The 57,671-nt window shown below is 68.2% G+C and carries 49 protein-coding genes and 1 pseudogene (1 of these 50 running past the window's edge); 17 read left to right on the top strand and 33 right to left on the bottom strand.

Annotated features, from left to right (window positions below):
• On the bottom strand, window positions 1-437 hold the beginning of the coding sequence (locus A5736_RS13080; RefSeq protein ID WP_076246648.1) for an HNH endonuclease signature motif containing protein. The gene continues 946 nt to the left of window position 1, outside the view; the window shows 437 of its 1,383 coding nt (coding positions 1-437); it begins with the start codon at window positions 435-437; its stop codon lies off the left edge, out of view.
• 61 nt (window positions 438-498) lie between these two features.
• Between A5736_RS13080 and A5736_RS13075 the strand changes: the two genes are divergently transcribed.
• Entirely contained in the window at window positions 499-1,878 is a 1,380-nt protein-coding gene (locus A5736_RS13075; RefSeq protein WP_076123584.1) for an NAD(P)/FAD-dependent oxidoreductase, read from the top strand.
• Here A5736_RS13075 and A5736_RS13070 read toward each other — a convergent pair.
• The 5 genes from A5736_RS13070 to A5736_RS13050 are packed head-to-tail and all read right to left on the bottom strand — an operon-like array spanning window position 1,875 to window position 6,772.
• The gene (locus tag A5736_RS13070) at window positions 1,875-3,095 is read right to left on the bottom strand and encodes an O-succinylhomoserine sulfhydrylase (protein WP_076123583.1); all 1,221 of its coding nucleotides are present in this window, start codon (window positions 3,093-3,095) and stop codon (window positions 1,875-1,877) included. The genes A5736_RS13075 and A5736_RS13070 overlap by 4 nt on opposite strands.
• A complete protein-coding gene (locus tag A5736_RS13065; RefSeq protein ID WP_076123582.1) occupies window positions 3,092-3,514 on the bottom strand; it encodes a rhodanese-like domain-containing protein in 423 nt (140 codons plus the stop codon). The genes A5736_RS13070 and A5736_RS13065 overlap by 4 nt, the downstream gene beginning before the upstream one ends.
• A complete protein-coding gene (gene purT / locus A5736_RS13060; RefSeq protein WP_076246646.1) occupies window positions 3,511-4,785 on the bottom strand; it encodes a formate-dependent phosphoribosylglycinamide formyltransferase in 1,275 nt (424 codons plus the stop codon). The genes A5736_RS13065 and purT overlap by 4 nt, the downstream gene beginning before the upstream one ends.
• A gap of 35 nt (window positions 4,786-4,820) precedes the next feature.
• Window positions 4,821-5,477 (bottom strand): PaaI family thioesterase, encoded by a 657-nt coding sequence (locus A5736_RS13055; protein WP_076246644.1) that lies wholly within the window; start codon window positions 5,475-5,477, stop codon window positions 4,821-4,823.
• Complete coding sequence (locus tag A5736_RS13050; RefSeq protein WP_076246642.1) at window positions 5,474-6,772, bottom strand: adenylosuccinate synthase; 1,299 nt, start codon at window positions 6,770-6,772, stop codon at window positions 5,474-5,476. Before A5736_RS13050 ends, A5736_RS13055 begins: the two co-directional genes overlap by 4 nt.
• 81 nt (window positions 6,773-6,853) lie before the next feature.
• Here A5736_RS13050 and A5736_RS13045 point away from each other — a divergent pair, with 81 nt between their 5' ends.
• Genes A5736_RS13045 through A5736_RS13030 form a run of 4 tightly spaced genes read left to right on the top strand, consistent with a single transcriptional unit; the run spans window position 6,854 to window position 9,647 of the window.
• On the top strand, window positions 6,854-7,510 hold the full coding sequence (locus A5736_RS13045; RefSeq protein WP_076123578.1) for a peptidase M50: 657 nt from the start codon (window positions 6,854-6,856) through the stop codon (window positions 7,508-7,510).
• A gap of 33 nt (window positions 7,511-7,543) precedes the next feature.
• Window positions 7,544-7,918 (top strand): DoxX family protein, encoded by a 375-nt coding sequence (locus tag A5736_RS13040; RefSeq protein ID WP_076246640.1) that lies wholly within the window; start codon window positions 7,544-7,546, stop codon window positions 7,916-7,918.
• Between the two features lie 9 nt (window positions 7,919-7,927).
• Window positions 7,928-8,707: a site-2 protease family protein gene (locus A5736_RS13035; protein WP_076246638.1), complete on the top strand. Its 780-nt coding sequence runs from the start codon at window positions 7,928-7,930 to the stop codon at window positions 8,705-8,707.
• Between the two features lie 40 nt (window positions 8,708-8,747).
• Window positions 8,748-9,647: a cation diffusion facilitator family transporter gene (locus A5736_RS13030; RefSeq protein ID WP_076246636.1), complete on the top strand. Its 900-nt coding sequence runs from the start codon at window positions 8,748-8,750 to the stop codon at window positions 9,645-9,647.
• Here the strand turns inward: A5736_RS13030 and A5736_RS13025 are convergent.
• Window positions 9,644-10,057 carry a DUF3151 domain-containing protein gene (locus A5736_RS13025; protein WP_076246634.1) on the bottom strand — a complete coding sequence of 138 codons (414 nt, stop codon included), beginning with the start codon at window positions 10,055-10,057 and terminating at the stop codon, window positions 9,644-9,646. The genes A5736_RS13030 and A5736_RS13025 overlap by 4 nt on opposite strands.
• Window positions 10,058-10,075: 18 nt before the next feature.
• Here A5736_RS13025 and A5736_RS13020 point away from each other — a divergent pair, with 18 nt between their 5' ends.
• On the top strand, window positions 10,076-10,924 hold the full coding sequence (locus tag A5736_RS13020) for a hypothetical protein (protein WP_076246632.1): 849 nt from the start codon (window positions 10,076-10,078) through the stop codon (window positions 10,922-10,924).
• 80 nt (window positions 10,925-11,004) lie between these two features.
• On the opposite strand, the gene fbaA is transcribed toward A5736_RS13020, so the two are convergent.
• The gene (fbaA, locus tag A5736_RS13015) at window positions 11,005-12,036 is read right to left on the bottom strand and encodes a class II fructose-bisphosphate aldolase (protein WP_076246631.1); all 1,032 of its coding nucleotides are present in this window, start codon (window positions 12,034-12,036) and stop codon (window positions 11,005-11,007) included.
• 73 nt (window positions 12,037-12,109) lie between these two features.
• Between fbaA and A5736_RS13010 the strand changes: the two genes are divergently transcribed.
• A complete protein-coding gene (locus A5736_RS13010; protein ID WP_076123571.1) occupies window positions 12,110-12,826 on the top strand; it encodes a DedA family protein in 717 nt (238 codons plus the stop codon).
• Here A5736_RS13010 and A5736_RS13005 read toward each other — a convergent pair.
• The 8 genes from A5736_RS13005 to clpB all read right to left on the bottom strand — a co-directional run bounded on the left by A5736_RS13005 (window position 12,788) and on the right by clpB (window position 23,580).
• Window positions 12,788-14,737: an acetoacetate--CoA ligase gene (locus A5736_RS13005; protein ID WP_076246628.1), complete on the bottom strand. Its 1,950-nt coding sequence runs from the start codon at window positions 14,735-14,737 to the stop codon at window positions 12,788-12,790. The genes A5736_RS13010 and A5736_RS13005 overlap by 39 nt on opposite strands.
• A complete protein-coding gene (locus A5736_RS13000) occupies window positions 14,734-15,876 on the bottom strand; it encodes a glycoside hydrolase family 76 protein (protein WP_076246626.1) in 1,143 nt (380 codons plus the stop codon). Before A5736_RS13000 ends, A5736_RS13005 begins: the two co-directional genes overlap by 4 nt.
• A gap of 69 nt (window positions 15,877-15,945) precedes the next feature.
• Window positions 15,946-17,811 (bottom strand): MFS transporter, encoded by a 1,866-nt coding sequence (locus A5736_RS12995; protein WP_083667394.1) that lies wholly within the window; start codon window positions 17,809-17,811, stop codon window positions 15,946-15,948.
• A gap of 57 nt (window positions 17,812-17,868) precedes the next feature.
• A complete protein-coding gene (locus A5736_RS12990; protein ID WP_076123567.1) occupies window positions 17,869-18,513 on the bottom strand; it encodes an RNA methyltransferase in 645 nt (214 codons plus the stop codon).
• Window positions 18,510-19,415, bottom strand: coding sequence for a hypothetical protein (locus A5736_RS12985; protein ID WP_076246622.1), 906 nt, complete (start codon window positions 19,413-19,415; stop codon window positions 18,510-18,512). The genes A5736_RS12990 and A5736_RS12985 overlap by 4 nt, the downstream gene beginning before the upstream one ends.
• A 12-nt stretch (window positions 19,416-19,427) precedes the next feature.
• Window positions 19,428-19,970 carry an orotate phosphoribosyltransferase gene (pyrE, locus tag A5736_RS12980; protein WP_076246706.1) on the bottom strand — a complete coding sequence of 181 codons (543 nt, stop codon included), beginning with the start codon at window positions 19,968-19,970 and terminating at the stop codon, window positions 19,428-19,430.
• Window positions 19,971-20,063: 93 nt separating this feature from the next.
• The gene (ttfA, locus tag A5736_RS12975; RefSeq protein ID WP_076246620.1) at window positions 20,064-20,915 is read right to left on the bottom strand and encodes a trehalose monomycolate transport factor TtfA; all 852 of its coding nucleotides are present in this window, start codon (window positions 20,913-20,915) and stop codon (window positions 20,064-20,066) included.
• 118 nt (window positions 20,916-21,033) lie between these two features.
• Window positions 21,034-23,580 (bottom strand): ATP-dependent chaperone ClpB, encoded by a 2,547-nt coding sequence (clpB, locus tag A5736_RS12970; protein ID WP_076246704.1) that lies wholly within the window; start codon window positions 23,578-23,580, stop codon window positions 21,034-21,036.
• A 104-nt stretch (window positions 23,581-23,684) separates the two neighbouring features.
• On the opposite strand from clpB, the gene A5736_RS12965 reads away from it, so the two are divergent.
• On the top strand, window positions 23,685-24,857 hold the full coding sequence (locus A5736_RS12965; protein ID WP_076246618.1) for an FAD-binding oxidoreductase: 1,173 nt from the start codon (window positions 23,685-23,687) through the stop codon (window positions 24,855-24,857).
• A gap of 9 nt (window positions 24,858-24,866) precedes the next feature.
• Window positions 24,867-25,757: an aldose 1-epimerase gene (locus tag A5736_RS12960; protein WP_076246617.1), complete on the top strand. Its 891-nt coding sequence runs from the start codon at window positions 24,867-24,869 to the stop codon at window positions 25,755-25,757.
• 11 nt (window positions 25,758-25,768) lie between these two features.
• Here the strand turns inward: A5736_RS12960 and A5736_RS12955 are convergent, their stop codons facing one another.
• The 5 genes from A5736_RS12955 to A5736_RS26350 form a co-directional block, all read right to left on the bottom strand.
• The gene (locus tag A5736_RS12955; protein ID WP_076246615.1) at window positions 25,769-26,155 is read right to left on the bottom strand and encodes a heat shock protein transcriptional repressor HspR; all 387 of its coding nucleotides are present in this window, start codon (window positions 26,153-26,155) and stop codon (window positions 25,769-25,771) included.
• A complete protein-coding gene (gene dnaJ, locus A5736_RS12950; protein ID WP_076246613.1) occupies window positions 26,155-27,330 on the bottom strand; it encodes a molecular chaperone DnaJ in 1,176 nt (391 codons plus the stop codon). Before dnaJ ends, A5736_RS12955 begins: the two co-directional genes overlap by 1 nt.
• Window positions 27,331-27,383: 53 nt before the next feature.
• Entirely contained in the window at window positions 27,384-28,049 is a 666-nt protein-coding gene (gene grpE / locus A5736_RS12945; RefSeq protein WP_076246611.1) for a nucleotide exchange factor GrpE, read from the bottom strand.
• On the bottom strand, window positions 28,046-29,914 hold the full coding sequence (dnaK, locus tag A5736_RS12940; protein WP_076123559.1) for a molecular chaperone DnaK: 1,869 nt from the start codon (window positions 29,912-29,914) through the stop codon (window positions 28,046-28,048). Before dnaK ends, grpE begins: the two co-directional genes overlap by 4 nt.
• Before the next feature lie 263 nt (window positions 29,915-30,177).
• The gene (locus tag A5736_RS26350) at window positions 30,178-31,623 is read right to left on the bottom strand and encodes a hypothetical protein (protein ID WP_076246609.1); all 1,446 of its coding nucleotides are present in this window, start codon (window positions 31,621-31,623) and stop codon (window positions 30,178-30,180) included.
• Window positions 31,624-31,773: 150 nt separating this feature from the next.
• Here A5736_RS26350 and A5736_RS12930 point away from each other — a divergent pair, with 150 nt between their 5' ends.
• The 8 genes from A5736_RS12930 (at window position 31,774) to A5736_RS12895 (ending at window position 42,305) form a co-directional block, all read left to right on the top strand.
• Complete coding sequence (locus A5736_RS12930; RefSeq protein ID WP_076246607.1) at window positions 31,774-33,228, top strand: amino acid permease; 1,455 nt, start codon at window positions 31,774-31,776, stop codon at window positions 33,226-33,228.
• Between the two features lie 163 nt (window positions 33,229-33,391).
• Window positions 33,392-33,943 (top strand): hypothetical protein, encoded by a 552-nt coding sequence (locus A5736_RS12925; protein ID WP_175611262.1) that lies wholly within the window; start codon window positions 33,392-33,394, stop codon window positions 33,941-33,943.
• Between the two features lie 35 nt (window positions 33,944-33,978).
• Window positions 33,979-34,527: a hypothetical protein gene (locus tag A5736_RS12920; RefSeq protein WP_076246604.1), complete on the top strand. Its 549-nt coding sequence runs from the start codon at window positions 33,979-33,981 to the stop codon at window positions 34,525-34,527.
• A 96-nt stretch (window positions 34,528-34,623) separates the two neighbouring features.
• Window positions 34,624-35,046, top strand: a complete 423-nt coding sequence (locus tag A5736_RS12915; RefSeq protein WP_139333294.1) for a hypothetical protein — start codon at window positions 34,624-34,626, stop codon at window positions 35,044-35,046.
• A gap of 54 nt (window positions 35,047-35,100) precedes the next feature.
• Complete coding sequence (locus A5736_RS12910; RefSeq protein ID WP_076246599.1) at window positions 35,101-36,762, top strand: Hsp70 family protein; 1,662 nt, start codon at window positions 35,101-35,103, stop codon at window positions 36,760-36,762.
• 118 nt (window positions 36,763-36,880) lie between these two features.
• Window positions 36,881-39,688 (top strand): (Fe-S)-binding protein, encoded by a 2,808-nt coding sequence (locus tag A5736_RS12905; protein ID WP_076246597.1) that lies wholly within the window; start codon window positions 36,881-36,883, stop codon window positions 39,686-39,688.
• Window positions 39,689-39,718: 30 nt separating this feature from the next.
• Window positions 39,719-41,008 (top strand): pyridoxal phosphate-dependent aminotransferase, encoded by a 1,290-nt coding sequence (locus A5736_RS12900; protein ID WP_076123551.1) that lies wholly within the window; start codon window positions 39,719-39,721, stop codon window positions 41,006-41,008.
• A 31-nt stretch (window positions 41,009-41,039) separates the two neighbouring features.
• The gene (locus tag A5736_RS12895) at window positions 41,040-42,305 is read left to right on the top strand and encodes a YibE/F family protein (protein WP_076246703.1); all 1,266 of its coding nucleotides are present in this window, start codon (window positions 41,040-41,042) and stop codon (window positions 42,303-42,305) included.
• On the opposite strand, the gene rfbA is transcribed toward A5736_RS12895, so the two are convergent.
• The 12 genes and pseudogenes from rfbA to A5736_RS26800 all read right to left on the bottom strand — a co-directional run.
• Window positions 42,256-43,122 (bottom strand): glucose-1-phosphate thymidylyltransferase RfbA, encoded by an 867-nt coding sequence (gene rfbA, locus A5736_RS12890; protein WP_076123550.1) that lies wholly within the window; start codon window positions 43,120-43,122, stop codon window positions 42,256-42,258. The two genes, A5736_RS12895 and rfbA, sit on opposite strands and share 50 nt — an antisense overlap.
• 16 nt (window positions 43,123-43,138) lie before the next feature.
• Entirely contained in the window at window positions 43,139-43,513 is a 375-nt protein-coding gene (locus A5736_RS12885; RefSeq protein ID WP_076123549.1) for a nuclear transport factor 2 family protein, read from the bottom strand.
• 35 nt (window positions 43,514-43,548) lie between these two features.
• Entirely contained in the window at window positions 43,549-44,298 is a 750-nt protein-coding gene (locus A5736_RS12880; RefSeq protein WP_076246595.1) for a maleylpyruvate isomerase family mycothiol-dependent enzyme, read from the bottom strand.
• Between the two features lie 35 nt (window positions 44,299-44,333).
• Window positions 44,334-45,776: a NarK/NasA family nitrate transporter gene (locus tag A5736_RS12875; RefSeq protein WP_076123547.1), complete on the bottom strand. Its 1,443-nt coding sequence runs from the start codon at window positions 45,774-45,776 to the stop codon at window positions 44,334-44,336.
• A 112-nt stretch (window positions 45,777-45,888) separates the two neighbouring features.
• Complete coding sequence (gene narI, locus A5736_RS12870; protein ID WP_076246593.1) at window positions 45,889-46,632, bottom strand: respiratory nitrate reductase subunit gamma; 744 nt, start codon at window positions 46,630-46,632, stop codon at window positions 45,889-45,891.
• Window positions 46,629-47,315, bottom strand: coding sequence for a nitrate reductase molybdenum cofactor assembly chaperone (narJ, locus tag A5736_RS12865; RefSeq protein ID WP_076246591.1), 687 nt, complete (start codon window positions 47,313-47,315; stop codon window positions 46,629-46,631). The genes narI and narJ overlap by 4 nt, the downstream gene beginning before the upstream one ends.
• Window positions 47,312-48,916 carry a nitrate reductase subunit beta gene (gene narH / locus A5736_RS12860; RefSeq protein WP_076246589.1) on the bottom strand — a complete coding sequence of 535 codons (1,605 nt, stop codon included), beginning with the start codon at window positions 48,914-48,916 and terminating at the stop codon, window positions 47,312-47,314. The genes narJ and narH overlap by 4 nt, the downstream gene beginning before the upstream one ends.
• 1 nt (window position 48,917) lies before the next feature.
• A pseudogene (locus A5736_RS12855) lies at window positions 48,918-52,520 on the bottom strand (nitrate reductase subunit alpha); the annotation flags it as partial.
• 392 nt (window positions 52,521-52,912) lie between these two features.
• Complete coding sequence (locus A5736_RS12850; protein WP_076246587.1) at window positions 52,913-54,238, bottom strand: UDP-glucose/GDP-mannose dehydrogenase family protein; 1,326 nt, start codon at window positions 54,236-54,238, stop codon at window positions 52,913-52,915.
• Window positions 54,239-54,324: 86 nt separating this feature from the next.
• Window positions 54,325-55,812, bottom strand: a complete 1,488-nt coding sequence (locus tag A5736_RS12845) for a hypothetical protein (RefSeq protein ID WP_175611261.1) — start codon at window positions 55,810-55,812, stop codon at window positions 54,325-54,327.
• A 199-nt stretch (window positions 55,813-56,011) separates the two neighbouring features.
• On the bottom strand, window positions 56,012-57,106 hold the full coding sequence (locus tag A5736_RS12840; RefSeq protein WP_076246701.1) for a hypothetical protein: 1,095 nt from the start codon (window positions 57,104-57,106) through the stop codon (window positions 56,012-56,014).
• A 134-nt stretch (window positions 57,107-57,240) separates the two neighbouring features.
• Window positions 57,241-57,671, bottom strand: a 431-nt coding sequence (locus tag A5736_RS26800) for a hypothetical protein (protein ID WP_254848353.1), incomplete at its 5' end; no start/stop codon positions are given.

The raw sequence follows: 57,671 nt of genomic DNA, 5'->3' as shown, positions 1-57,671 counted from the left end.
ATACGCTCAACGACTTTCGGCGCGGACATCCGCATCCAGCTCGGGGCATGCCTCGCTACCGTCGCGTCCAACCTCGCGACTAGCTCGGGATCTTCGACCAACTCGGTGCGGTATACCACGGCCGCTATCAGCCGGAAATCAATGTCGCCCCGGGCGAATACCTCTGCCACGCGGGGCAGGCGCTCGCGCAACGCAATCGCGTACCGCAGGCGAGCCGCGGCCCGGCCTCGGCTGACGCGCATCGCGGCGGCCACCTCGGCCACCACGTTCTCGTGGCCGTCGACGGCCCAATTGAACCGGTCGGCGTCGTCGGCCGGCGCCCGGCGCGCGTACAGCTCGCCGATCGCCGCCAATTCACGCGCGCACTCGGCGTTCTGCGCGCGGGCCGCGGCGGTGATCGCATCGACCACGACGCCGTCGTCCAGCCCTTCGAACATACGTTCGATTATAGAAGGTGCTTCCGACAACATAGGGTTGAGGGAAGTGAAAGGGGTAGCTATGTCACGCCATCGCGTGGTCATCATCGGAAGCGGATTCGGCGGCCTGACCGCGGCCAAGGCGCTCAAACGGGCCGACGTGGACATCACGCTGATCTCCAAAACGACCACGCACCTGTTCCAGCCGCTGCTGTATCAGGTGGCGACGGGGATCCTGTCCGAGGGCGACATCGCCCCGACGACCCGGTTGATCCTGCGCAAACAACAGAATGTCCGGGTGCTGCTGGGGGAGGTCAACGCGATCGACCTCAAGGCGCAGACCGTCACGTCGAAGTTGATCGACATGGAGACCGTGACCCCGTACGACAGCCTCATCGTGGCCGCGGGCGCGCAGACCTCTTACTTCGGCAACGACCAGTTCGCCACCTTCTCGCCCGGCATGAAGACCATCGACGACGCGCTCGAGCTGCGCGGCCGCATCCTGGGCGCGTTCGAGGCGGCCGAGGTCGCCACCGACCCGGCCGAGCGGGAACGGCGCCTGACCTTCGTCGTGGTCGGCGCCGGGCCGACGGGCGTCGAGGTGGCCGGACAGATCGTCGAACTCGCCGAGCGCACGCTCGCCGGGGCGTTTCGCACCATCAAACCCAGCGATTGCCGGGTGATCCTGCTCGACGCGGCCCCGGCGGTGCTGCCGCCGATGGGAAAGAAGCTGGGCCTCAAGGCGCAACGCCGGCTGGAGAAGATGGACGTCGAGATCCAGCTCAACGCGATGGTGAGCGCCGTCGACTACAAGGGCATCACCATCAGGGACAAGGACGGCGGTGAACGGCGGATCGAATGCGCCTGCAAGGTATGGGCGGCCGGGGTGCAGGCCAGCCCGCTGGGCAAGATGATCGCCGACCAGTCCGATGGAACCGAAGTCGACCGTGCCGGGCGGGTGATCGTGGAACCCGATCTCACCGTCAAGGGACACCCGAACGTCTTCGTCATCGGTGATCTGATGTCGATGCAGGGCGTGCCCGGGATGGCGCAAGGCGCGATCCAGGGGGCGCACTACGCGACGACGGCGATCAAGCACGGACTCAAGGGCCAAGACGACCCGGCAAATCGCAAGCCGTTCAAGTACTTCGACAAGGGCAGCATGGCGACGGTGTCCCGATTCAGCGCCGTGGCGCAAGTCGGCAAGCTGGAGTTCGGCGGCTTCATCGCGTGGCTGGCCTGGCTGGTGCTGCACCTGTATTACCTGATCGGCCACCGCAATCGCATCGCGGCGATGTTCGCCTGGGGTATCTCCTTCCTGGGGCGCACCCGCGGTCAGATGGCCATCACCAGCCAGATGGTCTACGCCAGGGTGGTGACGAACTGGATGCAGGCACACGCGGAGGAAGGGGCGCTGGCCGCGGCCGAGCGCGCCGATGCCGCCGAAAGGCAAGCCGGCTAGCTCAGCGACCGATCGATGTCCGCGATCAGGTCGTCGGCGCCTTCCAGCCCGACCGAGATGCGAACCACGTTGTCGCCCAGCCCGATCGCGGCGCGGCCCTCGGGGCCCATAGCCCGGTGCGTCGTCGTCGCCGGGTGGGTGACAAGCGATTTGGCATCGCCCAGGTTGTTGGAAATGTTGATCAGCTGCAGCTTGTCGAGCACGTCGAAGGCCCGTTGCTTGGCCGCGCTTTCCGCGCAGTCGAGCGCGAAGGTGACCACGGTGCCGCCCCCGGTCATCTGACGTTTGGCCAGATCGTACTGAGGGTGCGACGTCAAGTAGGGATAGCGCACCCAGCTCACCGCCGGATGCGACTCCAGGAATTCCGCGATCCGCTGCGCCGACGAATTGGCATGTTCGACGCGAATCGCCAGCGTCTCAAGGCCTTTCAGCAACACCCAGGCGTTGAAGGCGCTCATCGCCGGACCGGTGTGGCGCATCAGCTTCTGCACCGGACCGTCGATGTATTCCTTGTCGCCCAGAATGGCGCCACCCAGCACCCGGCCCTGACCGTCGATGTGCTTGGTGCCCGAGTACACCACCACGTCGACTCCCAGCGGAATGCCCTGCTGTAGCAGCGGCGTGGCAAACACGTTGTCCAGCACCACTTTTGCCCCCGCGGCATGGGCCAGTTCGGTGACGGCGGCGATGTCGACCAGCGACTGCATCGGATTCGACGGCGTCTCGAAGAACACCGCCGCGGTGGGCACCGACAGCGCCCGCTCCCACTGCGCGAGGTCGTCACCGTCGACGAACACCGTCTCCACGCCCCAACGCGGCAGGATCTCGTTGCACACCACGAAACACGATCCGAACAGGCTGCGGGAGGCGACCAACCGGTCCCCGGCGGCCAGCAGCGCGCCCAGCGAGGTGAACACCGCGGCCATGCCACTTGCGGTGGCGAATGCCGCCGGCGCGCCCTCGATCAGCCGCAACCGTTCCTCGAACATGGAGACGGTGGGGTTGCCGTATCGGGAGTACACGAAGCGGTCGATTTCGCCGGTGAACGACTTCTCCGCGTCGGCGGCCGACTCGTAGACGTAGCCGGACGTCAAATACATTGCCTCGGCGGTCTCGTCGAAGCCGGACCGCAGGATCCCGCCGCGCACCCCGGTGGTGGCCTGGCTGACGCCGTCGGGCAGCGGCTCGGGAATGCGGACCGACGGGACGTCGGTCATAGCTGCTTCCAGGGCAATCCTATTGCCCGCCAACCTGTTTCACCGCGATGGCCGTGAGCGTTGAGATGACCTTCAAAGCCGTCCAGCACGTTGTAGGCCGGGGTGATGCCGACCTCGGTCGCGACCTCGGCGGCTCCGATGGAGCGGTTGCCCGAGCGACACAGGAAGACCACGGGCCGCTCTTCGTCGTCCGCTGCGGGCGGTATGTGTTTCCGCAGCTCGGCCGCGAAGTTCTCGTTGTACGTGCCGTCGGTCGTATTCCATTCGATGTACACCACGTCCCGGCCGAGGCTGGACAGATCGGGCACACCGACGAACCGCCATTCGGCATCGGTGCGAACGTCGACCAGCACCGCCTGGGGGTTGTCGCTTAGCATCTTCCATGCCTCGAGCGGCGTGATATCTCCTGCGTAGCTCACCCGCGTGAGTCTCGCATATTCACCGCGGTCGCCACCTGTCGGGCGCGGTCCCGCGCCACCGCCACGGCCGGCGCTGTGGCGAGCGCCACACCGAGTTCGCGCGCCGCACCCGCGGGTGGCCCGAATACCACGAGATCGCCTTCCGGAACCGCGAGCGCACCGCTGAGCGCGTCGGCGCCGGGAAACCCGCCCCCGTCGGTCCGCGGGATCGGGTGGGCGGCACCGGGCGAAATCATGATCGTGTCCACCGGCAGGCCGAGAATGGCGCGTGCCTGCAGATCGAACACCGACAGCCGCTGGGTGCGCAGCGTCACCCAGGCGCTCTGCCGTGGGTATGCGGTGACGTCGTTGAAGTACACCTCATCGCCGTTGATCATCAATTCGACACCGAACACCCCACGCCCGCCGAGCGCCTTGACGATCCGCGCGGCGATGGATTTGGCGGCGTCCATCGCGGCGCTGCTCATTTCTTGGGGTTGCCAGGATTCCAGCAGGCCGGCCTCGGCGCGGCGATGACCGATCGGCGGGCAGAACTCGATCACCGGTCCGCGCGCGCCTTCGCTGCGCACCGCAAACAGGGTGACGTCGAATTCGATCTCGACCACCGCTTCGGCCAGCACCCGCGGTTGTGCATGACCGCCCGCGGCACCCCGCCAGGCGGGCCCGATGTCGTCGGGTCCGTCGACCATCGATCGTCCCGGGCCTACCGGCCCCCTGACGGGTTTGACCAGCAGCGGATACCCCGCGTGCGCGGCCACCGCCTCGAGCTCGCCGACCGATCCGGCGAACCAGAACGGCGCCGTGGGCAGGCCCAGCTGGTCGGCGGCCAGCCGGCGCAGGCCCTCACGGTCGGCGGCGAGCCGCACGGCGCGGGCGCTGGGCACCGCTTCGGCGAGCTCGTTGTGTGTCCCGGTCGCCAGGGCGTCGAGGGCGTCGACGGAGACCGCGTCGGCGGCGGTCACCACGAAGTCGGGTTGCAGCCGCAGGAAGGCCGCCGACAGCTCGTCGGCGTCGGTCATGGCGATGACGAGCGATTGGTCGGCGACGCGGTGGGCGGGCGCGCCCGCATACCCGTCGACCGCGATCACCTCGGCGCCCAGCCGCCGCAACGCGATCGTCAGCTCCCGGCTGAGCTCGTCGGAACCCAGCAGCATCACGCGGGGACGCACGTCGCCGTCCCCGCCGGCGCGCGCGTCGCCGGCCTGCGGGGCCACCACGATCGCCGACGTCTTGTCGTCGTCGGCGGGTCCGTGGGTCAAGCCGTCAGTCACTGCACAAGGATAGGTCGGCGGCGCAAAAGCGCAGCTCAGGGCTGGCCCGGGAGCAATCGCACCATCAGGCCGGTGCCTTCGGCCAACACCGCGTCGTCGCCGTCGACCAATTCGGCGGACACGAATGCCTTGCGTCCCTCGGTACTGGTGACGCGACCGCGCACTACCAAGGGCGTATCGATCGGGGTGATCTTGCGGTAGTCGACGTGCAGGAAGGCCGTCCGGCTGATCGGTCGTCCCGCGGCGTGCGAGATCATCCCGAACATGTGGTCAAACAGCAGCGGAAGCACACCGCCGTGCACCGCGTGGTTGCCGCCGACGTGAAACCTGGTGAAATAGCCCGTCATTTCGACGCCGTCGGGCGCATACCGCGTCAAGGTCCACGGCGGCAGCAGCAGGCTGCCCATGCCGGGCAGGTCGGGCGTCCGCCCGGCCGGCGCCTTGCCCTCGTCGGCTTCGAACGGGCCCAGCAGCTCCACCAGCGCCGCGGCACGATCGGCCGCGTCGTCCCAGACGCCGTCGCCGGGGTCGGCGGACACGGCAAGGTCCTGCAGCCGGCGCATGGACTCCACGAAGCGGCCGAATCCGGCGCCGGGGCTGGCGGGGCCGTATTCCGGAAAGCCGCCGTGATGCTCGTATTCGGGGTCGAGTTGTTTGGGGTCCGGCTCGACTTGTTCTGGTTGCTGGGTCACGGGCGGCCCGCCAGGATGTCGCGGCGCACGATCGTCTGATCACGTCCGGGGCCGACCCCGATGCACGAAACGTGTGCTCCGGCAAGCTCTTCCAGACGCAACACGTAGTCGCGGGCCTTGGCCGGCAGGTCGTCGAATTCGCGCGCTGCCGAGATGTCCTCCCACCAGCCGGGCAGCTCCTCATAGATCGGTTCGGCGCGGTGCAGATCGCTTTGCGTCATTGGCATTTCATGAGTCTCGGTGCCGTCGATCCGATAGCCGACGCACACCGGCACCGTCTCCAGGCTGGACAGCACGTCGAGTTTGGTCAGGAAGTAGTCGGTGATGCCGTTGACCCGGGTGGCGTAGCGGGCGATGACCGCGTCGAACCAGCCGCAGCGCCGGCGCCGCCCCGTGGTGACACCGAATTCGCCGCCGGTCTTCGACAGGTATTCGCCGTTCTCGTCGAACAATTCGGTGGGGAACGGGCCGGAACCCACGCGGGTGGTGTAGGCCTTGAGGATGCCGAGCACGGTGGTGATCCGGGTCGGGCCGATGCCGGATCCGACGGCCGCACCGCCCGCCGTCGGATTCGATGATGTCACATAGGGATACGTGCCGTGGTCGACATCGAGCAGCGTGCCCTGCGAGCCCTCCAGCAACACCGTTTCGCCGGCTTCCAGCGCCGCGTTGAGCAACAGCCGGGTGTCGGCGATGCGGTGCCGGAATCCGTCGGCCTGGTCCAGCAGGACCTCGACGACGTGGTCCGCCTCCAGCGCCTTGCGGTTGTAGACCTTGACCAGGATCTGGTTCTTGAGTTCCAGCGCCGCTTCGACCTTGTGCGACAACAGCTCCGGGTCGAGCACGTCGGCGACCCGGATTCCCATTCGGGCGATCTTGTCCTGATAGCACGGCCCGATGCCGCGGCCGGTGGTGCCGATCTTCTTGTTGCCCATGTAGCGCTCGGTGACCTTGTCGATGGCGACGTGGTAGGGCATCAGCAGGTGCGCGTCGGCGGAGATCAACAGCTTGGAGGTGTCGACCCCGCGGGCCTCGAGGCCCTTCAGCTCGTCGAGCAGCACGCCGGGGTCGACGACCACGCCGTTGCCGATCACGTTGGTGACGCCCGGCGTCAGCACCCCGGACGGGATCAGATGCAGCGCGAAGTTCTCGCCGGTCGGCAAGACGACGGTGTGCCCGGCATTGTTGCCACCCTGATAGCGCACCACCCACTGCGCGCGCCCACCAAGCAGGTCGGTGGCCTTACCTTTGCCCTCGTCGCCCCATTGGGCGCCGATGAGGACGATTGCCGGCATGACATGCTCCCACCTGGTCTCGCCTGCTTATTGTGGTCCAGCCGGTGACCTACCCTATCCCAGCGATTTGCGAGGAGTGTCGTGAACACGGCCGATACCACGCCCGGTGTGGCGGTGTTGGTGTTCGGCGACGCGCGGGTGCCCGGGCGGCTGAACGGCCTGCCGATCCGCCGAGCCGATGGCCCAACTGACTCGGCCGCCATCGACGACGCGATCGGGCCACACCGACGGCTGGCGGTGGTCGGCGGCGACGCCGACCTGGCCGCGGTGCTCAGCCGGCTGCTGCGTGCGGAACGGCTCGACGTCGAGGTGGCGTACGTGCCGCGCCGGCGCACCGCGGCGACCCGGGTGTATCGGGTGGCCTCCGGACGCCGGGCGGCCCGGCGCGCCCGCCGCGGAAGGGCCCGGCGGGTGCCGCTGATCCGCGACGAGACGGGGTCGGTGATCGTGGGCCGGGCCAGCTGGCGACCCGCCGAGGACCGGGAGCCGCTGCACGGCGAAGCCGTCGTCGATGACACCGCGCTGTTCGACGGCGACGTCGACGGCGTGGACATCGAGCCGACGCTGGCCGTGCCGGGCCTGCGGGCCAGGACTGCGGGCGGCCGATGGATCACCGGCCGCGCCGTCCAGCTGGGCAGCACGGGCGTCGTCGTGGTGCGCGACGGTGTTCCGGCGTCCCGGTCCGCACGCCGGTCGACGTTCTACCGCCACGTCGAGGGTTGGCTGCAGGTCCGGTAGTCACATTTCGGGCTCGCGCGGTGTCGATGTTTTATGACGCGTATCAACGTCGCCTATTGGTTGACGACCGGCCTGCTCGCCGCCGAGTGTTTCGTGGGTGGGGTGATGGGCGCCTTACGCCTGCAACCGTTCAAGGGCGTCGTGACACATCTGGGATATCCGCCGTACTTCATGACGATCCTCGGCGTCTGCTACGTGGCGGCCGGCATCGCGCTGCTGGCGCCGCGCCTGCCCCTGGTGAAGGAATGGGCGTACGCGGGCCTGATGTTTGTCTACCTCGGCGCGACGGCCTCGCACATCTGGGCGGGCGATGACGCCAAAACGCTGGTGGGTCCCGTCATTCTCGTGGGGCTCACCGTGGCCTCCTGGGCGCTGCGCCCACAGCGGCGGCGCGTGGTGGTCCGGTAGTTTCGATCGGTGAGCTTTCCCAGGGTGCACGAATCGGTGCGCCCCAGCCCGATCTTCTTGGCCCTGCTCGGATTGACCGCGGTTGGCGGCGTGCTGGCCTGGCTGGCCGGGGCGACCGTGCGGCCGCTGGCCTACGCCGGGGTTTTCACCTTTGTGATCGCCGGCTGGCTGGTGTCGTTGTGCCTGCATGAATTCGGGCACGCGGTGACCGCCTGGCGCTTCGGCGACCACGACGCCGCCGTGCGCGGCTACCTGACACTGGATCCGCGGCGCTACAGCCATCCCGGGCTCTCACTGCTGTTGCCGATGGTGTTCATCGCCCTGGGCGGCATCGGCCTGCCGGGCGCCGCGGTGTATTTGCGGACGGGGTTCATGACGCCCACGCGGCGCACCCTGGTCAGCCTGGCGGGCCCGGCGGCCAACCTGCTGCTGGCGATCCTGCTGCTGACGCTGACCCGCTTGTTCTTGGACCCGAACCATGTGGTGCTGTGGGCCGGGGTCGCGTTTCTGGGCTTCCTCCAGATCATGGCCGTCGTGCTGAACCTGCTGCCCATCCCGGGCCTCGACGGCTACGACGCCCTAGAGCCACACCTGAGCCCCGACACCCAGCGCGCGGTGGCACCCGCCAAGCAGTGGGGGATCTTCATCCTCCTGTTCGTGTTGCTGGCGCCGGTGCTGAACCAATGGCTGTTCGGGATCGTGGGTTGGCTGTTCGATCTCTCGGGCGTGCCCCACATGCTGGCGGCCGCCGGCAACTCCCTTACCCGGTTCTGGAGCCGCTGGTTCTGACCCTTGCAATATATGCGCTAACGCGCATATATTGCACTCCATGGGCGCCGGCCACAACCACACCCCCGCCGAGGCCGACGCGTCCCGGATGATCCCCCGCATGATCATGGCCGCCGCGATTCTGGCGGCCTTCTTCGTCGTGGAGTTGACGACGTCGCTGCTGATCAATTCGATCGCGTTGCTGGCCGACGCCGGCCACATGCTCACCGACGTCGTGGCGGTGTTCATGGGCCTGGCCGCCGTCATGCTGGCCCGGCGCGGCAGTTCGTCGCCCGCACGCACCTACGGCTGGCATCGCGCCGAGGTGTTCACCGCGGTCGCCAACGCAGGCCTGCTGATCGGGGTCGCCCTGTTCATCCTCTGGGAGGCCGTCCGCCGGCTGCGGGACGCGCCGTCGATCCCCGGCGTGCCGATGATCGTGGTCGCGCTGGCCGGCCTGGCCGCCAACTTCGTCGTGGCGCTGCTGTTGCGGTCCCACTCGTCGCAGAGCCTGGCCGTGCGGGGCGCCTACATGGAGGTCGTCGCCGACACGGTCGGCAGCCTGGGCGTCCTGATCGCCGGCGTCGTCACCGTCACCACACACTGGCCGTACGCCGACGTGGTGGTCGCCGTGTTGGTCGCGCTCTGGGTGCTGCCCCGGGCCATCTCCCTGGCCCGCGACGCGCTCCGGATCCTGTCCGAATCATCGCCGGTCCACATCGACGTCGAGGAGCTGCGTTCGGCCCTGCACGCCGTCGACGGCGTGACCGAGGTGCACGACCTGCACGTGTGGACGCTTTCGCCCGGCAAGGACATGTGCACGGCGCACTTGACCAGCACCGCAGACTCCGCGCGGGTGCTGCAGGACGCGCGGGAGGTGTTGTCCGCGCGCGGGTTGCACCACGCCACGGTTCAGATCGACTGCCCGGGCGGCAACGGCGACTGTTCGGACGGCTGCTAGAGCCCGAGCGCCGGGCGGGCGGTGGGATCGCAGTCGTCGAGCAGATCCAGGCAACGCGCGTACTCGTCGGTCTCGCCGATCGCGTCGGCGGCCCGCGCCAGCGCCGCCACGCACCGCAGGAAGCCCCGGTTGGGCTCGTGCGAATACGGCACCGGCCCGAAACCCTTCCAGCCGTTGCGGCGCAGCTGATCCAGGCCCCGGTGATAACCCGTGCGCGCATACGCGTAGGCCGTGATGGCCTTGTCGTCCGCCAGGGCCTCCTCGGCCAGCGCCGCCCAGGCCACCGACGCCGACGGATGCGCGGCGGCGACGATGGCCGGGTTCTCCTTGGCGAGCAGCGCGGCCTCGGCATCGCTGTCAGGAGGCAACAGAATTGGATCAGGTCCCAGAAGATCACCCATCGGCGTCATGTCGTCTATTCTGCCGTCATGCCCAACGCACCCGAGCCCGACCGCGGCGGCGCGCCGAACCGGCCTGGGTCCGAGCCGCCGGAATCCCGGAGCGAGCGGGCCGCCGAGTCCGGCGAAGAGCAACCCGAGGGCCAGCCCCTGATTCCCAATGACGCCGAGACCGAGACCGTGGTGATCAACAAACCCGAGCCGGCCGGCGATCCGGAGAATCCGGAGGGGCAGCAGCGCGAACGTCGTTTCACCGCACCGGGATTCGACGCGAAAGAGACGGCGATCATCGCCACCACTCCCGAGCCGGCCACCGAGGTCTTCGCGTCGCCGCCGACCACCCCGGTGACAACGCCCCCCACCGGCATGCCGCCGAAATCGGCTGTACCACAATCGATTCCACCTCGTGACCGGGAAAAGGTCCGGACATCAAGGCAATTCAACTGGGGATTGGTGCTGGCGCTGATCGTCGTGGTGTTGGCGCTGGCGGCGATCGCGATCCTGGGCACGGTGCTGCTGACCCGCAGCAAGCACCTGAAGGTCTCGCCGGAGGATCAGGTCCGCCACACCATCCAGGAGTTCGACGTCGCGGTGCAGCGGGGCGATCTGACGGCGCTGCGCAGCATCACGTGCGGCACCACCCGCGACGGGTATGTGGATTACGACGAGCACGCGTGGGCCGAGACCTATCAGCGCGTCTCGGCGGCCAAGCAATATCCGGTGATCGCCAGCATCGACCAGGTGGTCGTCAACGGCCAACACGCCGAGGCGAACGTCACCACGTTCATGGCCTACGACCCGCAGGTGCGCTCGACCCGCAGCCTGGACCTGCAATACCGCGACGACAAGTGGGAGATCTGCCAGTCCCCCAGCGGCTAGCGTGTGCCGAGCGTGCGGCCAGCCGCACGTTCGGTGCCGAGTGTGCGGCCAGCCGCACGTTCGCAGGCCGCGGCGGCCGGCTAGCTGACCGACTTCCCGGCGCAGTGCAGGTCGTTGCAGGCCTCGATGACGCGCTCGGTCATCGCGGCTTCGGCCTTCTTGAGGTAGCTGCGCGGGTCGTAGACCTTCTTGCTGCCCACTTCGCCGTCGACCTTGAGGACGCCGTCGTAGTTGGTGAATATGTGGCCGGCGATCGGGCGGGTGAACGCGTACTGGGTGTCGGTGTCGACGTTCATCTTCACCACGCCGTAGCGCAGCGCCTCCTCGATCTCCGACTTCTCCGAGCCCGAGCCGCCGTGGAACACGAAGTCGAACGGCTTGGCGTCCGCTGACAACCCGAGCTTGGCCGCCGCCACCTGCTGCCCCTGGGCCAGGATGTCGGGGCGGAGCTTGACGTTGCCGGGCTTGTACACGCCGTGCACATTGCCGAAGGTCGCGGCCAGCAGGTACTTGCCGTGCTCGCCGTGGCCCAGCGCGTCGATGGTCTTCTCGAAGTCGTCCGGGGTGGTGTAGAGCTGGTCGTTGATCTCGTTGGCCACACCGTCCTCTTCGCCGCCGACCACGCCGATCTCGATCTCGAGGATGATCTTGGCGGCCGCGGCCTCTTTGAGCAGCCCCTGCGCGATGTCCAGGTTCTCGTCGATCGGCACCGCGGAGCCGTCCCACATGTGGGACTGGAAGAGCGGGTCCTTGCCGGCGGCCACCCGCTTGGCCGAGATCGCCAGCAGCGGCCGCACGTACGTGTCCAGCTTGTCCTTCGGGCAGTGATCGGTGTGCAGCGCGACGTTGATCGGGTATTTGGCAGCAATGCTGCGGGTGAACTTGGCCAGCGCCACCGCGCCGCTGACCATGTCTTTCACCCCGAGCCCCGATGCGAACTCCGCGCCTCCGGTGGAGAACTGGATGATGCCGTCACTGCCCGCGTCGGCGAAGCCTTTGATGGCGGCGTTGACGGTCTCCGAGGAGGTGCAGTTGATGGCCGGGAAAGCGTACGAGTTCTCCTTGGCACGGCCCAGCATCTCGGCGTAGACCTCGGGCGTTGCGATAGGCATGCGGTAAGTATCGCAACCAGGCGTCGGGCGTTGTTTCCCGGCCGGCAAGGCAACGACGGTATGTTGAACCACCATGCACACCGCCGTCACGGCCCTGCCGGACATCCTCGACCCGATGTACTGGCTGGGCGCCAACGGCGTCTTCGGGTCCGCGGTGCTGCCCGGGATCCTGATCATCGTCTTCATCGAGACCGGATTGCTGTTTCCGCTGCTGCCCGGGGAATCGCTGTTGTTCACCGGCGGGCTGCTGGCCGCGCACCCGAACCCGCCCGCCAGCATCTGGGTGCTGGCGCCCGCCGTCGCGCTGGTCGCGATCCTGGGCGATCAGACCGGATACTTCATCGGGCGACGGATCGGGCCGGCGCTGTTCAAGAAGGAAGACTCCCGGTTCTTCAAGAAGCATTACGTGACGGAGTCGCACGCGTTCTTCGAGAAGTACGGGCCGTGGGCGATCATCCTGGCCCGCTTCGCGCCGTTCGTGCGGACGTTCGTGCCGGTGGTCGCCGGGGTGTCGTACATGCGCTACCCGGTGTTCCTCGGGTTCGACATCGTCGGCGGCATCGCCTGGGGCGGCGGCGCGACGCTGGCGGGCTACTTCCTGGGCACCGTGCCGTTCGTCCACCAGAACCTGGAAAAGATCATCCTGGCGATCCTGTTCGTGTCGCTGATGCCGGCGTTCATCGCCGCGTGGCGCGGCTACCGCGGGCGCCGACGCTCGACCACGCAGCCCGCAGCCGAGCAGGAGCCCGAGTCAGACCCGACTTCGCCGGTACGCAACGAAAGCGTCTAGCAGTTCCGGCCTGTCGACCGAACTGCGTTGCACGGCCTCACCCGGTGCCGCCCCGAGCAGGATCCGTTTGATCGGGATTTCCAAGCGTTTGCCGGTCAGCGTCCGCGGGATACCCGCAACCGCGAGGACGGCATCCGGTACGTGCCGCGGCGAGGCGTGCCGACGGATTTCGGCGACGATGCGCGACTTCAGCTCCTCGTCGAGTTCGACACCGTCCGTCAGGTCCACGAACAGCGGCATCCAGTAGCCGCCGTCGTCGTGCTCGACGCCGACCACCAGGCAGTCACGCACCTCGGGCAGGCCCTCCACCGCGCTGTAGATCTCGGTGCTGCCCATCCGGACACCGAGCCGATTGAGGGTGGCGTCCGAACGGCCATGCACCACAACGGATCCCCGGTCGGTGATGGTGATCCAGTCGCCGTGACACCACACGCCCGGGTACTTGTCGAAGTAGGCGGCGCGGTAGCGGCTGCCGTCGTCGTCGTTCCAGAAAAAGACCGGCATCGACGGCATCGGCTGCGTGAGCACGAGTTCGCCCTCTTCCCCGATGACCGGGCGTCCGTCGGCCGACCAGGATTCGACGGCCGCGCCCAGGCAGATGCACGACAGCTCGCCGGCTACCACCGGCAGAATCGGGCAACCGCCGAGGAACGCCGTGCACACGTCGGTGCCACCACTCATCGAGATCACCGGAACGCACCGGCCGAGTCCCTCTTGTACCCAACGGAATCCGGCCGCGGGCAGCGGTGAACCCGTGGAACCCACCGCGCGCAGCGCGTCCAGCGGATACGACGCACCGGGTTTCAGCTTTTCCTTGGCGCAGGCCAACACGTAGCCCGCCCCGGTGCCCAGGAACGTGACACCGGCCTGGGCGGCGACCCGCCAGAGGCCGTCGGTCGTCGGGTGGGTCGGGCTGCCGTCGTAGAGCACGATGGTGGTGTCGACCAGCAGACCGGACAGCTGAATGTTCCACATCGCCCAGCTGGTCGATGAGTACCACAGGTAGCGGTCGCCGGGGTGCAGGTCCAGCTGCAGGCTCAGATACTTCAGGTGCTCCAGCAGCACGCCGCCGTGGCCGTGCACGATGCCCTTCGGTTTGCCGGTTGTCCCCGACGAGAACAGCACCCACAGCGGGTGCGCGAACGGAACCGCCGTCGTCTCCAGGGCTGCCTCCGCTTGGACGGCCGCGGCCCACGGCACCACGCCGTCGGGGTCCACGTCGAGCCCGAGCCGCGGCACCACCACGGTCGCCCGCAGGGTCGGCAGCGCGCGCCGGATCATGGCCAGCTCGTCGCGGCGATCGATGCGCTTGCCGTGGTAGCGCGAGCCGTCGCTGGCGACCAGCACGGCCGGCTCCAGTTGACCGAGCCTCGCGACCACGCCTTCCACGGCCAGGTCCTGATTGCACACCGCCCAGATCGCGCCCACGCTGGCCGCGGCCAGTGCGGCGACGACGGCCTCGGCGACGTTGGGCAGGTATCCGACGACGGCGTCGCCGGGCTGGACGCCGAGGCCCTTCAGGTAGGCCGCGAACGCCGCCGTCTCCCGCTCCAGCCGGGCCCACGACCACTCGGCCGAGCCGTCCTCGCCGATGACGATCAGGGCGGGTCGCTCGTCGGTGGCGTGGCGGAAGACCTCGGCGGCGTAGTTGAGCGTGGCACCGGGAAACCACTCGGTGCCCGGCATGGCGCGGTCGCCCAGCACCGAGCGGGGCGGGCTCGCCGCCTGGACGTCGAAGTAGGTGAAGACCGCGTCCCAGAACCACTCGATGTCGGCCACCGACTTCGCCCACAGCGCGTGGTAGTCCGCGAACTCGCCGCGTCCCGTCTCGGCGAGCCAGCGCAGGAAACGGGTGATGTTGGCGCCGGAAACCGTTGCCTCGTCGGGGATCCAGTCGCCGGGTTCGGTCATGTCGCGCCGGCCGCCGTCACGGCGGTGACGTTACAGGCGGCCTCCATCAGCATCCACCCGGACAGTTGCACCGACAGATCGCGCTCGGCGACCTCGGATTCCATCACCGCGCCCGCGACGAATTGCGCCGCCTGGCCGCCGGCGGTGGGCAATTGGGCGTCGCGGTCCCAAAACGCCCCGAAGACCGGCAGTCCGTTCGCTGTTTGCCGGTTTGCCCATGCGGATTTCGCGCTGGCGAGCACCAAGGTGCGTGCGGTGTCGCGGGCCACCGCGTCGTCGGCGGAGTCGCCCGGCAGCGTGGTGGCCACCAGCGCGAGGTAGCGGGCGGTGATGCCGGCGAACAGCCCGCCGTCCCCGCCGCCGGCGCCCTTGAGCACGCCCGACGCCGCCATGTGCTCGTCGACGGCCGCGACCAGGCGATGCACGCGCGCCTGGTGCCGGGCCCTGGCTTCCGCGCCGGTGCGCGCCGCGAGCTCGGTTTCCAGCCCGAGCACCACTCCCTGGCAGTAGGTGTACTGCGCGCGTACCAGCGACCCGGCCTTGATGCCGTCGAACACCAGGTGCGTCTCCGGGTCGATCAGTGTGGCGTCGATCCAATCGCCCATCTGCTCGGCACGTTTCAGGACGTCCGGATGGCTGTCGGAGTAGCGGGCCAGGAACAGTCCCGCCGGTCCGTTGGCGGGCGCGTTGAAGAACTGGTCCTGCTTGCGCCATGGGATGCCACCGCCGTCCTCGGGCACCCACGCCTTGACGAACTGGCCGGCGAGCTTGGGCAGCGCGCGGTGGCGTTCGACGCCGGCGATCCGCGCGGCCCGTTCCAGCGCGAGTGCCAGCCACGCCATGTCGTCGTAGTAGCTGTTGGTCCAGCGAAAGTTGTTGCGCAGCCGGTGCGAGCGCACCTGGCGGTTGATCTCGGTCCGCCGCTGCGGCCGCGGATCCCGCAGCTGCGCATCGACCAGGCAATCCAGCAGATGCGCCTGCCACCAGTAGTGCCAGGTGCCGAACAAGCGGTCCTTGCGGGTCGACGGCCAGGCCACCACGCCGAGCTGGGTGCCCGGCAGCGCCCACAGCCGTTTCAGGTGTCGTTGCGTGATCGCGGCTTCGGAGCTGGCCGCCCGGTTCGCCCATAGCTGATCCATACCGTCCGATCCTGCCTCAGCGCAGCGCCCGCCCCGTCCAGGGCGCCGACACGACGAGGAGCTCCGCCGTCAACGCACACCTACTAGCTTGCCTCCCACGAATTCGCAGTCGGGCGCGTTGGCGAGTTGGTTGAGTGAACCCGGCCGGTAATGCTCGGCTTGTGGTTTTGTGTTGGCGACGCAGTTCCAGACAATGCCGGTGTTCGATCGCGATCCTTGCAATGTCGCGGCCATCATGGCGACCGCAATCAGCGCAACGCCCAGTGCGGCTGCAAGTAGCTTGGCGTCCAACCTGATCGGATTGCGCGGCGCGGGGCGAGACACCGGCGTCCGGTCCGCGGTCAGTTGGCTCAATTGTGCTGACAGGTGGCGGTTTTCGGCTTCCAGCCGCGCGATTTTCCGCTCGAGATCGGCGATGATCCCGCCTCGGTCTGCACCGTCGCCCGCGTCGCGATGGTGGGGCTCAGTCGCGGGTTCGCGACGCAACAGCAGCGCGGTAGTCACCGCCCCGGCCAGGAACAGCCCGCAACTGACGCCGAACGCGACGGTGTAGCCGTGTACCGCAGCGGCGGGTTGCAGGGCGGGGCTGGGGGGCCGATGACTGGCCATGTAGCGGGTGAGTGCGGACGCGAAAATGGTTGAGAGCGCGGCCGTTCCAATGGCACCGCCGATCTGCTGGCTGGTGTTCACCATCGCCGACGCGACGCCGGCATCCGGTCCGGCAACACCTGCCGTCGCCGTGGCGATCGCGGGCGCGAACGTTAGGCCCATGCCCACTCCCAGGGCCAGAAGCGGCCCAAACACGTTGCCCGCATAGGTGGAGTGAACGTCGAGCTGGGCCAGCCAGAACATGCCGCCGGCGGCGATGAGCATCCCGGGCGGAATCACCCGGCGGGGCCCCAGCCTCGGAATCAATCGCGCGTTGGCCAGACCGGCCGCCACCGCGATACCGCCTGCCAGCGGCAGGAACGCCACGCCGGTCTTGAGCGGGCTGTAGCCGAGGTTTTGCTGGGCATAGTAGGTCAGGAACAGGAAGGCGCTGAACATGCTGCAAAAGGCGATCATGATCGCTAGGTATGCGCCAACGCGGTTGCGGTCCATGACAATCCGCAGCGGCAGCAACGGCGCGTCGGCCCGCGCCTCGATCACCGCGAAGGCGGCCAGCAGCAGGCCGCTGCCGATGAACATCACGACGGTCAGCGGCGCGCTCCAGCTGTGTGTTTCGGCGTTGGACAGGCCGTAAACCAGACAGAACAAGCCCCCCGAAGCGGTGATGACGCCGAGCCAGTCGAGCCGGGCCAGGCTGCCGCGGTGATCTTTCGCCGCCACCAACGCCAGCACCCCCGCGGCGGCGACCACCGCGAAAACCAAGTTCACGTACAAACACCACCGCCACGACAGCCACTCGGTGAGCGCGCCGCCGAGCAACAGACCCACGACGGCGCCGCCGCCCGCGATCGCGCCGTACACGGCGAACGCCTTGCCGCGCTCTTTGGTGTCGGTGAAGACGACGTTGAGGGTGGACAAGGCCGCCGGGGCCAGCACCGCCGCGAAGGCGCCTTGGAATGCGCGCGCGCCGGCCAGCACCGCGAAACTGGTCGCCGCGCCGCCGACCGCAGATGCGGCGGCGAATCCGGCCAGGCCGATCAACAATGTGCGGCGGCGGCCGAAGATATCCGACAACCGGCCGCCCAGGAGCAACAGGCTGCCGAACGCCAGCGAATAGGCGGTGATGATCCATTGCCGGCTTTCGACGCCGAAATGCAGGGACGCCTGGGCGGAGGGCAACGCGATGTTGACGATCGTGGTGTCGAGCACCACCATCAACTGGGCGATGCCGATGACCGCCAGGACCAGCCATGGATGCGATCCGCGCGGCCGCTGCTCGGGCCCGGCAGCACCGCCGGGGATGTCGGTTTGCGTGCTCACTGCCATGAACTGTCTGGTACCCGCTGAGGTGCGTTCGCAAGCCGCGCTCGGGTCGCGGAGCGATTACCAGGCGCGGGTCAGGTCCGCGTGCTGCCGGATCCAGGCGTGCATCGCGATCCCGGCGGCGACGCCGGCGTTGATGCTGCGCGTCGAGCCGAACTGGGCGATGGACACCGTGATCGCCGCACCGGCCCGGGTCTCGCCGGTGATGCCGGGCCCCTCCTGGCCGAACACCAGCAGGCACTCGCGCGGCAGCGCCGTCTCCTCCAGACGCGCCGCCCCGGGAACGTTGTCCACGGCGACGACCGTCAGACCCGCGTCGGCGGCGAAGTCCAGCAGTTCGGCCGCGCTGTCGTGATGACACAGCCGCTGGTAACGATCGGTCACCATGGCGCCGCGGCGATTCCAGCGCCGCCGCCCGACGATGTGCACCGTGTGCACGGCGAACGCGTTGGCCGTGCGCACCACCGAGCCGATGTTCGCGTCGTGGCCGAAGTTCTCGATCGCCACATGCAGCGGCTGACGGCGCGTATCGATGTCGGCGATGATCGCTTCCCGGGTCCAGTAGCGGTAGGCATCGACGACATTGCGAGTATCGCCGTCGCGCAACAGGTTTGGGTCGTAGCGCGGGTCATTGGGAAGGTCGCCCTCCCAGGGCCCGACGCCCCCGGCCGGTATGCCCCATTCGGTCGGTCCGGGTCCGGTCATTTCTGCGTCCACACCCCCGCATGGGTGCCGTCGACCGCCACCGTCGCATAAAGCAGCGCCTCGTTGATCTCGCCCTGGGTGCACAGCGACGCGTTGACGTGCACCGCGTCCAGCGACGCGTCGGGAAGGATCAGCACCGACGACCCGTACGCCGCGCAGGCCGGATTCAATCCCGGCCCAGGCAGCGTCGGCGAGGAGAGCAGCATCAACGGGCCGCCGCGCTTGGCCGAGTCGTCGCGATACCGGGCGGCGACGGAGTCGGCCTCCAGCCCCAGCAGCATGTAGCCGTTGCCATTGAAAGCTCCCGCATCACCCAATTGCGCCTTGGTGACCGGGATTCCGTCCGCGCGCCAGGCCGACAGGCTGGTGGTCTTGACGACCAGGCCGGTGTCGTTGGCGTTGGTCGGCATCATCCCCAGCGGGAACGCCGCCGGATAGGCCGCCGACGTATTCGGGATCCGGTCCCGCGGCGAGTAGGTGTAGATCCCGCGGACCTGACTGTGATCCTTCAGCGGGCCGAGGCAGACCGTGCCGGTCAGCCGGTCGGGGGGCGCCGACAGCGGAGAGCCGAGATCGTGCACGCTGGTCGCCGCTGCGTCGCAACTGCCCAGCCCGAACGACTCGATGGGATGAGCCAGCGCGCCGTAAAGCCCGAACCGGACGTCCTCGGCCTTGGCGTGCGGCGCATGTGGATCCTTGGAGGCCACGGCGGCCGAGACGTCGACCAGCACGTAGTCGCCGTCCCAGCGCAGGTTCGACACCGACATGTTCCAGCCGAGCAGCGCCAGCGATTCGCCGAGCCGCGCGCCCTGGGCGCCGTAGGGGTTGAGGGGATGGGTGGAACCCGAGCAGCCGAGCAGGCAAACCGCCAGACAGGCGAACACCGCGATGAAGCTGCGCATACCGCCCGCGGCCTACCCCAGCCCCAGATCGGCGAGGCCCAGCACGCTGCGGTACGACAGGCCCTCGGCCTCGATGGCCTCGGCGGCGCCGGTGGCGCGGTCCACCACGGTGGCCACGCCTATGACGTCGCCGCCCGCGTCCTGCACGGCACGCACGGCCGTCAGCGCCGACGCGCCCGTGGTGCTGGTGTCCTCGACCACCAGCACGCGCTGACCGGCGACCTCCGACCCCTCGATAAGCCGTTGCAGGCCATGGGTTTTCGCCGACTTGCGCACGACGAACGCGTCGATCGGCCGGCCCGGCGCGTGCATGATGGCCGTCGCCACCGGGTCGGCGCCCAGTGTCAGGCCGCCCACGACGGCGTAGTCCCAGTCGCGGGTGAGCTCGCGCATCAGCCTGCCGATCAGTGCGGAGGCCCGGTGGTGCAGGGTGGCGCGGCGCAGGTCGACGTAGTAGTCGGCCTCCTTGCCCGACGACAGCGTCACCCGCCCGTGCACCACCGACAGCCGTCGCACCAGGTCGGCCAGCTCGGTGCGATCATCAGCTCCGGTCACGACCACCGACTCGCTTCGTCATGGTGATCAGGGCGACGGGGCGTGGCATGAGCGACAGTGTACTGACCGGACCCCGACCGGCCCGGCGCGCTATCAGCGCTGGTAGTTAGTGGCCTGATGGCCGTTGCGCCCCGCCGGCGGCGGACGCCCGCCGGGGTCGCGGCGCACCGGCTCGGGTTTGCGGCGGGCGCCCTGAACGTCGGAGCCCAGCAGCCCGGCCACGTCTTGCTGCGGGCGCCGGGACGTCAGCTCCGCGCGCCCGGCCGGAGCCAACGGTCGGCTCGGCGACGCATTGCGGAGGCCCGCCGGCGCCCCCGCGTCGGCGGAGGTCTCCTCCGGCAGCGGCGGCAACACCCGCAACAGGTCGTTGAACTGGCGGACCGTGCGCAGGCCCTCGTCCCATTGGGTGCGCGTGCTCGCGATCGGCATCGCGACCAGCGTCCAGTTCTGCTCGTTCCACATGATCTCGGCGCTGTCGGGCGCGGTGTGCGCGAAGGTGACCATGCGGCGGTCGCAGGCCCGCCGCGCCGCATCCAGATTGGTGGAGTACACCATCCGGGGCCCGATGGCGCCCAGCAACCAAATGTCGCTCTCCCGTGGCTCTTTCAGCCCTTTGAGCCGCAGGTCGACGACGACGTTCGTGCCCACCTTTCGGTGCAGCGCGATCACCGTGGCGACTTCCTCGAGGTCGAAGATGTACACGGCCTCGCCGCGAATCTGACCCAGCACGACGTTGTGGGCCGGAACATCGCCGACCGTCGACATCACGCCGCGCTTCCAGCGCTTCAGGATGTCGGTGGATTCACGCTCGAAATCGAAGCCGTGCGACCGCGCCCACGATCGACGCCGCCTGCTGCGTCCCCGGCGTCGATCGATATCGACGTACAGCAACACCACCGCGCCGACAAAGCACAGCGCGGAGAGCGTGAACCAAAGGGGGACCATCCCCAACAGGGTATCTGCTATCCGCCGGGAATACAGAAACCGACCAGGTCACAACCCCATCACAGCATGCACCAGGCGTCCCAGTGTGCGCTGGCGGTTTTGACTGCGAGCCGCGCCGTTAGCCGAGAACCAGCGAGTCGCCGTCGGGGCTGACGTTGACGGGCACCACGTCGCCGTCGTGCACGTCGCCCGCCAGCAACATCTTGGCCAGCCGGTCGCCGATGGCCTGCTGCACCAACCGGCGCAGCGGCCGGGCGCCGTAGACCGGGTCGAACCCGCGGTGCGCCAGCCACCTCTTGGCCGGCAGCGACACCTCCAGCTGCAGCCGCCGTTGCGCCAGCCGCTTGCCCAGCTGGGCCAGCTGAATGTCGACGATCTGCACCAGCTCTTCGGGGTTGAGGCCGTCGAAGACCAGCACGTCGTCCAGGCGGTTGATGAACTCCGGCTTGAACGTGGCGCGCACCGCGGCCAGCACCTGCTCCTCGCTGCCGCCCGACCCGAGGTTGGACGTCAGGATCAGGATCGTGTTGCGGAAGTCGACGGTGCGGCCCTGGCCGTCGGTCAGGCGACCCTCGTCGAGCACCTGCAATAGCACGTCGAACACGTCCGGATGGGCCTTCTCGACCTCGTCGAACAGCACAACCGTGTAGGGCCGACGGCGCACCGCCTCGGTGAGCTGACCGCCCTGGTCGTAGCCGATGTATCCGGGAGGCGCGCCCACCAGGCGGGCCACCGAGTGCTTCTCGCCGTACTCGCTCATGTCGATGCGGACCATCGCCCGCTCGTCGTCGAACAGGAAGTCCGCCAACGCCTTGGCCAGCTCCGTCTTGCCGACGCCGGTGGGGCCGAGGAACAAGAACGATCCCGTCGGCCGGTTGGGGTCGGCGACCCCGGCCCGGCTGCGCCGCACCGCGTCGGACACGGCCTGCACGGCCTTCTTCTGCCCAACGACGCGCTTGCCCAGCTCGTCTTCCATCCGCAGCAGCTTGGCTGTCTCGCCCTCCAGCAGCCGCCCGGCCGGGATGCCCGTCCACGCCGACACCACGTCGGCGATGTCGTCGGGACCGACCTCTTCCTTGAGCATCACATTCTCGCGGGCCTCGGCCTGCGGTAGCGCGGCGTCGAGTTTCTTCTCCACCTCGGGGATGCGCCCGTAGCGCAGCTCGGCCGCCTTGGCGAGGTCACCGTCGCGCTCGGCGCGGTCGGATTCGCCGCGCAACGTCTCGAGCTGCTCCTTGAGTTCGCGAACGATGTCGATCGCGTTCTTCTCGTTCTGCCAGCGGGCGGTCAGCTCGGCCAGCTTCTCCTTGTGATCGGCCAGCTCGGCGCGCAGCTTCTCCAGCCGCTCCTTGGACGCCTCGTCCTCTTCCTTGGCCAGCGCCATCTCTTCGATCTCGAGCCGGCGCACCAGCCGCTCGACCTCGTCGATCTCGACGGGCCGCGAGTCGATCTCCATCCTCAATCGCGATGCCGCCTCGTCGACGAGGTCGATCGCCTTGTCCGGCAAAAAGCGCGCCGTGATGTAGCGGTCGGACAGCGTCGCGGCGGCCACCAGCGCGGAGTCGGTGATGCGCACACCGTGGTGCACCTCGTAGCGGTCCTTCAGCCCGCGCAGAATGCCGACGGTGTCCTCGACCGACGGCTCGCCGACGAAGACCTGCTGGAAGCGCCGCTCCAGCGCGGCGTCCTTTTCGATGTGCTTGCGGTATTCGTCGAGCGTGGTGGCGCCGACGAGTCGGAGCTCGCCGCGGGCCAGCATCGGCTTGATCATGTTGCCGGCGTCCATCGCGCCCTCGCCGGTCGCACCCGCGCCGACGATGGTGTGCAGCTCGTCGATGAACGTGATGATCTGGCCCGCGGAGTTCTTGATGTCGTCGAGCACGGCCTTGAGCCGTTCCTCGAACTCGCCGCGGTACTTGGCGCCGGCCACCATCGACCCGAGGTCCAGGGCGATGACGGTCTTGTCCCGCAGGCTTTCCGGCACGTCGCCGGCGACAATGCGCTGCGCCAGGCCCTCGACGATGGCGGTCTTGCCTACGCCGGGCTCGCCGATGAGCACCGGGTTGTTCTTGGTGCGACGGGAGAGCACCTGCACGACGCGGCGAATCTCGTTGTCCCGCCCGATAACCGGGTCGAGTTTGCCCTCGCGGGCCCGCGCGGTCAGGTCGGTGGAGTACTTTTCCAGCGCCTGGTAGGTGGACTCGGGATCGGGGCTGGTGACCCGGGCGCTACCGCGCACCTTGACGAACGCCTCCCGCAACGCTTGCGGCGAGGCGCCGTGTCCGGTCAGCAGCTTGGCGACGTCGGAGTCACCGGTGGCCAGCCCGACCATGAGGTGCTCGGTGGAGACGTATTCGTCGTCCATCTCGGTGGCCAGCTGCTGGGCGGTGGTGATCGCGGCCAGCGATTCGCGGGACAGCTGCGGTTGCGAGCTGGCGCCGCTGGCCTGGGGCAGCTGGTCCAGAAGCCGCTGCGCTTCGGCGCGGACGGTGGCGGGCTCGACGCCGACAGCCTCCAATAGCGGCGCGGCGATCCCGTCGTTCTGGGTCAGCAGCGCCAACAGCAGGTGAGCGGGCCGGATCTCGGGATTCCCGGCTTCGCTCGCCGCCTGGAGGGCCGATGTCAGGGCCGCCTGCGTCTTGGTTGTCGGGTTGAAAGAGTCCACGACACCTCCGTTCAAGTACGTAGTGAAAATGCTTGTCGCGATGTTCAACGCCGTCAAGGTTGAGTCTGTTCCGCTCAACTCTACCGGACTTAGAATCGGCGTCCGTGGGCTTAGACGACCGGGACGCGCTGCAGGTGCTGCGCGACGCCTTCGCGCCGGACGGCCCGGGCCTCGGGAACGACCTCGTCCGCCGGTTCTACACCAACTGGTTCGACCTCGACGTCTCGATCCGCGACCTGTTCCCGCCCGAGATGGAGGCCCAGCGCGCCGCTTTCGCCCACGCGCTGCACTGGGTGTATGGCGAGCTGGTCGCGCAGCGGGCGCAGGAGCCGGTGGCCTTTCTGGTCCAGCTCGGCCGCGATCACCGCAAATACGGTGTGCTGCCAACGCATTACGAGACGTTGCATCGCGCGCTGTACGCGTCGCTGCGCGGGCACATCGGTGATGGCTGGACCGACGCGGTCGACGACGCGGCCACCCAGTCGCTTCACCTCATCACCGGGGTGATGAGCGGGGCCGCCGACGCCGAAGAGGGGCCCGCCTGGTGGGACGGCACCCTGATCGAGCACCTTCGGGTATCCCGGGACCTCGCGGTCGTCCGGCTGCGGCTGGACCGGCCGATGCCCTATCACCCGGGTCAGTACGTCAACGTCCAGGTTCCGCAGTGCCCGCGCCGGTGGCGGTATCTGAGCCCCGCCATTCCCGCCGACCCGCACGGCGGCATCGAATTTCACGTCCGCCTGGTGCCCGGGGGGCTGGTCAGCACCGCAATCCTCGAGGAAGCCCGCCCCGGCGACCGCTGGCGGTTGTCCAGCCCGCATGGCGGCCTCAGCGTCGACCGGGACGGCGGCGACGTGCTGATGGTGGCGGGCAGCACCGGCCTGGCGCCGCTGCGGGCGCTGATCATGGACATGTCCCGCTACGCGGAGAATCCGCGGGTGCACCTGTTCTTCGGCGCCCGCTACTTCTGCGAGCTCTACGACCTGCCCACCCTGTGGCAGATCTCCACGCACAATCCGTGGCTGTCGGTCTCGCCGGTCACCGAGTACAACCGCGATCCACCTTGGGCCGCCGACTATCCCGACGTGACGCCGCCGCGCGGCCTGCACGTGCGCCAGAGCGGACGGTTGCCCGACGTGGTGACCAAGTACGGCGGCTGGGGCGACCGGCAGATCCTGATCTGCGGCGGTCCGGCCATGGTCCGCGCCACCAAGGCCGCTCTCGTCGCGAAAGGCGCCCCACCGGAACGCATTCAGCACGACCCGCTGTCGCGTTAAGCTGACCGCGTGCATGTCGTGACGCTGCACGATGCGTCGTCATCGGTGACCGCGCAGTGGGTGCCCGACGCGGGCATGATCGGGACGTCGCTGGCCGACTGCGGTATCGAACTGCTCGGGCAACGCCGCGGGCTGGACGCCTATGTCTCCGACGGCAAGACGATGGGGATTCCGATTCTGTATCCCTGGGCAAATCGATTGGGCGACAACACATATACGGCGGAGAAGGCGACCGTGACGCTGGCGCCGGGCGAAAACGGTGTGCGTGCCGATCCCAATGGGTTGCCCATCCACGGCGTACTGGCCGCCTACCCGGGCTGGCGGGTGATCGCGCAGTCGGCCGACGAGTTGACCGCCGAGCTTGACTTCGGCGCCGATCCCCGGTTGCTGGCCAGCTTCCCCTATCGGCATCTGCTGACGATGGAAGTGCGGCTGGCGGATCGGAGGCTGACGGTGCGCACCACCGTCACCGCGACCGGGGATACGGCGGTTCCGCTGTGCTTCGGCTTTCATCCGTATCTGCGCCTGCCGGACGTGGCCCGCGGGGAGTGGATCATCGAGACGCCACCGCTTCGTCATTTGAGCCTGGACGAAAAGGGCCTGCCCACTGGCGAATCGGAGGAGCAGCCGGGTCGGGAAGAGCCGTTGGGCGACAAAGCCTTTGACGATGCCTACGACGAGGTGGCCGATGGGGAGGTGTTCGCCGTGTCCGGCGGCGGCCGCCGCCTCGAAGTGCACTTCGAGCGGGGGTTTCCGGCGGCGCAGATCTTCGCGCCGCTCGCCGAAGACGTGATCTGTTTCGAACCGATGGCCGCGCCGACCGACGCCCTGCGCCGCGGCGGCTACCGGTGTGCGCGACACGGCAAGCCGGCGGTCACCCAGTTCTCGATCCGGGTCTAGCGACGGAAGTCTCAGCGGCCCTTGCGCGGCTGCCACACCACCAATGCGGTGCTCTTGGGCACCACCGCGACATCACGACGCTGGTTGGCGCGCAACACCGCTATTTCCTCGGACATTTCCTTCAGCCGCGACTGCAGCGCCTCGACCTGATTGGTCAGCTCGATGATCCGCTTGATGCCGGCGAGGTTGACGCCCTCGTCCTGGGACAGCCGCTGCACCTCGCGCAGCAGATCCACGTCGTGCTGCGAATAGCGGCGCCCCCCACCGGAAGTCCGGCGCGGGCTGACCAGGCCGAGGCGGTCGTAGGTCCGCAGGGTCTGCGCATGCATGCCGGCCAGTTCGGCGGCCACCGAAATCAGGAAGGTCCGCGCGTCGTCTCGCTTGGGTTGTTTAGCCATCAGCGATTACCCGCCCATCCAGCCCGGGGATTGAAGCCACTGGAGCGCTCTGCCTCCGCGTACGCCTCCAGGGCCTCCTTGGCGGCGCCTTCCACGTTCGGCGGGACGGCGACCTTGACGGTGACGAGTAAGTCCCCGCTGCCGCCGCCGCGCTTGGGCACGCCGCGTCCACGCACCCGCAGGATGCGGCCGTCGGCGGTGCCCTTGGGCACCCGGACACCCACCTTGCCATCCAAGGTGGGCACCGAAAGCGTTGAACCCAAAGCTAATTCGGTGAAGCTAACCGGGACGGTCACGGTGAGGTCGTCGCCGTCACGGCCGAAGATCTTGTCCGGCCGCACATGCACGGTCACATACAGGTCGCCCGACGGGGCGCCCCGCAACCCGGCCTCGCCCTGCCCGGCGAGCCGGATGCGCTGTCCGTCCTCGACACCCGGCGGTATCCGCACGTTGATGGTGCGGGTGCGCGTGGTGACGCCGGTGCCCTTGCATTCCTCGCAGGGGTGCTCGATGATCGACCCGCTCCCCCGGCAATCGGTGCACGGCTCGGAAAAGCCGAAAGCGCCCTGATTCCGGCTGATTACGCCGGAGCCGTTGCACGTCGGGCACACCTTCGGGCTGGTGCCCGGGCGCGCGCCACTGCCGTGGCAGTTGGTGCACGGCGCGGGACTGGTCAGCCGCAACGGCATCGCGACGCCCTTGGCGGCCTCGACGAAATCCAGCTCGGTTTCGGTCTCCAGATCGTTGCCGCGCCTCGGCCGGCTGGGACGTGCGCTGGCGCCACGGCCGAACAGGCCGCCAAAGAGGTCGCCGATGTTGGTGCCGCCGGTTCGGCCCGCCGCGTCGAACAAATCGTTGAGGTTGAACTCGGCGCCGTCACCGCCGACGTCGAAGCTGAAGCCGCCGGTGTCGAACCTGCGGCCACCGAAGCCACCGCCGGCGAACAGCCGGCGGGTTTCGTCGTATTCCTTGCGCTTAGCCGGATCCGACAAAACGTTGTGCGCCTCCGACACCGCCTTGAATCGCTCGCCGGCGGCGGGGTTGTCGGGATTCGCGTCCGGATGCAAATCGCGCGCTAGCTTGCGGTAGGCACGCTTGATCTCCTCGGGACTGGCGTCGGAGGAGACGCCCAGCTCCTTGTAGAAGTCCTTTTCGACCCATTCACGCTGGGCCATGTCGCGCCACCCCCTCCCACCTTTCTCTTCGGTTGTTGTGTTGATTCTGAGCCTTAGTCACCTGAGGTGTCGGCGTTATCGTCCGTATCGGCCGGCTCGGGTTCGGCCTCGCTTTCGACGGGCTCACCAGCGGGGGGCGAGTCTTGGCCGTCCTCGGCGACCGTGTCGACCACGCCGACGAGGGCGTGCCGCAGCACGTTCTCGCCCAGGCGGTAGCCCTGTCGCATGACGGTGCCGATGACCGGTTTGGAGCCCTCGCCGCCGTCGCCCTCGTGCTGCACCGCTTCGTGCAACACCGGATCGAAGTCTTCGCCCTCGGCTCCGAACGCCGCCAGGCCGAGCCCGGTCAGCGCGCTCATCAGCTTGTCCGCGACCGACTTCAGCGGGCCGGAGTCGAGGTCGCCGTGGGCGCGCGCCCGGTCGAGATCGTCGAGCACGCCCAACAATTGGCTGACCACGGTGGCCTTGGCCCGATCCGCCGCCGCCTGCTGATCGCGCAGCGCCCGCTTGCGGTAGTTGGCGAAATCAGCTTGCACACGCTGCAGATCGGCCGTCAGCTCGGCGACCTTGGCACCCGCCTCGTCGGCCTTGTCACCGGCCGCCGGCGCCGCCCCTCCCGGCGCGCTGCCGGGAGGGACATGCCGTACTTCGCCGGTCTCGGGATCGATCCGCCGCTTGTCGGTAACCGTTACCTGTTCTTGCGGGTTGCCTTCGGTCACTTGGCCTCCCGGTCGTCGTCGACCACCTCCGCGTCCACGACGTCGTCAGCGGAGCCGGCTCCCGCGCCGCCGCCGGGCTCACCGCCACCGGCCTGCGCGGACTCCGCCTGGGTGGCCTCGTAGATGGCCTGTCCGAGCGCCTGAGACTCCTGACCCAGCTTCTCCATCGCCGCTTTGATCGCGGTGATGTCCGTGCCACCGAGCGCCGACTTCGCCTCGGCCACAGCGGCATCCACCTTGTTCAGCGTGTCCTCGGGGACCTTCGAGCCACCCTCGGCCTCACGCTGCTCCTTGACGAACTTCTCCGTCTGGTAGACCAGCGTCTCGGCCTGGTTGCGAACGTCGGCCTCCTCGCGACGCTTGCGGTCCTCCTCGGCGTGCGCCTCGGCGTCCTTGATCATCCGGTCGATCTCCTCCTTGGAAAGGCCGGAGCCCTCCTGGATCTTGATCGTGTTCTCCTTGCCGGTGCCCTTGTCCTTGGCCGTGACGTGCACGATGCCGTTGGCGTCGATGTCGAAGGTGACCTCGATCTGCGGGACGCCCCGCGGAGCCGGCGGGATACCGGTCAGCTCGAAGCTGCCGAGCAGCTTGTTGTGCGAAGCGATTTCGCGCTCACCCTGGTAGACCTGGATCTGCACCGATGGCTGGTTGTCGTCGGCCGTGGTGAAGGTCTCCGACCGCTTGGTCGGGATCGTGGTGTTGCGCTCGATGAGCTTGGTCATCACGCCACCCTTGGTCTCGATACCGAGGCTCAGCGGCGTAACGTCAAGCAGCAGAACGTCTTTCACCTCGCCCTTGAGGACACCCGCCTGCAGCGCCGCACCCACGGCGACGACTTCGTCGGGGTTGACGCCCTTGTTGGGTTCCTTGCCGCCGGTCATCTCCTTGACCAGATCCGACACCGCGGGCATCCGGGTGGAACCGCCCACCAGCACGACGTGGTCGATCTCGGACACCGAGATGCCGGCGTCCTTAATCACCGACTGGAACGGCTGACGGGTGCGGTCGAGCAGATCCTGCGTGATCTTCTGGAACTCGGCGCGGGTCAGCTGCTCGTCGAGGAACAGCGGGTTCTTGTCGGAGTCAACGGTGATGTAGGGCAGGTTGATCGAGGTGCTCTGCGAACTCGAGAGCTCGATCTTGGCCTTCTCGGCGGCCTCACGCAGCCGCTGCATCGCCATCTTGTCCTTGGTCAGGTCGATGCCGCTGGTGCCCTTGAACTTGTCGACGAGCCAGTTGACGATGCGGTCGTCCCAGTCGTCGCCACCGAGGTGGTTGTCACCGCTGGTGGCACGGACCTCGACGACGCCCTCGCCGATCTCCAGCAGCGAAACGTCGAAGGTGCCGCCGCCCAGGTCGAAGACCAGGATGCGCTGCTCCTTCTCGCCCTTGTCCAGCCCGTAGGCCAGCGCGGCCGCGGTCGGCTCGTTAACGATGCGCAGCACGTTCAGGCCGGCGATCTGGCCGGCCTCCTTCGTCGCCTGACGCTGGGCGTCGTTGAAGTAGGCGGGTGTGGTGATGACCGCGTCGGTGATGTCCTCACCGAGGTAGGCCTCGGCGTCGCGCTTCAGCTTCATCAAAACGCGGGCGCTGATTTCCTGCGCGGTGTATTTCTTGTCGTCGATCTCGATGGACCAGTCCGTGCCCATGTGCCGCTTGACCGACCGCACGGTGCGGTCGACGTTGGTGACCGCCTGGTTCTTGGCGGGCTGGCCGACGAGCACTTCGCCGTTGCGCGCGAACGCGACGATCGACGGAGTGGTGCGTGAGCCCTCGGAGTTTGCGACGACGACGGGGTCGCCACCCTCGAGTACTGCGACGACGGAGTTGGTGGTCCCGAGGTCGATACCGACCGCACGAGCCATAGTGATTCCTCCTGAGTGTGTAGAGCTTTTTTGGTGGCACTATGCTGAGTGAACCCCACTCAAGCCTGCCCTCTCGGGCTTCCGGGTGTCAACCCAGAATTGAGCCTGGGTCACTCAACTTGTTGATCATCCTAACGGCAGGCGGCAGCGTCTTGTTCCCGGGGTCCCGCTCCGGATTCCGCCGAGATTGCCGCCATGGTCGTGGCAGGCGTCCAAATCGCGACCCTCACGGCAATCTCGGCGGAGAAGGCGCGCCCGAGCTCTCAGAACCCGAAGTCGCCGCCGCCGGAGTCGGACCCGCCGCCGAAGTCCGAGCCACCGCCGAAGTCCGAGCCGCCGCCGGAGTCGGACCCCCCGCCGAAGTCGACGTTTCCGCCGCCGGAGTCGTAACCGCCGCCGAATCCGACGTCGCCACCGGAACTCGAGTAGCCCCCGTCAAATCCGACGTTGGCCTGCTGGCTGTCGTAGCCGGCGGATTGACCACTGGTGAAGCCCGAGTCCGCGAACGCCGAATCCCGGCCCGCTTCGAAGCCGCGCTCGTAGCCGCCGTAGCCGCCGCCCCAACGGTCGTCTAGCAGCGCGTCCAGCACCACCACGTCGGCGAGACCCCAGCCCCAGCCCGGACCCCAGAACGCGTACGGGTAGTAGCCGGGATTGAAGAACATCCCGTTGTAGTAGCCACCGGCGTAGTAGTGCGGGTAGCCCGGTTGCGGCACCGCCCGGTAGTCGTTGTTGTTGATCGTGACGTACTGCCCGGTGTCCGGGTTCTTCGCCCGCACCTGCGCCTGCTTGGGGTCTTCCTCGGGATTCGCCGCATACTTCGCCGGGTTGAGCTTCCGGTCGGCCTTCTCCACCGTGGACCGCACCGCCCTGAGGTGTGCCAGCGCCGCGGTGTAGTCCCCCGCCTCGGCTGCCTTGCGGGCGTCGTGCAGACCGGCGTTGGCCTTCACCTGCTCGGCGCTGACGTCCGGGGTGCTCTCGGCGAGCACCGCGTTGTCGAGGTCGGCGACGTCGGATTCCGCCGCGATCAGTTCCTGCGTGAACCGCTCTCGCGCCTCGGAGTCCTTGCGGCGCTTACGACTCCGGCTCGCGACGAACGAGACTAAACCGATCGTCGCTAGGACGAGGGCGACGATGGCCAGCAGCACCCACAACCACGTCCAGCTGGTGTGCTTCTGGTGCACCACCGGGGAGCTCGTTGCCGGCGCGCCGGAAGCCACCTGCACGGCGGTCAGTCTGGCGACGAACTGACGGGCCGCGCCGCGGGGGTCGTTGCGGTTATCCCTGGCCGCCTGGCCCATGAGTCGGTCGACGTTGTCCGCGATGGCCTTCGGCACGTTGTAGGCGCGCACGTGGTAGCCCTTGGCGTCGATGACCAGGATGACGCCGCTGAAGTCGGGAGTGCGACGCACCATGACGTCGTGGATGGTGTCCGGCGTGGTGATGCCGGTTTGGGCGGGTGCCACCGCCGCCACCCAGACCGGCGGTGCCGAACTCCACGTCCACCGGCCGGTGAGGATCTGCTCGTTCAACGTGTCCGGGTTCTGCAACGGCGGGCTCGCCGCAGGGTCGGCCACCACATGCGTCTGGGCGTTGAACTTGGCGACCAGCGCGTCGGTGTAGTTGTCGGCGTGCGCTGGCGAAGCCAGCAGCGCGGCCAGCACCCAGATAAGCGGAAGCGCCAGGAGGCCACCGAATCGTCGTGTCACAGTTCTCCCGTCGTCAGCCCGCGTTGGGTTCGCCTATTCCCGCCGATCGAACCACAACGTGCGCGTGCGGGCCTTCGTTGCCGGTGACGAGCGGGCGGCACAGCCATGGGTTAGCCTGAGCTTTCCCGAAGCCACCACGGCAGGAGCTCGATGCCAGAGCCAGACAGCGCCACCGTGCGGCTCGCGCGCGAAGACGCGGGCTATCACAAGGGCCTCAAAAATCGCCAGATACAAATGATCGCCCTCGGTGGCGCCATCGGGACGGGCCTTTTCCTCGGTGCCGGTGGACGGCTCGCGTCGGCGGGTCCCGGACTGTTTCTGGTCTACGGGATCTGCGGCATCTTCGTCTTCCTGATCCTGCGCGCGCTCGGCGAGCTGGTGCTGCACCGCCCGTCGTCGGGGTCGTTCGTGTCCTACTCCCGCGAATTCTTCGGGGAGAAGCTGGCTTTCGTCGCGGGCTGGATGTATGTCCTCAACTGGTCGATGACGGGCATCGTGGACACCACGGCGATCGCGCACTACTGCCACTACTGGAAGGCGTTGCAGGTCGTTCCGCAGTGGGCCCTCGCGTTGATCGCGCTCGTCCTGGTGTTGTCGATGAACCTGATCTCGGTCAAGGCCTTCGGTGAGCTGGAGTTCTGGGCCTCGCTGGTCAAGGTCCTGGCGCTGGTGACCTTCCTCGTCGTCGGCACGGTCTTTGTGGTCGGGCGCTTCAAGGTCGACGGGCATGACACCGGGACGGGTCTGTGGGACAGCCACGGCGGCCTATTGCCCACCGGCCTGCTGCCCTTGGTGCTGGTCACTTCGGGGGTGGTGTTCGCTTACGCCGCAATCGAATTGGTGGGCATCGCGGCCGGGGAAACGGCAAACCCGGAGAAGATCATGCCGCGCGCGATCAACTCGGTGGTGTTCCGCATCGCGGTCTTCTACATCGGGTCCACGGTCCTGCTTGGGCTGCTGCTGCCCTACACCGCGTACCGGGATCACGTCAGCCCGTTCGTGACGTTCTTCTCCAAAATGGGTTACAGCGGCGCGGGCAGCGTGATGAACGTGGTGGTGCTCACGGCGGCGTTGTCGAGTTTGAACGCGGGGCTGTATTCCACGGGCCGAATCCTGCGCTCGATGGCGATCAACGGCAGCGGCCCGAAGTTCACCGCGCCGATGTCGAGGAATGGTGTGCCATACGGGGGAATCCTGCTCACCAGCGCGGTCGGTTTGTTGGGCATCGTGCTCAACGCCGTCAAACCGAGCCAGGCGTTCGAAATCGTGTTGCACGTCGCCGCCGTGGGCATCGTGTTCGCCTGGGGGACCATCGTGGCAAGCCAGCTGCAGCTTTACCGGTGGGCGAAGGCCGGGCGGTTGCAACGGCCGAATTTCCGCATGCCCCTGTCGCCGTACAGCGGCTATCTCACGCTGGCGTTCCTGGCCGGCGTCGTGGTCCTGATGTTCTTCGACAAGGTGCAAGGGCCCTGGCTGCTCGGCGCGACGATCATCGGTGTGCCCGGGCTCATCGGCGGTTGGTTCCTGGTCCGCGGTCGGGTGCGAGCCGCCGCGCTCGACGCGATCCCGGCCCTACCGCCCACCGACCCGTCGGTGGCGGCTTAGGCCGCGCACGCGTGTCACGCGGCGATAAACCTGAGCCATCGGCTCGATATCGATAACCGCCCGCCTGCAGCAACTTTCGTTATGCCGGCCGTACGCTGATTTCCTGATATCGGAGATCCTCGGGGAGTAATGCGTGCGGTTATCGCGGAAGGCGCAGCGGAGTCTGGCCGGTGGCTCGCTGCTGCTGGTGGCGCTGCTGGCGAGCCTTGAGTTGGTTTCCGGCTGCAGCTCCGTCATCGAGGGCAGGCCGATCGCCAAGCCGGGTACCGGGCCGACGGAACCCACCTTCCCCACGACGACGTCGAGCCCCTCGCCGTCGTCGTCGACGCCGCCCACCAGCCCGACGCCGAGCAGCCCGACCGCGCCGGCCGGAGCCATCCCGCTGCCGCCCGACAACAACGGCTACGTCTTCATCGAAACCAAGTCCGGCGTGACGCGCTGCCAGATCAACAAGGACAGCGTCGGGTGCGAGGCACCGTTCACCAACTCTCCGCTGCAAGACGGCGAGCATGCCAACGGCGTCAGCATCACCTCGGGCGGTTCCGTCGAGTGGGTGCTGGGCAACCTGGGGGCCATCCCGACCGTCACCATCGACTACAAGACCTACGCGGCCCAGGGCTGGACGATCAACGCCAGCACCGACGGAACCCGGTTCACCAACGACCACACCGGGCACGGAATGTTCGTCAGCGTCGACAAGGTGAACACGTTCTGAGCTGACCCGCCGGAGGGGTCAGTACCATCGGTGCCGTGGCACGCACTGGCCCGCCGGACGACTTCCACAATGAACCGACCCGGCATGCGGGTTTCGGCATGGGTGAGCGGCCGCCATTCACCGAAGCGGCCCCCACCGGTCAGGCCCCCGGGGAACCTCCGCCCGGGGAGTACCAACCGGATCAATCCGTCGATCCGTTCGACGAGGAATCCGAGCCCACCGCGTGGTATCGCAGGCCGGTCATGCTGCTCGGGTGGGCCTTGCTCGTCCTGATCCTGATCGCGTTGATCGTTTTCGGCATCACGCAGCTGCTCGGCGGAGACCAGGGCACCAGCCACGTCCCGAGCACCAGCACGACGTCGCCCACCAGCACCACCACCACCACCACGACGACGTCGCCGAGCACGACGACCGAGTCACCGTCGAGCAGCAGTGCGGTCGAGCCGCCGGCCCAACAGCCGACCCAGCAGCCCACGCAGCAGCCCTCACAGCAGCCATCGCATCGGCATCACATGCCGTCGCTTCCGCCGGTGATCACCATTCCGGGCGGGCCAACCATGACGGTCCCGCCCGCCCTGCGCTGAGGCGCAGGTCGCGGTGCGATCAAGGTTTGGTCGCTGATCGGTGGCGGCGCGCGTGGCAGCGGCCCGCGGGTAGCGCCCGCCGATACCGTCACGACCATGACAAGCTACGCGCCGCCACGTGCGATTGGCGTGATCGGGGGAATCCAAGAGCCTGAGCCCGCGGAGTCGGTCCCGCGCTGGCGCAAACTGATCGCGTTGGTCGGATGGGGCATCCCCATCGCGGTCCTCGTCGCACTGAACATCTGGGGCGTCCTGCAGCTGGCCCAGGGTCCCTCCATGTCAGCGCCGGTAATCGAGACCACGCCGACCACCGCCGCGCCCGTCGTTCCGCGGCCTCGACCGATGCTCGACGAGTCGGCGACGGCCGCCGGAGCAACCATCGCCTCGCCGACGCCCGAGGCTTTCCCGGAGGTACCCTCGGTCGTCACGTCGCCGCCGCCCGAGGCTTTCCCAGAGGTGCCCACGATGATCACGTCGCCGCCACCAATGACCGAGGTCACCTTGCCGCCAGGCCGGTGATGCGGCGGCGCACCTAGACTCGCCAGCGAGACAACGGACACGGGGGTGCGCGATATGGGCGAGTCGCTCGGGTTGTCGCTGGGCGTGGCCAACCTGGTCGCGGCCCGCGAGGGCACCGCCCCGCTGGTCCGCAGATCGGTGCTGACGCTGTATAACGACCGACCATCCGAAGTTGGCCTGCCTGAAGAGAATCCGAACCCGGCCGGGCTGGTAATGCGTGGATTCGTCGAGCGGGTCGGAGACCGGGCTCCATTGGTGGCCGCCGACGGAAGCAAATACCTCGGCGAGGCCCTGACTGTCGAGGCGCTCGAGGCGATGGCGCGCGCGGCCGGCTACGGGTCGCCGATCACCGTGGCAGTCCCCGCCTATTGGTCCGAGGCGCAGTACGCCGCCCTGCGTGCCGAGTTTTTCGCCCAACCGACGCTGGCCCAAGGCGGCGTGGCGCCGGCATTGATCTCCGACGCCACGGCCGCGCTGATGGCCCTGCGCGGCAAGCCCGGATTCCCGACCGCCGGCACGGTCGCGCTGTGCGATTTCGGCGCGGGCGGCACCACCGTCACGCTGACCGACGCGGCGACGAACTCTCAGCAGACCGGCCCTTCGGTCCGGCACACGGAGTTCTCCGGCGACGCCATCGATCAGCTCATCCTCAACCACGTGCGGTCGGCGGCCGACGCGGATACCACCCGCGCCGTCGCCGGCGTCACCCGGCCTGGGTCGCTGACCCCTCTGCTCGTCGAATGCCAGCGCGCCAAGGAACATCTGTCGGCGGCGACGATCGCCACGATCCAGGACGGTTCCGGTAGGGGTGTCACGCTCTCGCGCAGCGAGTTCGAACAACTCATTTCCCAGCCCCTGGATCGATTCGTAGGCTCCGTCGAAGAATTGTTGCGGCGCAACGGGATTGCGCGATCCAGCCTCGCCGCCGTGGCGATTGTCGGCGGCGGCGCGAGCATCCCGCTGATCACGACGCGACTGTCGGGGCGCCTGCAGGTGCCGGTCCTCACCACGCCGCAGCCCGTCTACAGCGCCGCCATCGGCGCGGCGGCGCTCGCGGGACTGCAGTCGTCGGCGGGCGCGGCCACCGCCGCGAGTCCGCTCGTCGAAAACCCGACCGAAGCGGTTGCCACCGCCGCTGCAGCCGGTGTGCCGCCCACCCCGTTGGCGTGGTCACAGGACGCGGAGGGGGCGGAGCCGGTCCCCTATACCGGCCCCGAACACCCGGCCGGCTACGGCAGGGAACCAACGGGATTCGGCGACGCCGACGAGGATCGTTATGCCGCGCCGGCCGCCGGGCTGCCCTGGTACAAGCGCACGGCGCTGGTGTTGACCGTGGCCGCGGCGCTCGCGGCAGTGCTGGTAGCCATCGTGCTGGCCCTGACCCTGCTCCGCACCAAGTCCACCCCGACGAACGCACCCGGGCCGCCGCAGACGTCGCAAACCGTCACCATCACCGGGCCGAACAACAGCCCCACTGTGACAGTGATCCCACCGCCACCGCCGTCGACGAACACCACACAGTCGCCCGCGCCCACGACGACAACCCCGGCCCCCACCACGACGACGACCACCGCGCCGCCCACGACGACGAGCCCGCCGCCGACCACCACCGCCACCACGGCCCCGCCGACCACGACGTCGCAGGTAACGACCACCGCGGCGCCGACGACCACGCGCGGGGGACTGCCGCTGCCGCAGCTTCCGTTCGGGCGCTAACCCGGGCGGGAAGTTAGGGCAGCCTCTCTCGCGTCGAAAGCGGCGAAGGTGTCACTATGAGCAAGCCTGAGCAGGCAACAAAGCACGCTAGAGCAACGATGCATGGGAGAGACCTTCTGTGACCACGCAGACCGTCATCAGACTGGTAGTGGGCCTGGGCATGACCGTGTTGGTGGGCGCATTCGCGGCCCGCCGGGTCCTATGGCTGTACAAGCTGGTGATGTCCGGCCAGCCGGCGACCGGGCGCACCGACAACGTCGGCACCCGGATCTGGACCGAGGTCGCCGAAGTCTTCGGGCAGCGCCGGCTGCTGAAATGGTCGATCCCGGGGCTGGCGCACTTCTTCACCATGTGGGGCTTCTTCATCCTGCTCACGGTCTACATCGAGGCCTACGGGTTGCTCTTCCAGCCGAACTTCCACATCCCGATCATCGGCCGATGGGACGCGCTGGGTTTTCTGCAGGACTTCTTCGCGACGGCCGTGTTCCTCGGCATCGCCACCTTCGCGGTGATCCGCATCATGCGCAGCCCGCGCGAAATAGGCCGCACGTCAAGGTTTTACGGCTCGCACACCGGCGGCGCATGGCTGATCCTGTTCATGATCTTCAACGTCATCTGGACGTACGTGTTGGTGCGCGGGTCGGCGGTCAACAACGGCACGCTGCCCTACGGTGACGGGGCGTTCCTGTCGCAGCTGTTCGGCACGATCCTGCGGCCGCTGGGCCACACCGGCAACGAGTACCTGGAAACGGTGGCGCTGCTCCTGCACATCGGCGTCATGCTGGCCTTCCTGATCATCGTGCTGCACTCCAAGCACCTGCACATCTTCCTGGCGCCGATCAACGTGGTGTTCAAGCGGCTGCCCGACGGGTTGGGCCCGCTGCTGCCGGTCGAGTCCGGCGGCGAGCCGATCGACTTCGAAAACCCGCCCGACGACGCGGAATTCGGGCGCGGCAAGATCGAGGACTTCACCTGGAAGGGCATGCTCGACTTCGCCACCTGTACCGAGTGCGGGCGCTGCCAGTCGCAGTGCCCGGCCTGGAACACCGGCAAGCCGCTGTCGCCCAAGCTCGTCATCATGGACCTGCGCGACCACTGGATGGCCAAAGCGCCGTACCTGTTGGGAGAAAAGGAACCCGCCGCCGAGGGCGGCTACGTCGAGTCGGGTCGCGGTGAGCACCATCATGTGCCGGAGTCCGGGTTCGGCCGCGTCCCCGGGTCGGGACCCGAGCAGGTGAACCGCCCGCTGGTCGGCACCGAGGAACAGGGCGGCGTGATCGATCCCGACGTGCTGTGGTCCTGCGTCACCTGCGGCGCGTGCGTCGAGCAGTGCCCGGTCGACATCGAGCACGTCGACCACATCGTCGACATGCGCCGCTACCAAGTGATGATGGAGTCGGAGTTCCCGTCCGAGCTGTCCACGTTGTTCAAGAACCTGGAAACCAAGGGCAATCCGTGGGGGCAGAACGCCGGCGACCGAACCAACTGGATCGACGAGGTGGACTTCGACGTCCCGGTCTACGGCCAGGATGTGGAGAGCTTCGACGGCTACGAATACCTGTTCTGGGTCGGCTGCGCGGGCGCCTACGACGACAAGGCCAAGAAGACCACCAAGGCCGTCGCCGAGCTGCTGTCCATCGCGGGCGTGAAGTACTTGGTGCTCGGCACCGGTGAAAGCTGCAACGGCGACTCCGCGCGCCGGTCGGGCAACGAATTCCTGTTCCAGCAGCTGGCCCAGCAGGCCGTGGAAACACTGGACGGGCTGTTCGAGGGTGTGGAGACGGTCGACCGCAAGATCGTCGTCACCTGCCCGCACTGCTTCAACACCATCGGCAAGGAATACCGGCAACTGGGCAGCAACTACACCGTGCTGCACCACACCCAGCTGCTCAACCGGCTGGTGCGCGACAAGAAGCTGGTCCCGGTCACCCCCGTGTCCCAGGACATCACCTACCACGACCCGTGCTATCTGGGCCGGCACAACAAGGTGTACGAGGCGCCGCGCGAACTGATCGGGTCCTCCGGCGCGAAGTTCACCGAAATGCCGCGCCACGCCGAGCGCAGCTTCTGCTGCGGCGCCGGCGGTGCCCGCATGTGGATGGAAGAGCACATCGGCAAGCGCATCAATCACGAACGCGTCGACGAGGCGCTGGCCACGGGGGCCAACACCATCGCCACCGCGTGCCCGTTCTGCCGGGTGATGGTCACCGACGGCGTCAACGACCGGCAGGAGGAAGCCGGTCGCAGCGGCGTCGAGGTGCTCGACGTGGCCCAGGTGCTGTTGGGGTCGCTCGAGTACGACAAGGCGACCCTGCCGGCGAAGGGCACGGCCGCCAAGGAGGCCGAGAAGCGGGCCGCCGCGGCGCCTAAGGCCGCGGCGCCGAGCGCACCCGCGCAAGCCCCCGCCGAGGCACCCAAGCCCGCCGAGCAGCCCGCCAAGGCTCCCGCACCCGCCAAGGGTCTGGGCATCGCAGGCGGCGCGAAGAAACCCGGCGCCAAGAAAGCGGCCCCGGGGGCGGAGGCATCGGCAACCGCGGCGCCCGCCGCGCCGGCCGCACCCGCCAAGGGCCTGGGGTTGGCCGCCGGCGCCAAGAAACCCGGCGCCAAGAAGGCCGCGGCCCCGGCGGCCGAGCAAAGTGCGCCGGCGGCGGAAGCCGAGGCCCCGGCCACGCCCGCCGCACCCGCCGGCCCGGTGAAGGGGTTGGGTATCGCCGCGGGCGCCAAACGGCCCGGCGCGAAGAAAGCCGCGCCCGCGGCGCCGACGGCTCCCGCGCAGCCGGAGCCGGCCGAGCAGCAACCGGAAGCGAAAGCCGAACCGGAGCCGTCCGAGCAGGCCGACGGCGAGGCGGCCCCGCCGCCGGCGCCCGCCGCGCCTGTTAAAGGGCTGGGCATCGCGCGCGGCGCCCGCCCGCCGGGGAAGCGTTGATCACAGTTTGAGCTCTGTCAGCAAATTTCGGTGGACAGAGATGGCACCATAGGTGACGTGACCGCACACCAGCTGCACCTGCATACCGCAGGTCACCACCGGCAGCGCGCCTTCGCGCAGTCGTCCAAGCTGCAGGACGTCCTGTACGAAATCCGCGGCCCGGTGCACCAGCACGCGGCACGGCTGGAGGCCGAAGGGCATCGGATCCTCAAGCTGAACATCGGCAACCCGGCGCCGTTCGGCTTCGAGGCGCCCGACGTGATCATGCGCGACATGATCCAGGCGCTGCCGTACGCGCAGGGCTACTCGGACTCGCAGGGCATCCTGCCGGCCCGGCGTGCGGTGGTCACCCGATACGAGCTGGTCGACGACTTCCCACGGTTCGACGTCGACGACGTCTATCTCGGCAACGGGGTCTCCGAGCTCATCACCATGACGCTGCAGGCCCTGCTGGACAACGGCGATCAGGTGTTGATCCCCTCGCCGGATTACCCGCTGTGGACGGCGTCGACCTCCCTGGCGGGCGGCACCCCGGTGCACTACCTGTGTGACGAGACCCAGGGCTGGCAGCCGGACATCGCCGACATCGAATCCAAGATCACCGAGCGCACCAAGGCGCTGGTGGTGATCAACCCGAACAACCCCACCGGCGCCGTCTATAGCCGCGAAGTCCTCACCCAGATGGTCGACCTGGCGCGCAAGCACCAGCTGTTGCTACTTGCCGACGAGATCTACGACAAGATCCTCTACGACGATGCCAAGCACATCAGCGTGGCGTCGCTCGCCCACGACATGCTGTGCCTGACCTTCAACGGCCTGTCCAAGGCTTACCGCGTCGCCGGATACCGCGCGGGCTGGCTGGCCATCACCGGACCCAAGGACCACGCCGAAAGCTTCATCGAGGGCGTCAGCCTGCTGGCCAATATGCGACTGTGCCCGAACGTTCCCGCCCAGCACGCGATCCAGGTTGCCCTCGGCGGCCACCAGAGCATCGAGGACCTCGTGCTTCCCGGCGGCCGGCTGCTCGAGCAGCGCGACGTCGCGTGGAAGAAGCTCAACGAGATTCCCGGGGTGTCCTGCGTCAAACCCGAGGGCGCCCTGTATACGTTTCCGCGGCTGGACCCCGAGGTCTACGACATCGAAGACGACGAACAGCTGGTGCTCGACCTGCTGCTGCAGGAGAAGATCCTGGTCACCCAGGGCACCGGGTTCAACTGGCCCACACCGGATCACCTACGCATCGTGACGCTGCCCTGGGCCCGGGATCTGGCGGCCGCGATCGACCGGTTGGGCAACTTCCTGGCCAGCTACCGGCCGTAGGCGGTTTCCGGCCGCCTCTACGGTGGAGCGGGTGACCCACTCACACTCGCACACTTTGTCGTCCGGCCCGACCCCGCTGGGACCCCTGCCCGCCCGGATCGTCGTCGGGCTGCTGGCCGCGATCGGCCTGGCCGTGATCGCCGGCGCGGTGTTGTTGTGGCCCAGCCGCCAGCACGTCGCCATCCCGATGCCGTTCCAGAACGCCTCCGGCGGCGCGGTGAGCACCCAGCGCGGCCACGTGCTGTCCAGCGGGCTGAGCGACTGCGGCAGCCCGTCGACAGGCCAGGTGCTGAGCACCGCGCCCCAGCCCGGAACGCCGGGCGCCGGACGGTGCGTACTGACGTTGGTCGCAATCGATTCCGGACCGAACGCGGGCGCGCACACCTTGCTGGAGTCCTCCCCAGGCCCCGGTCAGCCCCAATTCGCGGCGGGCGACCACATCCGGCTCGTCCGGCAGGTCGACGAGCAGGGCGCTACCAGCTACGCCTTCTACGACTTCGAACGGGGCTGGGCCCTGGTCGGCCTCGCGATCGTGTTCGCGGTGGTGATCGTCGCGGTGGCGCGCTGGCGTGGGCTGCTCGCGTTGGTGGGCATCGTCGTCGCGTTCCTGGTGCTGGTGGTGTTCCTGCTGCCCGCGCTGCGAGACGGCGCGCCGGCCGTCCCCGTGGCACTGGTGGCGTCGGCCGCGATCCTCTACGTGGTGATCTACCTCGCGCACGGGGTCAACCTGCGCACTAGCGCCGCGCTGCTGGGCACCTTGTCGGCATTGCTGCTGGCAGCGGGATTATCTTGGGCGGCAATCGAATTCGCTCATCTGACCGGGCTGTCGGACGACCAGAACTCCACGGTCAGCGCGTATCTGGGCAACGTCTCGATCAGCGGCCTGCTGCTAGCCGGGTTCATCATCGGATCGCTGGGTGTGCTCAACGACGTGACCGTGACCCAAGCGTCCACGGTGTTCGAGCTCGCCCACCTCGGCGGCTCGCGGCGGGCCATCTTCCTCGGCGCGATTCGGGTGGGCCGCGATCATATCGCCAGCACGGTGTACACGCTGGTGCTCGCCTACGCCGGCAGTTCGCTGCCGCTGCTGTTGCTATTCAGCGTCGCCAACCGCTCGCTCGGTGACGTGCTGACGAGCGAGAGCGTGGCGATCGAGCTGGCGCGCTCAGCGGTTGGCGGTGTGGCGCTGGCACTTTCGGTGCCGCTGACGACGGCGATCGCGGCGGTGCTGGCCAAACCGGGCGGCGTCAGTTCCGTTCCAGCAGCTCCAGCAGGTAGCGCCCATACCCGGACTTGACCAAGGTGTGCGCGCGGCGCTCCATCTGCTCCTCGTCGATCCACCCCTGGCGCCACGCCACTTCCTCGGGAACGCTGACCTTCAGGCCCTGCCGTCGTTCCAGGGTGCGGACGTAGTCGCTGGCGTCCAGCAGCGAGTCGAAGGTGCCGGTGTCCAACCACGCCGTGCCGCGGGCCATCACCTCGACCGCGAGCCGTCCCCGGTTGAGATAGATCTGGTTGACTTCGGTGATCTCGTACTCGCCGCGCGCGGATTTCTTTAAGCCCTTGGCGATTTCGACTACGTCGTTGTCGTAGAAATACAAGCCGGGCACGGCGTACTGGGACTTGGGTGTGGCCGGTTTCTCCTCGAGTGACAGGGCCATGCCGTCGGGCCCGAACTCGACGACGCCGTAGTCCGACGGGTTGGCCACCCAGTAAGCGAAAATTGCTCCGCCGCTGATCTTTTGGAAGCGACTGAGGCTGGTGCCCAGTCCCGGGCCGTAGAAGATGTTGTCCCCCAACACCAATGCCACCGAATCGCCGCCGATGTATTTTTCGCCGACGACGAAGGCTTGCGCCAGCCCGTCGGGTCGATGCTGCGTCGCGTAGCTGATATCGACGCCGAATTGCGAGCCGTCACCGAGGAGTCGCTCAAAGCCCTCCGCGTCGTGCGGGGTGGTGATCACCAGAATGTCGCGGATGCCCGCCATCATCAGGGTGGACAGCGGGTAGTAGACCATCGGTTTGTCGTAGACCGGCAGCAACTGCTTGCTGATGCCCATGGTGATCGGGTGCAGGCGCGTGCCCGAGCCGCCCGCCAAGATGATCCCGCGCATGAATGCTCCTGATGCCTTAATCGGCGGCGTCGGCTTCGGTGAGCTCGGTGGCCGCCAACGCCGATGCCAGGTCGTGATGATGGAAGACCGAAGTGACGCGGTCGTGCACCACCCGGAACGCCGACGCCGAGTTGGTGACCCCGCCGGGATCGTCGGGTGTGCTGAGCTTCTGCTCGACGACGACAACGCCGTCGTGGACGTAAATCCGGCCGATCTCCGCCGTCGCTTTGCGCGAGGCGGCCCACCTGCGCAGCGCCTCGTGGCCTTGCGCGGCCCCGTGGGCGTCGCCGATGTCGATGTCGTCGCTGGACAGGGCCACCAACGTGTCGAGGTCGGCGGCGTTGAGAGCGTCGTGCCACGCCAGAACGGTGGCGATCTCCGATGTGGTCATGGTCTGAAAGTTACCGTGTGGGCACCCGGCCGTGGCTAGAAAGCCGTGTGGTCGAGCCAGTTGCGCCAGACCGAATCGTCGCCGAACACCTCGACGCCGGTGTCGCCGACGGGAACGCGGCGCACGAGCGCCAGCAGCAGCTCGGTGGCGCCGCCGCGCAGCGCCACGGTGCCCTTGCCGTGCTCGTGCGCAAAGCCGATCCGGCCGCCGGCGGCGCTGATCGTCCATTCGCTGGTTGCACCGGAATCGGTGGCGTGCAGGTGGATGGTGTTGCCTTCCTCGAGCGGCAGTGCCTCGCCGTCACTTCCGGCCTGGATCGCTACCCGTTCAAGCCATTCGGTGATCGCATCGGCCGCGATGTCGGGTTCGAGCGTGAACTCGCGTCCCAGCGCGATGGCCGCGTCGGCCCGGTGCACCGCGACTTCATGCAGCCGGCGCCGGACCCACCAATTCGCCGGCCGCGTCCCGAGAAACGTCCACACCGGCGTCTCGACGCCCGACAGCTCAACGGCATCGACGAGCCGCTGGGCGCCGCCCTGCAGCCAGGAGATCGCGTCGGCAGGGTCCGGCGGCGGCTTGCCGCCCTCGACACTGCGGGGATCAAGGTAGCTGTCGAGCCGGTCCCGCACGATCTGGGCGGCCCAGCGATCGCCGCGGCCCACGTGGCGCAGCAATTGCTTGAGGCTCCAGCCCGGGCACGTCGGCACGGGCGTGGCGTCGTCGACGTCGCGGAAAAGCTCTGAGAACGCGCGGTTCTCCTTCAGGAACGCGGCCGCATAGTCCACGCGGTCAGGCTACCCGGGCCCGTTGGGCGCGGGTATCACGCCGGTGCGGCGGCCTCCGCGACCGTGGCCGGCTTCCGGAAGCGCGCCCGACCAGGGGTGCGGACGTAGGCGAACCAGGTGATCACGGCGCACACCACATAGAAGGCCAGGAAGACCCCGAATGCGGTCGTCGCCGATTTCGCGGGCGACAGGTACGACGCGCGCAGCACGACGTTGATGCCGACACCGCCGAGCGCGCCGATGGCCCCGGCGATCCCGATCAGCGCGCCCGACATCCGGCGCGACCAGTCGGCCTTCTCGGCCTGCCCGAGATCGTCGATGCTGTGCGCCTTGGCGTCGAAGATCGACGGGATCATCTTGTACACCGAGCCGTTGCCGATTCCAGACAGGATGAACAGCGCCACGAACCCGGCCACGTAGGCGGCCATGCCGCCGCCCGACACGGCGCCGTGGGCGGCGTCGGCCATCCGGCCCAGCGCCACCAGCCAGCCGGCCACCGCGATCATCGCGGCGAAGACGTAAAGAGTGACCCGGCTGCCGCCGATGCGGTCGGACAGCGAACCGCCCAGCGGCCGCGCGATCGAACCCAGCAACGGGCCGATGAACGCGATCTGGGCGGCGTGCAGGGCCGCGTGGGCGGTCATGGCCGGGGTGACTTTCGCGCCGTGAGACAGGTTGGCCAGGAAGCTGATTTGCAGCACTTGGCCGAACGCAAAGGAGAAGCCGATGAACGAACCGAACGTCCCGATGTAGAGCAGCGCGATCAACCACGAGTCGCGGTAGCGCATCACGTCGATCATCGAGCGGCCGTTGGTGCGCTGGTTCGTCAGGTTGTCCATGAACAGTGAGGCACCGACCGCGGCGAGCGACAAGAGGACCAGATACACGGCGCACACCAGGTGCGGCGCACGGTTACCCGCGGTGGCGATCACCAGCAGCCCGACGATCTGGATCATCGCGACACCGATGTTGCCGCCGCCTGCGTTCAGCCCGAGCGCCCAGCCCTTGAGCCGCTGCGGATAGAACGCGTTGATGTTCGTCATCGACGACGCGAAGTTGCCGCCGCCCAGGCCAGCGATAGCCGCCACGATCATGAAGGTCGTGTAGGACGTGCCGGGGTGGGCCATGAAGTAGAGCGTCAACGCCGTGGGTAGCGCCAACGCCACCGCGGAGAACACCGTCCAGTTGCGCCCGCCGAATGTCGCGGTCGCGAACGTGTACGGCAGGCGCAGGATCGCGCCGACCAGTGTCGGCATCGCGACGAGGAAGAACTTTCCGGCGGCGTCGATGTGGTAGACGTTCTGCGGCATGAAAAGGACCATCACCGACCAGATGGACCAGACGGAAAACCCGACGTGCTCGGCGAAGATCGACCAGATCAGGTTGCGGCGCGCGATCTTTGCACCGCCGTTGTTCCAGGCGTTGACGTCTTCGGCGTCCCAGTCATCGATCGTGTGTCGGCGCGTCTGTAACAGCATGCAATCACCGTAGGAAAGTGTTATTGCGGCAACGCTTCCCGCGATGACCCGCGTGCTACAAGCTGCTCACATCCGGGCACGCCGGGGGCGTGAGCTATTTATGAGATCGCCGTCACACCCAGCGGCTGCGTGCGGGCGGCGCCACGGGTGCCACCCAGGCCTTCGCGTAGCGGTTGGCCGACGCCTTCTGCGGGTCGCGGCTGCGGTAGACAAGGTAAGGGCGGACCAGATATCCGGCCGGCGCGCTGAACATGTGCACCAGCCGCGTGTAAGGCCAAATACCAAGCAGTGCAAGCACTATCAGCGCATGCACCTGAAACGTCCAGGGCGCGTTGGCCATCAGCTCGACCGCCGGATCCAGCGTGAAAAGGCTGCGGAACCACGGCGATACGGTCTCGCGATAGTTGTAGGTGGTGAACACGTTGTTCAGGGTGTTGAGCATCCCGGTCACCAGCGCACCTACCAGTAGCGCATACATCACCTTGTCACTGCGGGTGGTTGCCTTCCTGACCTCGGGCACCGTGACGCGCCGGTACAGCAGGATTCCCAGCCCCGTCACGACCGCGGCGCCGGCCAGCGAACCCATCGTCACGGCCATCAGGTGGTATCCCCATTCGGGGAACCCGACCGCCGACGTCCAGGATTCGGGGATCATCAGGCCGACGACGTGTCCACCGAAGACACCAAGCAGGCCGAAGTGAAACAGCGGGCTGCCCATGCGCAGCAGCCGGCTTTCGTAGATCTGCGACGACCGTGTGGTCCAGCCGAACTGATCGGTGCGGTAGCGCCAGAGGTGGCCCACGACAAACGATGTGAACGCGACATACGGCGCGGTCATCCAGAGCACGATGTTCATCGGCGACCTCCGGCGCTCAGCGGATCCATCGCGAGCGGATCCATCGCGAACGGCTCGAGTCCGACGTCTTCCTCCGGCGGTCCCTCCGCGGCCAGTTCGGCGATGCGGCGTCGGTCGGCGGTGCTGATCGGCGGCAGCGTGGCGAGGACGGCGGCGAGGATACCGGCGTAGCCAGAACCGCTGTCCCGCAGCGACAATCGGAGCAATTCCAGTACCGGCACATGTTCGGCGAGCAGCCGCTCGCCCTGCGCGGGGTCGACGGTCGCAGCGAACTCGAGCACCAGCGGCAGGTAGTCGGGCAGTTCGTCGTCGCCTAGCTGCATCCCCGCCTGGCGGTAGGCGTGCTTGAAGCGCAGCAACGCCATGCCCCGCTTGCGGGTGTCGCCGTAGGCGTAGTAGGTCAGGTGCAGGCTGGCGCGCCGGCGCATGTCGAACGTCTCGACGTACCGCGCCGCCAGCCGCATCGGATCGGCGCCGCGGAACTCCTGCCGCAGAAACTCGAGTAGCGGCGCGCCCAGCGCTACGGGCAGTTGCGTTGCGGCGGCGGTCAATTCATCGGTCATCGCGAGCGTCTGGTCACTGGGGTAGTCCAGCAGCAGCGCGGCGATGCGCCACAGCAGCCGGCGGTCGCGTTCGGGAACGGCGGCGCGGGCCGGGCGCCGATTGCGGGTCAACGTTTTCACTTCGAGGGCACCAGCCCGTCGGTGCTCTTGCCGTCCCAGTTGAGCAGGTTCCTGCCGGACTTGCTGCGGTCGCCGTTGTCGGTGCCGTTGCCGTCGCCGTTGGTGACGTGGAATTTGTCGGCCATCGCGTCGTAGGCCGTCATTCCCGGCCCGCCGTCGCCGTCGAGGCTGCACCCGGTGGCGAGCGCGTCGAGTCGGTGCGCGTCGGACCCCGCGCCGCTGGGGATCACGTAGCGGTCGGCGTACTTGGCGATCGCCAGTAGCCGGTACATCGATTCGATCTCGTCGCCGCTTAGCCGCACCGAGTCCGGAATGGTGTCGTCGAACTCCTCGCCCAGGTTCGCCGCGCGCATGTACGATCGCATCGCCGCAAGCCGTTGCAGCGCAAGGCGAACGGGGCCGGGATCGCCGGCGGTGAACAGCTCGGCCAGGTATTCGATCGGGACGCGCAGGGCATCAATGGCGCCGAACAGGTTGTTCTTGTTCTCGCCGTCGTGGCCGGTCTTGGCCAGCACGTCAACGACCGGCGACAGCGGCGGGATGTACCAAACCATCGGCATGGTGCGGTACTCCGGGTGCAGCGGAAGCGCCAGCTGGTAGTCGACGATGAGCCGGTACACCGGCGAATTCTGCGCGGCCTCAATCCACTCGCTCGATATCCCGGCGCGTTCGGCCTCCGCGACTACCCGGGGGTCGTGCGGGTTCAAGAAGACACCGAGCTGGGCCGGGTAGAGGTCCTGCTCGTTTTGGACCGACGCCGCGGCCGCGACGGCATCGGCGTCGTAGAGCAGCACCCCGATGTAGCGCAGCCGGCCGACGCAGGTTTCCGAGCACACCGTCGGGATGCCCACCTCCACGCGTGGGTAGCAGAACGTGCACTTCTCGGCCTTGCCGGTCTTGTGGTTGAAGTAGATCTTTTTGTAGGGACAGCCCGTGACGCACTGCCGCCAGCCGCGGCACTTGTCCTGATCGACCAGCACGATGCCGTCTTCGCTGCGCTTGTAGATCGCGCCGGACGGGCATGACGCGGCGCACGAGGGGTTGAGGCAGTGCTCGCAGATGCGCGGTAGGTAGAACATGAACGTCTGCTCGAATTCGAGCTTCACTTCGTCGGATAGCTTGGCCAGCAACGGGTCCCGGCCCACCTGCTCTGGCCCACCGCCGAGGTCGTCGTCCCAGTTGGCGCCCCAGGTCACCTTGGTGTCCTGGCCGGTGATCAGCGACTTGGGGCGGGCCACCGGCGTGGTGTCCATCGCGGGGGCGGACAGCAGGTTCTCGTAGTCGTAGGTCCACGGGTCGTAGTAGTCCGACACCGTGGGCAGGTCGGGGTTGGCGAAGATGTTGAGCAGCCGCTTGATCCGCGACCCCGACTTGAGCGTCAGCTTGCCGCGCTTGTTGAGCGTCCAGCCGCCCTTCCACTTTTCCTGGTCTTGGTAGCGGCGCGGGTATCCCTGTCCAGGACGGGTTTCCACGTTGTTGAACCAGGCATACTCCATGCCGCCGCGGTTGGTCCAGGCCTGCTTGCAGGTGACGCTGCAGGTGTGGCAACCGATGCACTTGTCGAGGTTCATCACCATCGCGAGCTGAGCCATGACTTTCATGTCAGTACTCCACTTCTTGCGAACGGCGCCTGATCGTGGTGACCTCGTCGCGCTGGTTTCCGGTGGGCCCGTGGTAGTTCAGCGCGAACGACTGCTGGGCGTAGCCGCCGATCAGGTGCGACGGCTTGATCATGATCCGGGTCAGCGCGTTGTGGATACCGCCGCGTTTTCCGGTCTTCTCGGTGCGGGGCACGTCGACCGCCTTGTCCTGCGCGTGGTACATGAACACCAGACCTTCGGGCATCCGGTGACTGACGATCGCCCGCGCGTTGACCACGCCGTTGCGGTTGGTGCATTCGATCCAGTCGTTGTCCTTGACGCCGATCTTCGCCGCGTCCACGTCGGACATCCAGATCGCCTGCCCGCCACGGGAAAGCGTGAGCATGTGCAGGTTGTCCTGGTAGGCGGAGTGGATGGACCACTTGGAGTGCGGCGTCAGATACCGCACGGTGATCCCACCGCTGGTGTCGCCGACGGCCGGCTCGTCGAACAGCGCGGTCATGTCCAGGGGCGGACGGAAGATCGGCAACTGCTCGCCGAGTTCGCTCATCCAGTCGTGGTCGAGGTAGAAGTGCTGGCGACCCGTCAGGGTGTGCCACGGCTTGAGCCGTTCGGTGTTGATCGTGAACGGCGAGTACCGCCGGCCGCCAGTCTCCGAACCCGACCACTCCGGCGAGGTGTTCACCGGCACCGGCCGAGACTGCGTGTCGGCGAACGTGATTCGCCGGCCCTCGTTCTCCTTCGCGAGGTCGGCCAGCTCGGTGCCGGTGCGCCGCTGCAGCGCCTCGAACCCCTCGACCGCCAGGCGCCCGTTCGTCGTCCCGGACAGCGCCAGGATCGCCTCGGCGGCGTGGGTGTCCTTGGCCAGTGACGGCCGCCCGACGGCCATGCCGCTGACCACCGTGCCGTTGACGCCCTTGAGGTACTCGACCTCTGCGTCGGGATGCGTCGTCACGCCCTTGGTCGTCAGCCCGACGGTTTCCACCATCGGCCCGAGCGCCGCCATCTTGTCGCCGACCGCGGGATAGTCCCGCTCGACGACGACCAGCCGCGGCATCGTCTTGCCGGGAATCGGCTCGCACTCACCGGCTTTCCAGTCCAGCACCCGTCCCCCGGGCTGCGCGGTGGCGTCGGCGCTGTCGTGCTGCAGCGGCACGGCGATGATGTCCTTGCGCTTCCCCAGGTGCTTTTCGGCCAGCCAGGAGAACCCGCGTGCGATCCGGTGGAAGGCCTCGAAGTCGGTCTTGGTCTCCCACGGCGGTGAGATCGCCGGCGAGAAGGCGTGCACAAACGGGTGCATGTCGGTGCTGGACAGGTCGTGCTTCTCATACCAGGTGGCCGCGGGCAGCACGATGTCGGAAAACAGTGTGGTGCTGGTATTGCGGAAGTCGATCGACAACAACAGGTCCAGCTTTCCCACCGGCGCCTCGTCACGCCAGCGCACTTCCTGCGGCCGCACCGCATCCTCGTCTGTTGCCGCGACGTTGGAGTCGGTGCCCAGCAGGTGTTTGAGGAAGTACTCGTTGCCCTTGGCCGACGAGCCGAGCAGGTTGGAACGCCACACCGTCAGGCAGCGCGGGAAATTCTCGGGCGCGTCCGGGTCCTCGCAGGCGAACTGCAGATGGCCGGACTTCAGGCCGTCGACGACGTGCTCCGACGCGTCCTTGCCCAGCCGCGCCGCCTCGTCGGCCAGATCCAGCGGATTGCGGTTGAAGGTGGGATAACTCGGCATCCAGCCCAGCCGGCTGGCCAGGGCGATGCTGTCGGCCGCGGTCCGGCCCGCGAACCGCCCCTCGGCCAGCGGGGAGGCCATCACCTCCGAGGTGAACCGGTCGTAGCGCCACTGGTCGGTCGCCAGGTACCAAAACACCGTGCCCTGCATCTGGCGCGGCGGCCGCTGCCAGTCCAACGCGAACGCCAGCGTCGACCACCCGGTGACCGGCCGGCATTTCTCCTGCCCGACGTAATGCGCCCAGCCGCCGCCGTTGACGCCCTGACAGCCGGTGAGCATCACCAGCGTGAGAAACGATCGGTAGATCTGGTCGGAATGGAACCAGTGATTGGTTCCCGCGCCCATCAGAATCATCGATCGGCCGCGCGAACGTTCGGCGTTGTCGGCGAATTCGCGCGCGATCCGTTCGACCGCCTTGGCGGGCACACCGGTGATCGGCTCCTGCCAGGCGGGGGTGTACGGGACGGTGGCGTCGTCGTAGTCCGCGGGCCACTCCCCCGGCAGGCCGTCGCGGTGCACGCCGTATTGGGCGAGCAGGATGTCGAAGACCGTCGTCACGCGTTGTCCGGCAACGATTTTCGTCGGTACCCCGCGGACCAGGACACCGGGCCGGTCGCCGTCGAAGCGCGGCAGTTTGACCTCGGCCATGTCGTCGCCGACGCCGTGCAGCGTCAGCAGCGGGTCCACGCCGTGCAGGTCGAGGTTCCACTTGCCCTCGCCGGACGCCGTGAACCGGTGGCCCAGCGAGCCGTTCGGCACCACCGGGTTGGCCTGCGCGTCGAGCAGCACAGTCTTCGACTCGGCCCCTTCGCTAGTGTCGCCGAGATCCGCTGCGGTGAGGAATTTTCCGGGCAGCCAGCCCCCGTCTCGCTCGGTGAGCGTCACCAGGAACGGCAGATCTGTGTAGCGCTTCACGTAGTCGGTGAAGTAGGGGGTCGTCCGGTCGACGAAGAACTCCTTGAGGATGACGTGTCCCATCGCCATCGCCAGCGCCGCGTCGGTGCCCGGTCGGGCCGGCAGCCATTCATCGGCGAACTTGGTGTTGTCCGCGTAGTCGGGCGAGACCACGACCACCTTTTGGCCGCGGTACCGGGCTTCGGTCATGTAGTGCGCGTCCGGCGTCCTGGTGACCGGAACGTTGGAGCCCCACATGATCAGGTATCCGGCGTCGAACCAGTCGGCCGACTCCGGAACATCGGTCTGGTCGCCGAACACCTGCGGCGACGCCACCGGCAGGTCGGCGTACCAGTCGTAGAACGACAGCATCGACCCGCCGAGGAGCGAAATGAACCGCGCCCCAACGGCGTGACTGACCATCGACATCGCCGGTATCGGCGAGAAGCCGGCGACCCGGTCGGGCCCGTACTTCTTGATCGTGTGCACGTGCGCGGCCGCCGCGATCTCGGCGGCCTCCCACCACTCGGCGCGCACAAACCCGCCCTTGCCGCGCGCCGCCTTGTAGCGGGCGGACTTGACGGGATCGTCGACGATGTCGGCCCACGCCAGCACCGGGTCGTCCAGCCGCGCCTTGGCCTCGCGATAGTACTCCAGCAGGACCCCGCGGACGTACGGATAACGCACGCGCGCAGGCGAATACGTGTACCAGGAGAACGAGGCGCCGCGGGGGCAGCCGCGCGGCTCGTACTCCGGCTTGTCGGCGCCGACCGATGGGTAGTCGGTTTGCTGGGATTCCCAGGTGATGACGCCGTCCTTGACGTAGATCTTCCAGGAGCACGATCCCGTGCAGTTGACGCCGTGCGTCGAACGGACGACCTTGTCGTGTGCCCAGCGGTCCCGGTAGAAGTCGTCGGCCGACCGGCCGCCGACCTTGTGCAGCGCGCGGTGGTCCGGCGAAATCTCGCCGCGGTGAAAATATTTGCTGAAACCGAGCAACGCGTCGCCGGCGCTCTGGTAATTCGGGTTCAGATCGACCATGGCGCCTCCTCTCGAACGACGGCTATCGCGCGGTCATTTACCGAGGGTAAGGCAGGTTTTTACCCGATCAAAAATTCGCACCGACACGGTCTCACGGTTGTGCGGTTGCCGTAACACCACGGTCATATTGCGGTGTGTGAGCCGGGTCGCACTTTTGCCAGCGGCGCCGGAAAAGCACTGATGGGAGGCATGGCTGCCGGAACGTGACAGCGGCGGGCCGCGCGGCCGTCACAGCGCGGAATCAAGCATTTTTCATCTCGTTAACACATGCATTGGGGCCCAGGGCGAGTCGCGTGTCGAGGGCGCCCGCACGGCCCGCTATGGCCCGGCTAGGGCCGTCGCGCGCCGAGCCGGAACACGCGCCAGCCCGCCCGCTGCCAGCGAGCGACGTCGAGGCAGTTACGGCCGTCGACGACGACCCGGGCGCGCACCCGGTCGGCGAGGTCGCCGGGGTCGAGGTCGACGAACTGCCGCCACTCGGTGAGTACCAGCACCGCGTCGGCGCGCTCGCAGGCCTCTTGCACCGACACCGCGTAGTTGAGCGTCGGGAAGAGTCGCTGCGCGTTGTCGAGCGCCTTCGGGTCGTACACATTGACCGCGGCGCCGTTGAGTTGCAGCTGGCCCGCGACGTTGAGCGCGGGTGAGTCGCGGACGTCATCGGACTCGGGTTTGAACGCGGCACCGAGCACGGCGATGTTGGCGCCCAGCAGCGATCCCCCGCACGCTGCGGTGGCCAGTTCGACCATCCGGGTGCGGCGGCGCATGTTGATGCTGTCCACCTCGCGCAGGAACGTCAGCGCCTGGTCGGCACCGAGCTCACCGGCGCGGGCCATGAAGGCGCGGATGTCCTTGGGCAGACAGCCGCCGCCGAAACCCAAACCCGCGTTGAGACATTGGCGCCCGATCCGCGGATCGTATCCAAGCGCATCGGCCAGCACGCTGACGTCGGCGCCAGCGGCCTCGCACACCTCGGAGATCGCGTTGATGAACGAAATCTTGGTCGCCAGAAAGGCATTGGCCGACACCTTGACCAGCTCGGCGGTCTGCAGGTCCGTCACCAGGAACGGTACCCCCGCCTGCAGCAGCGGCCCGTAGAGTTCGCGGACCGCGGCCTCGGCGTGTGTCGAATCCTGTTGAATGCCAAGCACAATGCGGTCCGGGTGCAAGGTGTCGTGCACGGCGTATCCCTCGCGCAGGAACTCCGGATTCCAGGCGACCTCGACGTCGACGCCCCGCGGCGCCAGCGTTGCGGCCCGCTGACTCAACTCGGCTGCCGTTCCCACCGGGACGGTCGACTTGCCGACGAGCACCGACGGCCGGGTCAGGCGGGGCACCAGCGTGTCGATGACGGCGTGGACGTGGCGCAGGTCGGCGCCGTACTCGCCCTTCTTCTGCGGCGTGCCGACCCCCAGGAAGTGCACGTCGGCGAATTCCGCGGCCAGGTCGTAGTCGGTGGTGAACCGCAGTCGTCCCGCCGCCAGGTTCTCGGTCAACAGCTTCTGCAGGCCAGGCTCGTAGAAAGGAATGTCGCCGCCCGCGAGCTTGGCGACTTTACCCGGATCGATATCGACCCCGATGACCTCATGTCCTAGCTCGGCCATCCCGACAGCGTGCGTGGCACCCAGATAGCCGGTGCCGAAAACGGTGCATCGCATACAACCGGTGTAGGTGGCCGCGATGAGCTAACTGCATCGTCCCGCTGAGCGACAGGCAAACGGGAGGTGACAGGTGGCCGCGGGAGCTAGTGCCCGCGGCCTCCGCCGTGGCCGCCACCGAAGCCGCCGCCGCCGCCGAAGGGGCCGCCACCGCCGAAGCCTCCGTGGCCGCCGCCGGGGAATCCACCCCCGCCGCCGCCGAACGGGCCGCCGCCGTCGTGGCCACCGCCGCCGCCGTAGTCACCGTGACCGCCGCCACCGCCGCCGGGGAATCCGCCGCCGCCGGGCCCACCGCCGATGCCGGGTATCGGCAACGGAATCGGCACCGGAATCGGCGCCACGGGCACGGGGGCCGGCGCCGGCGCGGCAGGAATCGGTGCGGGCGCCGGAGCCTCCGGGATGGGTACGGGAGCCGGGGCGGGTGCCACAACGGGCGGTGCCGGGGCCGGCGGCACCGCGACGGGAGCGGGAGCCTGCGGTGCCGGCGCCTCAGGAACTGGCGCGGGGGCGGGCGCGGGCACCGCGGCCGGGGCAGGCGCGGGCGCCGCTGGCGCGGGCGCGGGAGCCGCCGGGGCCGCCGGCGCCGGCTGGGCGGGGGCGACGACGTTGTGACCGGGAACGGGCCGCACACCGGACGTCGGCCGGATGGCGATCGCAAGTGAAACGACCAGCGCCGCCACACCCACGATGAAGATTCCCGCCAGGGCGCTCCCCACCATGCCGAACGATCTCCGCTCGCCGACGTCGACAAAACCCGTCGCCGGGGCGTGCTCGCCGGTGTACGTGTCGGCAAAGTCCTCAGGGACGGCGCTGTAGGCCAGGTCCTCGCGGGCTTGTGTGCCGGGAAATTCGAAATACCCGGGCGCGACCGCGAGCGGCTCGATGGCTCCGGTGCCGGGATCCTGGGCGTAGGCACGCGCTGCGGTGGACGAGACAAACAGCGGCGCACTCGCCGACGCCAGCGCGGCTCCGCGGGCCAGTGCCGTGTGCGGCTCCTCGGGTGCGGTCAGCGGAAGGGTGGTCGCCGCCTCCAGCGCCGGCTTGATCAACGGGATGTCGATGCCGGAGCCGACGACGAACACCGCGTCCGGGCGCGCCTGCAAGCCCTCGGCGGCGGAGACCATCGTGGCGAGCTTTGCCACCGCTGCCTCGTCGTCTTCCGGGAGGGCCTCGCGATGGACGTCGGCGATCGATCCGTCGGCGCTGTCGACGACCGCCAGGGTTGCGGTATCGGGCTCGATGTACAGCAGCGCCGTCTGGGCGTAGTTGGTCTGGTTGCCGACCGCTTGAGCCAGAGCGGCCGCGGCCAGAAAGGCCGAGACCAACATCACATTCTCGATCTTGTGCGCAGCCAGTGCATCGCGCAGGGCCGCGGCCTCGACGGGGTCGGTGAAGGTGACTCCGGTCGACGCCAGTTGGTAGCCGCCCTCGGCGGCGCCCTCGCGGGTACCCAGGATCGCCGACACCACCTGGTCGGCAGCGCTCACTGTGGCCGCATCGTCGTCAGCGGAAACGTCGAAGTTGTCTTCGTCGACGGTGGCGCCATCCCCGTTTTCACCCTCGACCAGCACCATCCTGACTGCAGTCGGCGCCATCGACACACCAAGTACGGTGTCCAAAGCTCCTCCATGGTCGTATTGCTAGCCATCACAGCCAGGGACGTCGTCGTCGCACGCTCAACCGGCGGCGCTACGCCGCGAACTCCCCCTGGGTTCCCCAATTGCCCGATTTTACGCTCGTTCGAAGCACCGGGGTCTTGGCCGAGGCTACCCGCTACGAGCCCGGAATGCCGTGCCCGATGTGGCGGTGCAACCAGTCGTCGACGCGGTCCCTGGTGCGCGTGGAGGGGTCTTGCGGCGGCGCGTCTTTGGGGGGTGCCGCGGTTTCCGGGCCGGGGCCCGCCGGCGGCGGCGGCGCGGGGGCCGGTGCGACGACGGACTTGCCGACGTCCGGCCGTTGTTCCACGTGCGGGCGGATGCCGAAGGCCAACGCGAGCGTGAGCGCGACGGTCCCGCCGACGAAGACCACCACCGCGATGGCGACCGCGACCAGAGCCTTGCGGCTGCGCCGCGCACCGGCCTCGGATTCGGGGGCGGCGCCACTGTCGTCGTCCGCGACGTCGCTGTAGGCGAGCCCGGCTGAGCCCGAGCCGGCCGGACCCGCGTCGGGCAGCGCAGCGGTGGACGGGGCTCCCAAGTGAGCGTTCGCCGACGCCAGCGCGGCCCCGCGCGCCAATGCCATATCCGGTTCCTCGGGTGCCGTGACCGACAGCGACGTCGCCGCCTCCAGCGTCGGCTTGATCGACGGGATGTCCACGCCAGATCCCACGAGGAACACCCCGTCGGGGCGGGCTTTCATCGATTCCGCACCCGAAACCATCGCGGTCAGCTGCGCGAGCGCCGCGTCGTCGCCGTCGGGCAGGGGCCGGCGGCGCACATCCACGATCGACCCCGCGGAACTGTCGACGACGGCCAGCGTCGCGTTGGCCGGCTCGACGAACAGCAGGGCGGTGCGCGCGCAATTCGTCGCGCTGCCGACCGCCTGAGCCAGCGCCGCCGCGGCCATGAACGCCGACACCAGCATGACGTTCTCAAGCTTGTGTGCGGCCAACGCATCACGCAGCGCGTCGGCCTCGGCCGGACCAGTGAAGGCCACACCGCTGGACACCAGCTGGTTGCCGCCTTCGACGGCGCTTTTCCGAGTCCCGAGGATCGCGGCGATCACACGATCCGCCGCGGCGTCGACCGCCGCATCACCGGTGACGTCGAAGTCGTCCTGATCGACGGTCACGCCGCCGGCGCCCGCACCCTCGATGAGCACCATGCGGACTGTTTCCGGCGCCATAGAAACGCCAAGTACGATGTCCACCGTTATCTCCAAGTCCCCCAACTGATTTGCTGCGTTACACAACGCATTGCGGGGCTTGCCGATCACGGGCGCGACTAAGCCCCAGTCCGCCACCATAGCTCGACGCGGCCGTTTCGCCGCACTGACGCGCGCGGCTACCTGTGCCCGAAACCGCCGAATCCGTGGCCACCACCGAAGCCGCCGAAGCCGTGGCCGCCGCCGAATCCGTGGCCCCCGAAGGGTCCGAAGCCGTGCCCGCCGAAGGGCCCGTGTCCCCCACCGAAGGGGCCGCCGCCAAACGGACCGTGACCGCCGCCAAAGGGCCCGCGGGGACCGGGCCCACCACCGAAGGGCCCGCGGGGTGCCGGGGGTCCGATGATCGGCACGCGCGGGACGGGGACAAGCACCGGTGCCGGGATCGGCGGAGCGGCGGGCACCGGCGCTGCGGCCGGCGGGGCGATGGGATGCGGCACCGCCACCGGGGCGGGCGCCTGGACTACTACCCGCGTACTTGCCCGAATCCCGTGGCGCCGCAGCGCCATCTGCCGCCGTTGAGCCGGGCGATCCGGACGTTGCCTACAGCGCG

Origin of the sequence: Mycobacterium sp. SP-6446, assembly GCF_001954045.1 — a bacterium.
Classification (GTDB): Bacteria; Actinomycetota; Actinomycetes; order Mycobacteriales; family Mycobacteriaceae; genus Mycobacterium.
The sequence above is the reverse complement of the archived record's forward strand: the minus strand, read 5'-3'. Positions and strand labels throughout refer to the sequence as shown.

Excerpts from the sequence above, each read along its gene's own strand:
- A5736_RS13075 (WP_076123584.1), top strand. The coding sequence starts at position 499 with ATGTCACGCCATCGCGTGGTCATCATCGGAAGCGGATTCGGCGGCCTG.
- A5736_RS13070 (WP_076123583.1), bottom strand. The coding sequence starts at position 3,095 with ATGACCGACGTCCCGTCGGTCCGCATTCCCGAGCCGCTGCCCGACGGC.
- A5736_RS13050 (WP_076246642.1), bottom strand. The coding sequence starts at position 6,772 with ATGCCGGCAATCGTCCTCATCGGCGCCCAATGGGGCGACGAGGGCAAA.
- A5736_RS13040 (WP_076246640.1), top strand. The coding sequence starts at position 7,544 with ATGACGCGTATCAACGTCGCCTATTGGTTGACGACCGGCCTGCTCGCC.
- A5736_RS13030 (WP_076246636.1), top strand. The coding sequence starts at position 8,748 with ATGGGCGCCGGCCACAACCACACCCCCGCCGAGGCCGACGCGTCCCGG.
- A5736_RS13025 (WP_076246634.1), bottom strand. The coding sequence starts at position 10,057 with ATGACGCCGATGGGTGATCTTCTGGGACCTGATCCAATTCTGTTGCCT.
- A5736_RS13020 (WP_076246632.1), top strand. The coding sequence starts at position 10,076 with ATGCCCAACGCACCCGAGCCCGACCGCGGCGGCGCGCCGAACCGGCCT.
- fbaA (WP_076246631.1), bottom strand. The coding sequence starts at position 12,036 with ATGCCTATCGCAACGCCCGAGGTCTACGCCGAGATGCTGGGCCGTGCC.
- A5736_RS13010 (WP_076123571.1), top strand. The coding sequence starts at position 12,110 with ATGCACACCGCCGTCACGGCCCTGCCGGACATCCTCGACCCGATGTAC.
- A5736_RS13005 (WP_076246628.1), bottom strand. The coding sequence starts at position 14,737 with ATGACCGAACCCGGCGACTGGATCCCCGACGAGGCAACGGTTTCCGGC.
- A5736_RS13000 (WP_076246626.1), bottom strand. The coding sequence starts at position 15,876 with ATGGATCAGCTATGGGCGAACCGGGCGGCCAGCTCCGAAGCCGCGATC.
- A5736_RS12995 (WP_083667394.1), bottom strand. The coding sequence starts at position 17,811 with ATGGCAGTGAGCACGCAAACCGACATCCCCGGCGGTGCTGCCGGGCCC.
- A5736_RS12990 (WP_076123567.1), bottom strand. The coding sequence starts at position 18,513 with ATGACCGGACCCGGACCGACCGAATGGGGCATACCGGCCGGGGGCGTC.
- A5736_RS12985 (WP_076246622.1), bottom strand. The coding sequence starts at position 19,415 with ATGCGCAGCTTCATCGCGGTGTTCGCCTGTCTGGCGGTTTGCCTGCTC.
- ttfA (WP_076246620.1), bottom strand. The coding sequence starts at position 20,915 with ATGGTCCCCCTTTGGTTCACGCTCTCCGCGCTGTGCTTTGTCGGCGCG.
- A5736_RS12955 (WP_076246615.1), bottom strand. The coding sequence starts at position 26,155 with ATGGCTAAACAACCCAAGCGAGACGACGCGCGGACCTTCCTGATTTCG.
- dnaJ (WP_076246613.1), bottom strand. The coding sequence starts at position 27,330 with ATGGCCCAGCGTGAATGGGTCGAAAAGGACTTCTACAAGGAGCTGGGC.
- dnaK (WP_076123559.1), bottom strand. The coding sequence starts at position 29,914 with ATGGCTCGTGCGGTCGGTATCGACCTCGGGACCACCAACTCCGTCGTC.
- A5736_RS12930 (WP_076246607.1), top strand. The coding sequence starts at position 31,774 with ATGCCAGAGCCAGACAGCGCCACCGTGCGGCTCGCGCGCGAAGACGCG.
- A5736_RS12915 (WP_139333294.1), top strand. The coding sequence starts at position 34,624 with ATGACAAGCTACGCGCCGCCACGTGCGATTGGCGTGATCGGGGGAATC.
- A5736_RS12910 (WP_076246599.1), top strand. The coding sequence starts at position 35,101 with ATGGGCGAGTCGCTCGGGTTGTCGCTGGGCGTGGCCAACCTGGTCGCG.
- rfbA (WP_076123550.1), bottom strand. The coding sequence starts at position 43,122 with ATGCGCGGGATCATCTTGGCGGGCGGCTCGGGCACGCGCCTGCACCCG.
- A5736_RS12885 (WP_076123549.1), bottom strand. The coding sequence starts at position 43,513 with ATGACCACATCGGAGATCGCCACCGTTCTGGCGTGGCACGACGCTCTC.
- A5736_RS12875 (WP_076123547.1), bottom strand. The coding sequence starts at position 45,776 with ATGCTGTTACAGACGCGCCGACACACGATCGATGACTGGGACGCCGAA.
- narI (WP_076246593.1), bottom strand. The coding sequence starts at position 46,632 with ATGAACATCGTGCTCTGGATGACCGCGCCGTATGTCGCGTTCACATCG.
- narH (WP_076246589.1), bottom strand. The coding sequence starts at position 48,916 with ATGAAAGTCATGGCTCAGCTCGCGATGGTGATGAACCTCGACAAGTGC.
- A5736_RS12850 (WP_076246587.1), bottom strand. The coding sequence starts at position 54,238 with ATGCGATGCACCGTTTTCGGCACCGGCTATCTGGGTGCCACGCACGCT.
- A5736_RS12845 (WP_175611261.1), bottom strand. The coding sequence starts at position 55,812 with ATGGTGCTGGTCGAGGGTGAAAACGGGGATGGCGCCACCGTCGACGAA.